Origin of the sequence: Endozoicomonas acroporae, assembly GCF_002864045.1 — a bacterium.
GTDB classification, from domain to species: Bacteria; Pseudomonadota; Gammaproteobacteria; order Pseudomonadales; family Endozoicomonadaceae; genus Endozoicomonas; species Endozoicomonas acroporae.
In genome coordinates this window covers 57,672-115,342 of the sequence record NZ_PJPV01000003.1, presented here as the reverse complement: position 1 = coordinate 115,342, position 57,671 = coordinate 57,672, and the positions used below count along the sequence as shown (strand labels likewise).

At 49.2% G+C, this 57,671-nt stretch carries 56 protein-coding genes, 4 tRNA genes and 1 pseudogene (2 of these 61 cut by a window edge); 30 read left to right on the top strand and 31 right to left on the bottom strand.

The window, feature by feature from the left end:
• The 3 genes from mglB to mglC form a co-directional block, all read left to right on the top strand.
• Positions 1-301, top strand: partial view of a galactose/glucose ABC transporter substrate-binding protein MglB gene (gene mglB / locus CX664_RS00750; protein WP_101744866.1) — the 3' portion only. 674 nt of this gene lie to the left of the window's left edge; the window shows 301 of its 975 coding nt (coding positions 675-975); the start codon falls outside the window, past its left edge; it ends in the stop codon at positions 299-301.
• A gap of 329 nt (positions 302-630) precedes the next feature.
• A complete protein-coding gene (mglA, locus tag CX664_RS00745) occupies positions 631-2,154 on the top strand; it encodes a galactose/methyl galactoside ABC transporter ATP-binding protein MglA (protein WP_101744878.1) in 1,524 nt (507 codons plus the stop codon).
• Positions 2,155-2,195: 41 nt separating this feature from the next.
• Positions 2,196-3,224 carry a galactose/methyl galactoside ABC transporter permease MglC gene (gene mglC / locus CX664_RS00740; protein WP_101744865.1) on the top strand — a complete coding sequence of 343 codons (1,029 nt, stop codon included), beginning with the start codon at positions 2,196-2,198 and terminating at the stop codon, positions 3,222-3,224.
• 195 nt (positions 3,225-3,419) lie between these two features.
• Here mglC and CX664_RS27715 read toward each other — a convergent pair.
• From CX664_RS27715 to CX664_RS00725, 3 genes and pseudogenes are all read right to left on the bottom strand, one after another.
• Positions 3,420-3,536: pseudogene (locus tag CX664_RS27715) on the bottom strand (sporulation protein); the annotation flags it as partial.
• A 30-nt stretch (positions 3,537-3,566) separates the two neighbouring features.
• A complete protein-coding gene (locus tag CX664_RS00730) occupies positions 3,567-3,962 on the bottom strand; it encodes a hypothetical protein (protein WP_180966337.1) in 396 nt (131 codons plus the stop codon).
• Between the two features lie 213 nt (positions 3,963-4,175).
• On the bottom strand, positions 4,176-4,565 hold the full coding sequence (locus CX664_RS00725; RefSeq protein WP_174783901.1) for a type I glutamate--ammonia ligase: 390 nt from the start codon (positions 4,563-4,565) through the stop codon (positions 4,176-4,178).
• A gap of 211 nt (positions 4,566-4,776) precedes the next feature.
• On the opposite strand from CX664_RS00725, the gene ald reads away from it, so the two are divergent.
• A complete protein-coding gene (gene ald, locus CX664_RS00720; protein ID WP_101744863.1) occupies positions 4,777-5,898 on the top strand; it encodes an alanine dehydrogenase in 1,122 nt (373 codons plus the stop codon).
• Between the two features lie 294 nt (positions 5,899-6,192).
• A complete protein-coding gene (locus CX664_RS00715) occupies positions 6,193-6,678 on the top strand; it encodes an OmpA family protein (RefSeq protein ID WP_101744862.1) in 486 nt (161 codons plus the stop codon).
• Positions 6,679-7,083: 405 nt separating this feature from the next.
• Here CX664_RS00715 and CX664_RS00710 read toward each other — a convergent pair whose 3' ends face one another.
• Positions 7,084-7,572, bottom strand: a complete 489-nt coding sequence (locus CX664_RS00710; protein WP_101744861.1) for a CBS domain-containing protein — start codon at positions 7,570-7,572, stop codon at positions 7,084-7,086.
• 102 nt (positions 7,573-7,674) lie between these two features.
• Positions 7,675-8,433 (bottom strand): class I SAM-dependent methyltransferase, encoded by a 759-nt coding sequence (locus CX664_RS00705; protein WP_163370583.1) that lies wholly within the window; start codon positions 8,431-8,433, stop codon positions 7,675-7,677.
• Between the two features lie 72 nt (positions 8,434-8,505).
• On the opposite strand from CX664_RS00705, the gene CX664_RS00700 reads away from it, so the two are divergent.
• Positions 8,506-9,081, top strand: coding sequence for an NAD(P)H-dependent oxidoreductase (locus tag CX664_RS00700; RefSeq protein WP_101744859.1), 576 nt, complete (start codon positions 8,506-8,508; stop codon positions 9,079-9,081).
• Here CX664_RS00700 and apbC read toward each other — a convergent pair.
• The 3 genes from apbC to CX664_RS00685 form a co-directional block, all read right to left on the bottom strand.
• Positions 9,078-10,169, bottom strand: coding sequence for an iron-sulfur cluster carrier protein ApbC (apbC, locus tag CX664_RS00695; protein WP_101744858.1), 1,092 nt, complete (start codon positions 10,167-10,169; stop codon positions 9,078-9,080). The genes CX664_RS00700 and apbC overlap by 4 nt on opposite strands.
• A 171-nt stretch (positions 10,170-10,340) precedes the next feature.
• Positions 10,341-11,141, bottom strand: a complete 801-nt coding sequence (locus CX664_RS00690; RefSeq protein WP_101744857.1) for a replication protein P — start codon at positions 11,139-11,141, stop codon at positions 10,341-10,343.
• Positions 11,050-11,478: a DnaT-like ssDNA-binding domain-containing protein gene (locus CX664_RS00685; RefSeq protein ID WP_101744856.1), complete on the bottom strand. Its 429-nt coding sequence runs from the start codon at positions 11,476-11,478 to the stop codon at positions 11,050-11,052. Before CX664_RS00685 ends, CX664_RS00690 begins: the two co-directional genes overlap by 92 nt.
• Positions 11,479-11,980: 502 nt before the next feature.
• Between CX664_RS00685 and CX664_RS00680 the strand changes: the two genes are divergently transcribed.
• From CX664_RS00680 to CX664_RS00660, 5 genes are all read left to right on the top strand, one after another.
• A complete protein-coding gene (locus CX664_RS00680) occupies positions 11,981-13,858 on the top strand; it encodes a hypothetical protein (protein WP_101744855.1) in 1,878 nt (625 codons plus the stop codon).
• A gap of 483 nt (positions 13,859-14,341) precedes the next feature.
• Entirely contained in the window at positions 14,342-15,040 is a 699-nt protein-coding gene (locus CX664_RS00675) for a hypothetical protein (protein WP_101744854.1), read from the top strand.
• 247 nt (positions 15,041-15,287) lie between these two features.
• A complete protein-coding gene (gene metG / locus CX664_RS00670) occupies positions 15,288-17,342 on the top strand; it encodes a methionine--tRNA ligase (protein WP_101744853.1) in 2,055 nt (684 codons plus the stop codon).
• A 400-nt stretch (positions 17,343-17,742) separates the two neighbouring features.
• On the top strand, positions 17,743-18,093 hold the full coding sequence (locus tag CX664_RS00665; protein ID WP_101744852.1) for a hypothetical protein: 351 nt from the start codon (positions 17,743-17,745) through the stop codon (positions 18,091-18,093).
• A gap of 2 nt (positions 18,094-18,095) precedes the next feature.
• On the top strand, positions 18,096-20,192 hold the full coding sequence (locus CX664_RS00660) for an F-box/WD repeat-containing protein (RefSeq protein ID WP_101744851.1): 2,097 nt from the start codon (positions 18,096-18,098) through the stop codon (positions 20,190-20,192).
• 78 nt (positions 20,193-20,270) lie between these two features.
• On the opposite strand, the gene rsuA is transcribed toward CX664_RS00660, so the two are convergent.
• Complete coding sequence (gene rsuA / locus CX664_RS00655; RefSeq protein WP_101744850.1) at positions 20,271-20,972, bottom strand: 16S rRNA pseudouridine(516) synthase RsuA; 702 nt, start codon at positions 20,970-20,972, stop codon at positions 20,271-20,273.
• A 252-nt stretch (positions 20,973-21,224) separates the two neighbouring features.
• Here rsuA and CX664_RS00650 point away from each other — a divergent pair, with 252 nt between their 5' ends.
• The 5 genes from CX664_RS00650 (at position 21,225) to CX664_RS00630 (ending at position 26,845) form a co-directional block, all read left to right on the top strand.
• Positions 21,225-22,625, top strand: coding sequence for a hypothetical protein (locus CX664_RS00650; RefSeq protein WP_101744849.1), 1,401 nt, complete (start codon positions 21,225-21,227; stop codon positions 22,623-22,625).
• A gap of 157 nt (positions 22,626-22,782) precedes the next feature.
• Positions 22,783-24,135 (top strand): DEAD/DEAH box helicase, encoded by a 1,353-nt coding sequence (locus tag CX664_RS00645; RefSeq protein ID WP_101744848.1) that lies wholly within the window; start codon positions 22,783-22,785, stop codon positions 24,133-24,135.
• A gap of 5 nt (positions 24,136-24,140) precedes the next feature.
• Positions 24,141-25,469, top strand: coding sequence for a DEAD/DEAH box helicase (locus CX664_RS00640; RefSeq protein ID WP_101744847.1), 1,329 nt, complete (start codon positions 24,141-24,143; stop codon positions 25,467-25,469).
• A gap of 267 nt (positions 25,470-25,736) precedes the next feature.
• Positions 25,737-26,138 (top strand): SMI1/KNR4 family protein, encoded by a 402-nt coding sequence (locus CX664_RS00635; protein WP_101744846.1) that lies wholly within the window; start codon positions 25,737-25,739, stop codon positions 26,136-26,138.
• On the top strand, positions 26,138-26,845 hold the full coding sequence (locus CX664_RS00630) for a phosphorylase family protein (RefSeq protein WP_180966336.1): 708 nt from the start codon (positions 26,138-26,140) through the stop codon (positions 26,843-26,845). The genes CX664_RS00635 and CX664_RS00630 overlap by 1 nt, the downstream gene beginning before the upstream one ends.
• A 91-nt stretch (positions 26,846-26,936) precedes the next feature.
• On the opposite strand, the gene nfsA is transcribed toward CX664_RS00630, so the two are convergent.
• Positions 26,937-27,674, bottom strand: coding sequence for an oxygen-insensitive NADPH nitroreductase (gene nfsA, locus CX664_RS00625; protein ID WP_101744877.1), 738 nt, complete (start codon positions 27,672-27,674; stop codon positions 26,937-26,939).
• A gap of 141 nt (positions 27,675-27,815) precedes the next feature.
• On the opposite strand from nfsA, the gene trhO reads away from it, so the two are divergent.
• Both trhO and CX664_RS00615 read left to right on the top strand, forming a co-directional pair.
• Positions 27,816-28,847 (top strand): oxygen-dependent tRNA uridine(34) hydroxylase TrhO, encoded by a 1,032-nt coding sequence (gene trhO / locus CX664_RS00620; RefSeq protein WP_101744844.1) that lies wholly within the window; start codon positions 27,816-27,818, stop codon positions 28,845-28,847.
• Between the two features lie 226 nt (positions 28,848-29,073).
• Entirely contained in the window at positions 29,074-29,268 is a 195-nt protein-coding gene (locus CX664_RS00615; RefSeq protein ID WP_101744843.1) for a DUF4250 domain-containing protein, read from the top strand.
• 46 nt (positions 29,269-29,314) lie between these two features.
• On the opposite strand, the gene CX664_RS00610 is transcribed toward CX664_RS00615, so the two are convergent.
• Complete coding sequence (locus tag CX664_RS00610) at positions 29,315-29,830, bottom strand: hypothetical protein (RefSeq protein ID WP_145999735.1); 516 nt, start codon at positions 29,828-29,830, stop codon at positions 29,315-29,317.
• Between CX664_RS00610 and CX664_RS00605 the strand changes: the two genes are divergently transcribed.
• Positions 29,829-30,158: a hypothetical protein gene (locus CX664_RS00605; protein ID WP_101744841.1), complete on the top strand. Its 330-nt coding sequence runs from the start codon at positions 29,829-29,831 to the stop codon at positions 30,156-30,158. The genes CX664_RS00610 and CX664_RS00605 overlap by 2 nt on opposite strands.
• 12 nt (positions 30,159-30,170) lie before the next feature.
• Entirely contained in the window at positions 30,171-30,563 is a 393-nt protein-coding gene (locus tag CX664_RS00600) for a DUF2750 domain-containing protein (RefSeq protein ID WP_101744840.1), read from the top strand.
• 98 nt (positions 30,564-30,661) lie between these two features.
• On the opposite strand, the gene CX664_RS00595 is transcribed toward CX664_RS00600, so the two are convergent.
• On the bottom strand, positions 30,662-31,201 hold the full coding sequence (locus tag CX664_RS00595) for a copper chaperone PCu(A)C (protein ID WP_101744839.1): 540 nt from the start codon (positions 31,199-31,201) through the stop codon (positions 30,662-30,664).
• A gap of 28 nt (positions 31,202-31,229) precedes the next feature.
• On the bottom strand, positions 31,230-31,757 hold the full coding sequence (locus CX664_RS25465; protein WP_145999734.1) for a hypothetical protein: 528 nt from the start codon (positions 31,755-31,757) through the stop codon (positions 31,230-31,232).
• A gap of 103 nt (positions 31,758-31,860) precedes the next feature.
• Between CX664_RS25465 and CX664_RS00585 the strand changes: the two genes are divergently transcribed.
• The gene (locus CX664_RS00585; RefSeq protein ID WP_180966335.1) at positions 31,861-32,673 is read left to right on the top strand and encodes a TatD family hydrolase; all 813 of its coding nucleotides are present in this window, start codon (positions 31,861-31,863) and stop codon (positions 32,671-32,673) included.
• 3 nt (positions 32,674-32,676) lie between these two features.
• On the opposite strand, the gene CX664_RS00580 is transcribed toward CX664_RS00585, so the two are convergent.
• Both CX664_RS00580 and CX664_RS00575 read right to left on the bottom strand, forming a co-directional pair.
• Positions 32,677-33,006, bottom strand: a complete 330-nt coding sequence (locus CX664_RS00580; RefSeq protein ID WP_420810339.1) for an Hsp20 family protein — start codon at positions 33,004-33,006, stop codon at positions 32,677-32,679.
• Positions 33,007-33,059: 53 nt separating this feature from the next.
• Positions 33,060-33,548 (bottom strand): 8-oxo-dGTP diphosphatase, encoded by a 489-nt coding sequence (locus tag CX664_RS00575; RefSeq protein ID WP_101744836.1) that lies wholly within the window; start codon positions 33,546-33,548, stop codon positions 33,060-33,062.
• Between the two features lie 231 nt (positions 33,549-33,779).
• Here CX664_RS00575 and CX664_RS00570 point away from each other — a divergent pair, with 231 nt between their 5' ends.
• Together CX664_RS00570 and CX664_RS00565 are read left to right on the top strand one after the other, a co-directional pair.
• Positions 33,780-35,456, top strand: coding sequence for an ankyrin repeat domain-containing protein (locus tag CX664_RS00570; RefSeq protein ID WP_101744835.1), 1,677 nt, complete (start codon positions 33,780-33,782; stop codon positions 35,454-35,456).
• 106 nt (positions 35,457-35,562) lie between these two features.
• Positions 35,563-36,231, top strand: coding sequence for an NAD(P)H-dependent oxidoreductase (locus tag CX664_RS00565; RefSeq protein WP_101744834.1), 669 nt, complete (start codon positions 35,563-35,565; stop codon positions 36,229-36,231).
• 7 nt (positions 36,232-36,238) lie between these two features.
• On the opposite strand, the gene CX664_RS00560 is transcribed toward CX664_RS00565, so the two are convergent.
• Positions 36,239-36,904 (bottom strand): metallophosphoesterase, encoded by a 666-nt coding sequence (locus tag CX664_RS00560; protein WP_101744833.1) that lies wholly within the window; start codon positions 36,902-36,904, stop codon positions 36,239-36,241.
• 48 nt (positions 36,905-36,952) lie between these two features.
• A complete protein-coding gene (locus CX664_RS00555) occupies positions 36,953-38,326 on the bottom strand; it encodes a hypothetical protein (protein WP_101744832.1) in 1,374 nt (457 codons plus the stop codon).
• A gap of 285 nt (positions 38,327-38,611) precedes the next feature.
• On the opposite strand from CX664_RS00555, the gene CX664_RS00550 reads away from it, so the two are divergent.
• The 4 genes from CX664_RS00550 (at position 38,612) to CX664_RS00535 (ending at position 41,410) form a co-directional block, all read left to right on the top strand.
• Positions 38,612-39,046: a YybH family protein gene (locus tag CX664_RS00550; RefSeq protein WP_101744831.1), complete on the top strand. Its 435-nt coding sequence runs from the start codon at positions 38,612-38,614 to the stop codon at positions 39,044-39,046.
• Positions 39,046-40,362, top strand: a complete 1,317-nt coding sequence (locus tag CX664_RS00545; RefSeq protein ID WP_163370604.1) for an MFS transporter — start codon at positions 39,046-39,048, stop codon at positions 40,360-40,362. Before CX664_RS00550 ends, CX664_RS00545 begins: the two co-directional genes overlap by 1 nt.
• Positions 40,363-40,710: 348 nt before the next feature.
• Positions 40,711-41,157: a phospholipase A gene (locus CX664_RS00540; protein WP_180966334.1), complete on the top strand. Its 447-nt coding sequence runs from the start codon at positions 40,711-40,713 to the stop codon at positions 41,155-41,157.
• Positions 41,138-41,410: a phospholipase A gene (locus tag CX664_RS00535; RefSeq protein ID WP_180966333.1), complete on the top strand. Its 273-nt coding sequence runs from the start codon at positions 41,138-41,140 to the stop codon at positions 41,408-41,410. The genes CX664_RS00540 and CX664_RS00535 overlap by 20 nt, the downstream gene beginning before the upstream one ends.
• A gap of 204 nt (positions 41,411-41,614) precedes the next feature.
• On the opposite strand, the gene nhaC is transcribed toward CX664_RS00535, so the two are convergent.
• Positions 41,615-43,042: a Na+/H+ antiporter NhaC gene (gene nhaC, locus CX664_RS00530; RefSeq protein ID WP_101744827.1), complete on the bottom strand. Its 1,428-nt coding sequence runs from the start codon at positions 43,040-43,042 to the stop codon at positions 41,615-41,617.
• Positions 43,043-43,558: 516 nt separating this feature from the next.
• Between nhaC and CX664_RS00520 the strand changes: the two genes are divergently transcribed.
• Positions 43,559-43,903 (top strand): STAS domain-containing protein, encoded by a 345-nt coding sequence (locus CX664_RS00520; RefSeq protein ID WP_101744825.1) that lies wholly within the window; start codon positions 43,559-43,561, stop codon positions 43,901-43,903.
• Positions 43,904-44,161: 258 nt separating this feature from the next.
• Here CX664_RS00520 and CX664_RS00515 read toward each other — a convergent pair whose 3' ends face one another.
• Both CX664_RS00515 and upp read right to left on the bottom strand, forming a co-directional pair.
• Positions 44,162-45,451, bottom strand: a complete 1,290-nt coding sequence (locus tag CX664_RS00515) for a uracil-xanthine permease family protein (protein WP_101744824.1) — start codon at positions 45,449-45,451, stop codon at positions 44,162-44,164.
• A 23-nt stretch (positions 45,452-45,474) separates the two neighbouring features.
• Positions 45,475-46,101, bottom strand: coding sequence for a uracil phosphoribosyltransferase (gene upp, locus CX664_RS00510; protein ID WP_101744823.1), 627 nt, complete (start codon positions 46,099-46,101; stop codon positions 45,475-45,477).
• Between the two features lie 399 nt (positions 46,102-46,500).
• Here upp and CX664_RS00500 point away from each other — a divergent pair, with 399 nt between their 5' ends.
• Positions 46,501-47,058: a hypoxanthine-guanine phosphoribosyltransferase gene (locus tag CX664_RS00500; RefSeq protein WP_101744821.1), complete on the top strand. Its 558-nt coding sequence runs from the start codon at positions 46,501-46,503 to the stop codon at positions 47,056-47,058.
• 74 nt (positions 47,059-47,132) lie between these two features.
• On the opposite strand, the gene CX664_RS00495 is transcribed toward CX664_RS00500, so the two are convergent.
• Positions 47,133-48,608, bottom strand: a complete 1,476-nt coding sequence (locus CX664_RS00495) for a coiled-coil domain-containing protein (RefSeq protein ID WP_101744820.1) — start codon at positions 48,606-48,608, stop codon at positions 47,133-47,135.
• 51 nt (positions 48,609-48,659) lie between these two features.
• Complete coding sequence (locus CX664_RS00490; protein WP_145999733.1) at positions 48,660-49,952, bottom strand: Smc domain-containing protein; 1,293 nt, start codon at positions 49,950-49,952, stop codon at positions 48,660-48,662.
• Positions 49,953-50,306: 354 nt separating this feature from the next.
• Here CX664_RS00490 and CX664_RS00480 point away from each other — a divergent pair, with 354 nt between their 5' ends.
• On the top strand, positions 50,307-50,597 hold the full coding sequence (locus CX664_RS00480; protein ID WP_101744817.1) for a PA4642 family protein: 291 nt from the start codon (positions 50,307-50,309) through the stop codon (positions 50,595-50,597).
• 41 nt (positions 50,598-50,638) lie between these two features.
• Here CX664_RS00480 and brnQ read toward each other — a convergent pair whose 3' ends face one another.
• The 9 genes from brnQ to CX664_RS00435 all read right to left on the bottom strand — a co-directional run.
• Positions 50,639-51,970, bottom strand: coding sequence for a branched-chain amino acid transport system II carrier protein (gene brnQ / locus CX664_RS00475; protein WP_101744876.1), 1,332 nt, complete (start codon positions 51,968-51,970; stop codon positions 50,639-50,641).
• A 282-nt stretch (positions 51,971-52,252) separates the two neighbouring features.
• A complete protein-coding gene (gene cls, locus CX664_RS00470) occupies positions 52,253-53,719 on the bottom strand; it encodes a cardiolipin synthase (RefSeq protein WP_101744816.1) in 1,467 nt (488 codons plus the stop codon).
• Positions 53,720-53,959: 240 nt separating this feature from the next.
• Positions 53,960-54,736, bottom strand: a complete 777-nt coding sequence (locus tag CX664_RS00465; protein ID WP_101744815.1) for a TSUP family transporter — start codon at positions 54,734-54,736, stop codon at positions 53,960-53,962.
• Between the two features lie 161 nt (positions 54,737-54,897).
• Positions 54,898-54,972: transfer RNA gene (locus tag CX664_RS00460), tRNA-Gln, on the bottom strand.
• 31 nt (positions 54,973-55,003) lie between these two features.
• Positions 55,004-55,080, bottom strand: a tRNA-Met gene (locus tag CX664_RS00455).
• A gap of 105 nt (positions 55,081-55,185) precedes the next feature.
• A tRNA-Gln gene (locus tag CX664_RS00450) sits at positions 55,186-55,260 on the bottom strand.
• A gap of 103 nt (positions 55,261-55,363) precedes the next feature.
• Positions 55,364-55,440 (bottom strand) — tRNA-Met (locus tag CX664_RS00445).
• A 168-nt stretch (positions 55,441-55,608) separates the two neighbouring features.
• Positions 55,609-56,700 (bottom strand): redox-regulated ATPase YchF, encoded by a 1,092-nt coding sequence (ychF, locus tag CX664_RS00440; RefSeq protein ID WP_101744814.1) that lies wholly within the window; start codon positions 56,698-56,700, stop codon positions 55,609-55,611.
• Between the two features lie 146 nt (positions 56,701-56,846).
• Positions 56,847-57,671: the 3' portion of an amino acid permease gene (locus CX664_RS00435; protein WP_101744813.1), read on the bottom strand. Its footprint extends 438 nt past the window's final position; only the last 825 of its 1,263 coding nucleotides appear in the window; its start codon lies off the right edge, out of view — the gene reads right to left on this strand; it ends in the stop codon at positions 56,847-56,849.

The following is a 57,671-nucleotide window of genomic DNA, read 5'->3' as shown; positions in this document are numbered from 1 at the left end:
TGAAGTGGTTATCGCCAACAATGATGCCATGGCCATGGGCGCTATCGAGTCCCTGAAAGCCGCAGGTAAATCCGCCATTCCCGTGTTTGGCGTTGATGCCCTGACAGAAGCACTGGCACTGATTAAGGGCGGGCAGATGCAGGGAACCGTACTGAACGACGCCAATAACCAGGCTAAAGCCGCTTTTCAGTTAGCCAATAACCTGGCCAATGGCAAAGCCGCAGGTGAAGGCACCAACTGGAATATCGAAAATAAAATCGTTCGCGTACCTTACGTGGGTGTCGATAAAGACGACTTGTGACAGGCAGGTTAAGGTCTGACTAACCCCTCGTTCCCACGCAGAAGAGGGTATTGCGGAAGGCCTAAAAAGAAGGGAACCACAAAGGCACAAAGACACAAAGTTTTATCTGGGCTTGCCGGAGCTACGCTCGGCAAACAAAAAGGCTTTCTTTGTGTCTTCGTGTCTCTGTGGTTCAAGGCTTTTATACTTTTTGCAACACCCTCAGAAGCATGGGAACGAGAGGAAACCAGGCCAAATTTTCAACTCCGTTTCTTATTCAAAAGAGCAGCCTCCCAGGCATTTCCGATGCCCTTTCCGGGTGCTCTTTATCTCTGAAAAGTCAGAATGCTATGGATACCAGCAACCATTTGATTAACGACAGTGAATGGCTTCTGGAAATGACCGACATCAGCAAATCATTTCCCGGAGTAAAAGCCCTGGACCGGGTTAATCTAAAAGTGCGTCCTCACTCCGTCCATGCCCTGATGGGGGAAAATGGTGCCGGCAAATCAACGCTCTTAAAATGTCTTTTCGGTATTTATGAAAAAGACGAAGGCAGTATTTATTTTCAAGGCAAGGCCACTGAATTTACCTCATCAAAGGAAGCACTCACTCACGGTGTTTCCATGGTGCATCAGGAGCTGAACCAGGTATTGCAATCCAGCGTGATGGACAATGTCTGGTTGGGTCGTTACCCAAAGAAACATGGTTTTATTGATCACAAAACCATGTACGACGAAACCAAAAAGATCTTTGACGAGCTGGATATTGATGTTGATCCAAAAGATAAGGTGGCGGATCTGTCTGTTTCCAAACGACAGATGGTGGAAATTGCCAAGGCATTTTCCTACAACGCCAAAATTGTCATTATGGATGAACCGACTTCGTCCCTTTCAGAAAAAGAAGTCCGCCACCTGTTTACCATCATTAATAAATTAAAAGAGCGTGGCTGCGGTATTGTCTACATCTCTCATAAGATGGAAGAAATTTTTTCTATCTGCGACGACATTACCATACTTCGGGATGGTCAATGGGTGACTACCCGGCCACTGGCAGGTCTGGATATGGACCAGATCATCAGCTTGATGGTGGGGCGGGAACTGACCCAGCGATTCCCTCAGCGGGATCACCAGCCGAAAGAAGTGATCCTTCAGGTTGAGCATTTGACCGCCAAAAACCAGCCCTCCATACAGGATGTCAGCTTTGAACTCCGTAAAGGGGAAATTCTGGGTATCGCCGGTCTGGTGGGTGCCCGTCGTACCGATGTCGTGGAAACCATTTTTGGTATTCGCGATAAAAGTGCGGGCGTCATCAAGCTGCATGGAAAGACACTGGACAATAAGGATGCATACCAGGCCATCCAGAATGGCTTCTCTCTGGTCACCGAAGAGCGACGTGCGACGGGTATCTACGCCACACTCGACATCACCTTTAACGCTCTGATTGCCAATATTGAAAAGTACAGACAACGTTTTGGCCTGTTAAGTAATCAGACCATGGGGGCGGATACCCAGTGGGTCATTGATGCCATGAAGGTAAAAACACCCGGTCATAAAACGCACATCGGATCACTCTCCGGCGGTAACCAACAGAAAGTGGTCATTGGCCGCTGGCTTCTGACCCAACCGGAAATCCTGATGCTGGATGAACCGACCCGGGGGATTGATGTGGGTGCCAAGTTTGAAATCTATCAGCTGATTCTGGATCTGGCGAAAAAGGATAAAGGCATCATTATGATTTCTTCAGAAATGCCTGAGTTGCTGGGTGTCACTGACCGCATCATGGTAATGAGTAATGGCCGGGTTGCCGGCATTGTCAATACCCGGGAAACCACGCAGCACGAAATTCTTGAACTGGCTGCACGCTATCTATAACGCATTTTTATTTACTGAAACGAACAGGGGGAGAGACTGCCATGAGTGTTGCCAGCAGTCTGACGGCGGGAAAACAACTGAGTGTTCTGCGCCTGGTAAAAGAAGGTGGTATCTATGCGGTGCTGCTGATTCTTCTGGCGGTGATCATTATACAGGAACCGTCGTTTGTAAGTTTAAGAAACCTCAGCAATATCCTGACCCAGTCGTCGGTCAGAATTATTATCGCCCTGGGGGTTGCCAGTCTGATCGTTACCCAGGGAACCGACCTTTCTGCCGGTCGTCAGGTTGGTCTGGCAGCGGTCATCTCGGCAACCCTGTTGCAAGCCCTGGAAAATGTCAACAAAGTCTTCCCGGAGCTGGGGCCACTGCCGATCCCTGCTGTTATCATGATTGTCTGTGCCATTGGTGCATTGATCGGTCTGGTGAACGGGCTGGTGGTCGCCTACCTGAAAGTGACGCCGTTCATCGCCACCATGGGTACGATGATTATCGTCTATGGCGTGAACTCCCTCTACTATGACTATGTGGGCGCTTCGCCAGTGGCCGGTTTTGCCACTCAGTTCTCCGAATTTACCCAGGGCTTTATCCGACTGGGTGACTTCCGGCTTTCCTACATCACCTTCTATGCGGTTATTGCCATTATTTTCAGCTGGGTACTGTGGAACAAAACCGTCTTTGGCAAAAACATCTTTGCCATCGGTGGTAACCCGGAGGCGGCCAAAGTATCTGGTGTCAACGTACCACTTACCCTGCTGAAGGTGTATGCGCTTTCCGGTGTGTTTTATGCCTTTGCCGGTCTTCTGGAAGCCGGGCGTATTGGTTCTGCCACCAATAACCTGGGTTTTTTGTATGAACTGGATGCCATTGCCGCCTGTGTGGTTGGCGGGGTGTCTTTTGCCGGTGGCGTCGGCAGTATCATGGGCGTGGTCACCGGCGTATTGATCTTTACCATCATTAACTACGGTATGACTTATATCGGCATCAACCCTTACTGGCAGTTTATTATCAAGGGGGGAATTATTATCTTTGCCGTAGCTCTGGATTCCATGAAATACGCCAATAAAAAATAGTCGATAAAACGACGATGTCGAAGCACTGGCTCAGCAGAAAATTGCCGATCACATGGTCTGATCAAGAAACGCAATCACCTGTTCAGCCAGTGCTTCCGGCATTGTCTCCACCGATATTTCCAGGTGTCGATGCAACTCACCTCTACCCAGCAGTCTGGATAACATACCCTGCAAACCCCGTTGCTGACGATCGACTTCAAACCAGAGTTTAAGCTGTTGCTCATCACGCCAGGCAACAATTTCCAGCTCCCGCCAGCGGCCAAGAAACTTCCCGGAGACCGGGATAAATTCAAACTCCTGAACAAACGGCAGCGCAAAGCCACTGGCGGCCAGTATCCCGGGTCATTCATTATTCTGACCAGGCTCCGGCAGGTTATGTGCAGCTATATGTGCGTCAGTTTCTGCATAGGAGAGTATTTCTCTACAGCCACTCAGCGGACAGTTCACAAACAACCTGCCAATCTCATCCATGCTGGAAATATCGTAGTTTTCCAGTTTCTTGTCATCGCCACACCGACGATTGGGACAGCGTTGTTCATTACTAAGCCAGCACTGGTTACAAACCCGATGGCCGCAAACCGTAACTTTGGTACCCTGCAAAAAATAAATATTACACCCTGAGCACGTCGCTCTGGATGACAGCATCTCCATAAGCTCTTTGTCATTAAGGCTCCTTTTGGCCATGGTCACCATATTACCTGCTGAAGTCACGACATAATCCAGTTTCATCCCGGGCATACAGCTCACTTATCAATACTGTGTGATCGCAAAAAACCGGTACCTTCAGTGCACAGCAAAAGTATGTATGCGACGATCTTTTCTTTTTAGTAGGCGGTAGTCTGGTATAGTTCTTTGTGATCACCAAGGAGGGTTGGTATTTCTCCATATACTGTACATCATGGGTCATTATCTGAAAGCCTCTTACACAGGCTTCGGTCAGTTCAGTCCTGGTCAAATCAATCGCTGAACAATATTGCTGAGGACATTCCTCGGTTCAAAGGCAAAACAACTGCCGTCGTCTTCCTCCATCGTTAAAAGAACCTGGGCAATTTTCTCCGGATCCGCAGCGGAGGGAACAAGCGTTCCGGGTAATGGGACACACAGGCGATCAGGCTCTCCGATGGTGATTCCCAGCCCGGCTTCTTCTATGGTGACGCCGGTAATGTCCAGGGAAAATATGGAACAAGGCAGGTAGCAACCTTTTTCCAGCTTTTTAAAGCCCGATGCAGGAATACGTTTCCCTCTGATAAAACTATTAATATCAGGTAATAAGGTATCGATGTAGGCAGTGTTCGGATAGCGCTCAAGATAGTCAGCGAGTTCTGTTTTGAAATCTGGCATTGATGGATCCCCTGGTTTTTTTAACACAAGCTAATTTACCGGCGGTTACAGGGCTTTATCTGTTATGTCTCCTGAACACAGAGCAAAAAATTCATTCAAAAATATTTTTTAGATGAAAAAACCAATAAAAAGTCATATTCAAGATAAAATCCTGTGAAAATTGATGTTAAATATTGTTATATCCCAATTTAATAGGATCATGGAGTTGAATATGCGGATAGGTATTCCCAAGGAAATCAAGAATCACGAGTACCGCGTAGGCCTGACCCCGGCTGTTGTTAAAGAGCTGGTTCACAACGGACACGAGGTGTTTGTTGAAGACCATGCCGGTAATGGCGTCGGTTTCTTCAATGAGGACTATCTGGCCTCAGGTGCCACCATCCTGGACACGGCGGAAGCGGTTTTTCAGGCAGCTGAGCTTATCGTGAAAGTAAAAGAGCCCCAGGCTGTTGAGCGCACCAGACTGAAACCCCACCACACACTGTTCACCTATCTGCACCTCGCACCAGATGTGCCACAGACCACAGACCTGATCAATTCCGGGGCAACCTGTATCGCTTACGAAACCGTAACCGATGCCCGGGGTCGTTTGCCACTGCTGGCCCCCATGTCTGAAGTGGCCGGGCGCATGTCTATCCAGGCCGGTGCACGATGTCTGGAAAAATCCATGGCCGGACGCGGCATGCTGCTTGGCGGGGTTCCCGGCGTTGAACCTGCCAAGGTGGTCATTATCGGTGCCGGGGTTGTTGGCCAGAATGCCACCGCGATGGCAGTCGGCATGGGTGCCGAGGTGGTGGTACTTGACCGTTCAGTGGATGCCCTGCGCTGGCTGGATGCCCAATATGGCAACCGTGTTCGTACCGTATACTCCACTTCCCAGTCTATTGAGCAGCATGTGCTATCCGCTGACCTGGTCATTGGCAGTGTTCTGCTGCCCGGAGCAGCAGCACCCAAGCTCATCACTCAGGAGCTGGTTAGCAGGATGAAATCAGGCTCTGTTATTGTCGATGTGGCCATTGATCAGGGTGGCTGTGCAGAAACTTCCGTGGCGACCACCCATGCCGAACCGACCTTTATCGTTGATGAAGTGGTGCATTACTGCGTCGCCAACATGCCCGGGGCGGTCGCCCGTACTTCTACCCTGGCCCTGAACAATGCAACACTGCCTTATGTTCTTCAGATTGCCAACCAAGGGACTCGCAAGGCCCTGGAAGATAATCCTCACCTGTTGGCAGGCCTGAATGTTTGCCGGGGTGTTGTTACCTGTGAAAGCGTTGCCCAGGCACAAAACCTGCCTTACAAACCAGCAGCTCTGGTGCTGACTGAGGTTTAACCGGCGCTGAAAATCCATGTCTGATGGGTGCTGACTCCGGGTTACATCTCCACATCTGTTGAATGATCAGGGGTGTGGAGGCGTGACCGGGAGACAGCACTTTTACAATTGGCTCCCTGCGTCCTGCCGCTCATCCCTGAAAGCCCGCACAGTCTGTCAAAAATCAGTCTTACTGACACCTGCCCAAAAGATTTCCCAACAGGCCCTGCAACGGGAAAGCACAGCACTATACTCAGTAGAAATTCCCATAAAAGGGAATCAAACATCACTAAACACCATGGATGGAGAATTACCATGATAAGGCAACTCAAAATAACCGCCCTTCTGACAGCAGCCCTTCTGACAACAGCCTGCGGCTTAAAGCAAACCAGCAGTGAAATGGCCGCCAGTGATTACCAATCAACCAATAGCATTTTCGACTGTGATTTTGGCCCCTTCTGTGCTTTTGCGGAAAAGCCGCCCAAGGCCATATATTTTGATTTTGGAACTTCGGTTCTTGATATGGAGGATCGTAAGTTACTGGATACCGTGGCAGAACACATGGGTGACTCCAGGCGTATCGAACTCACGGGCTATACCTGCAAAATTGGTTCAAGCCGGGCAAACCAGAATCTTTCTGAGAGTCGGGCCCTCGCGGTAAAAGCGTACCTGATGCATAAAGGTATCGAAGAAGAACGTATTACAACGTCGGGTAAAGGCAAACACAGCCCCGCTACCCTCAACAGCAAAGGAAACGACCGTTCGCAGAATCGTCGGGTTGAAATGAGGATCTTTCGTTAATCGTTTCTGATTTGATTGGACTACACGGTTAGCGATCTTCAAAAAGGTACCGGTCAACCGGTACCTTTTTTTATGTACAGTATCCTGGAAATGCAGGAGCAATACTCCGCAAACACCTAGTACATGGTTTCAATGCGTTTGACGGGTTGTCGTGCCTCCGCACTCCGTTCGTCCTGAGCCTGTCGAAGGGCGGAAACTCCGGACTCTGATAGATTGTGCCAAGCACCCTTCGACTCCGCTCAGGGTGAACGGAGATTGTACACGTCAAACTCATTGAAACCATGCACTAGTGCAGCAAAGCGTTAATACCCGTACACCCCGTTCATCCTGAGCTTGTCGAAGGATGGTGCCACCGTACTTCGACAAGCCTCAGCACGAACGGTATGGGTATCAACGCTTAATGCACTAAAGCGTCATCACCTTCAACAGATCCAGCGCACTGATCACCCCCTTCAGTGAGCGATCCCTGGTGACCATAACCCGGTGAATACGCCCTTTAACCATCGCTTCAGCGACGTGGATCAGCGGTGTATCCGGAGACACTTCAAACACCATCGGCGTCATAATATCATTGACCAGAACGGACTGATCCACCAGATCATGAAAAGAGCGCTGATCTTCCGGTGACAGTGAATCATCGATCATGGTGCTGTAAAAATCATCATCCCGCCTGGCCAGATCAACCAGACCACTGCCTGCCTGCCGAACAATATCGGAAAATGACACGACGCCAATCAACTGTCCGGCATTATTCACCACCGGCGCACCGGAAATGGCCTTATCCGTCAAAAAGCGCGCCAGCCGATCCACTGACCAGTCAGAGGGAACAGTCATCACCTTCTGACACATGATTTGTTCAGCCGTCATGCTAACTAAGGGGTTGTCATTATTCATATCCCTGGCTCCCGGAAGAAACACTGTCGGGATCAGTATGGCCTATTGCGGTAAACCACTATCTTGACCCAGATCAATATATAGGTTGACCCAGATCAATATTCAGGGTGAAGTAACCGCCACTGTGCCATCACCCCGTTTAAGCTGAAGCAGCTTATGGGAATGCCACTCCCCTTCCCACAGGTTGCTGACCTGTTTAAAACCGGCGTCTTCTGACCATTGCCGAAACGTCTGCACCTCTTCCGGAAAGTCACAGTCCGTAATATGAGCACTCAATGCCTCCAACTCGCGAACTGACATGGCTGTCCAGTTGGAATGCATATAAGCCAGATAATTTGCAAGGTATCTCTGCCTGGATTCGCCGGGCTGTAAAAATACATCGTAGATAAACATCACCCCATGCTCACGAAGACAGCGATAAGCCATCTCCAGGCACCGTTTTTTGTCATCAAACGACAGATGATGGATACAAAACCCGGCGAGAATAATGTCAAACTGACCATCACAGGACGATAAAAAATCCATCATATCCTGACAGTCAAGTTGAAACGCAACATCCCTGCCGTTAAAACGCCGGGTCAAAACCTCAAGAGCCGCAGCAGAACTATCAACGCCCCGATACACATTGACCGTCAGCTCCGGTAGCAGCTGGAAAAACACCTCGGCATCGCCACAGCCCAGATCAAGAATATCCAAACCTTGCGACAGCGGCTCTATCTGCCTGAGGATATTGTCAGCAATACTGTTGTGCCCCATGTAGCCCTGGTCAACAACGGTTCGATAGGTACGCCACTGCTGGAAGAAATTGTCCATCCTGTTAGTCTGTTCAGAGCGGGTAATCAACCAAGCATAGACGAACACACAGCAGTTACGCCCCATTCAATAAACGTTACAATCAGGCCAGACTAATAAAGGCATGGAGTGAATGCTTGCATGAAAACACTGGTTGTCTTTGCCCACCCGGTTCCTGAGAGTTACAACGCCAGCATCTTGCAGGTGGTGTCTGATGAGCTGCGGGCAAAATCATTTGAGGTACAAACGCTGGATCTCTATCAGGAAAATTTTGAGCCCAGAATGAGCACCGCCGAGCGAAGAACCTATAAGGACAGGGACAACACCGCTACCGTTGAGAACTATGTGCAACAACTGCAATGGGCTGAAGCCCTGATCATGATCTATCCCACCTGGTGGATGGGACCGCCGGCAATCCTGAAGGGCTGGCTGGATCGAGTCTGGCTTCCCTCGGTCGTGGCCGATTTTGGCCCGGATGGGGTAAAGCCAAAGCTAACCAACCTGAAGAAGATTCTGATCATTACCACCCAGGGCGCATCCCGCTGGCGGATGGCCCTGATCGGTAACCCACCCCGCAAAATGATGAAACTGAGCCTGAAGGCCGTCACCCAATGCAGGGATATTGACTGGCTGACCCTGTACCGCATGGATAAGATTGCCAAACCCCGGTTAAGCCAGTTTCTGGACAAAGTCCGCCAGAAAATTAAATATTTTTAGTCATCCACCACTGACAGGGATGGCACGGCCGGGGCCTGCTGATGGCGTAACCACAGTTTTGCCGTCATGTGCCTGGCCATATCCCGGTAGATCATGGCGATCTGTGATTCTGGTTCAGAAACAACCGTAGGCGCACCCTGGTCTGCCTGTTCACGAATCATCATGGAGAGGGGCAGGGAGCCCAAAAGGTCGATTGCAAACTGCTCAGCGATACGGCTTCCCCCACCTTCACCGAACAAATGCTCGGTATGGCCACAGTTTGAGCAGATATGAACCGCCATATTTTCCACCACGCCCAGAACAGGCACACCGACCTTGCGGAACATCTCCACACCTTTTCGGGCATCAATCAGCGCCAGATCCTGAGGTGTTGTCACCACCACACTGCCGGAAACCGGAATTTTCTGAGCCAGGGTTAATTGAATGTCACCGGTGCCCGGAGGCAGGTCAATCACCAGGTAATCCAGGTCATGCCACATCGTCTGAGTCAGTAACTGAATCAGGGCACCACTGACCATGGGGCCACGCCATACCACAGGGGTATCTTCGGTCACCAGAAACGCCATGGACATCACCTGGATACCATGGGCCTCAATGGGCACGAAAAATTTCTCATTCTTCACATCCGGCCGGGTGCCATCGGCAATACCAAACATCTGCCCCATACTCGGGCCATAGATATCGGCATCCAGAATACCCACTCGCGCACCTTCTGCCGCCAGTGCCAGTGCCAGATTTGCTGCGGTGGTGGATTTACCCACTCCACCTTTACCGGAAGCCACGGCAATGATGTTCTTCACACCGGCCATGGTTTCCAGCTCACCCTGAACCGGGGCCGGATCCACTTGCCAGTTGACCGAAACATCCACCGACGCAACACCATCAACATCTTCGATTTTACTGGCCAGCATCTGGGCCACACCATGACACAGGCCTTTGGCCGGGTAACCCAGCACCAGTGAAGCGCTGACGTTGCCATGGTCAATGTTCAGGGCTTCAAGACAGCCAGCATCCAGCAAATTGTTTTTCAGGTAAGGGTCCTGATAGCTGCGGATCGCCGCCTCAATATCGGCTCGGCTTGGATTCATGGCCACACTCCAGTCGGCGGGAAAATAATATTCGGTTTAATGAGGGTTTGAGGAGAGAAATTCAAGAGGCAAGCTTTGCGCGCACATCACCGCACAGGATTTACTGCCAATACTGTTCAGTGGATTCGTAAAGTTCAGGGCTCCCTGCATTGCATCAGGGATGATTCAGTATCAGCCCTGGTCAAACACTGTCCTTAACCGATCCCGGGCTGATGCCCCATTATCCGGATCAATACCCTGGGAAATCATCGTCTCCCGCTGATGCTGTTGCGCTGCCTCTTCTGCCAGACGAGTGACTTCTTTGCTGCGACTATCTTCAATCCCTTTCAGGATACTGGCCTCCAGATCTTCACCTTCCAGTACCCGGTTGCAGAGTATTTCATAGTTTCGCTCAAATACCGGAAAAGCGATCCGTTGTTCCTCACTGCGCAGCATCATCCAACCGGTTTCACGGGCGGCAAGATAGACCGCAATATGCGACCATGGATAGTCCCTGTGCTGCTGCGGGGCGTAACAGGCCTCATAATAAGCCTGCAAGGGCTCTTTTAACCCCACTTCATCGTATCGCAGCTTGCACAGCTCACGGATATCACTGAGATCGGGAAAAAATTTAGCGGTATCAAGCACCTTTTTTGCCGCCATCAAAATACGACGGGGGCTGAATTCCTGCAGAGAGTTTTTCCAGACCCGCTTGGCACGGATGATATCTTCATGGGTTTGGAAAGCCCGCTTGAACTTCAGGGGATAAGCATCTTCCAGTAGCGTGAAAACCGCATTAATGGCATCAACATGATCGGCCCCGGAACGGGCCTGTTGCGTACCAGGGCCAGACGCTGACGGATCACAGGCCGCAGGCGCTTGTTGAGCGATGGAGCGCTGATCACTCGCCGTCTTCGAACTGGAAGCCGTCGTCCCAGCTCCGGTCTGTAAGCTTTTCAGCTGTTGATCGATGAGATCTTTGCCCTGTTTCACTTTGATTCCGCTTCCACTGGTAAATGACGTGGGATTTGAACTTGTTCTGCCAGGCTTTTCGCGCCTCACCCGTTTCATGCCAGTACAACTTGAAATCAACCAGCTGGGTAGCAATAAATTCCAGAGGTATGCCCTGATGGGCCTGGAGAAACTCCAGAATTTCCTGGGATGGAGCAAAATCTTCCGGCAAAGGCTGAACCCGGGCACCCTCCCGGATGACAGGCTGAGCCTGACCAAACACAGGATGCTCTTCCTGCTTGCGGGTATCCGGCTCAATTTCCCAGGGTAATGCGCCCGCATTGCGCCGGCGAATATAATGTTTGTTCTCGTCAGTCATGTAATCAACAATACCTGCCTTCCCGTTTCTGGTCTAGCTTGATCAATGATATCACCCTGTTTGCCATACGGTTTCGTCAACGCAGAAAAAGCGACACAGGAATAACCATCGTCAGCCCGGACAGGGAAGTTTGCTGCTGAAGCCATGACATGGCAATGAGTAAAGGACACAAAAACCATCAGCACTGGCTCATGACCAATTAGCGCACTCGAACCAGAGTGCTTGTGAGGCCCAAGGGTCTCCTGATGAATGTAAGCCCATGTCTTGCTGACATTATTTTATCAACGATTGCCTCGAAAAATAATTAAAAAATTCATGATACAAAACCATATTTGTACGGCCGTAGATCACTAATATAATTATCAGTTGCAAAAATTAGCGCCCTGATTTCAAAAGAATTAAAAAATACGAACATTCACTTAGCGATAAAATAGTCAACCCAGGAAACTTTCAAACGGTCTCAATGATCTGAAGAGGAGGTTTTTTAATCAGGAGAGTGAGAATGGACCTACAATACCCAGGTTCAGGTTACGATCATACAATCCACAGTCCCCGTGAGCAGAACCTCCCCCATTCGGCCACTGCGTCGTCCCGGGAAGAAGCAAAAACGCTTTACCACGGCATGAAGACTGATAAATTCTCGCCTGATTCTGATACTCTGCAACTCTCTTCTCACCTGCATCCCTCAGCAGAGGAACATGCCAAACAGCTTCCGACCAGAAAGCGAAAAATCCCGGATCAACACTATCAGTCAGCTTTCACCCTGAACACCAATAAGGAGAGCACCAGCCAGTCGTTTTCTGCCCTTATCGCCAGGGCAGACGAACAGGCTGAACGTTTAAGGATTTTATTAGAAGGACACACAGCGTCGCTGCCACGTTTAACCTCCACTAAACGGGAGCATCGTACTGATCAGCCTCAATTCCCCCTCAGCAGCCACCCGCCCCAACAGGCCAGGGCAACTGAAATTAAACCGATACTCCAACAGAGCCTCGAAACACAAATCACTGAACCGCACATCACTGGGCCGACATCATCAGAAACACGGGCGGGACTGACCGTTCTGGATGATCCAGCTGCTGCCTTACCATTTCAACAGCCTGATGCCGACACTGCGGAAGCACTATCAGGCTCAACGGGCAGCGCTTTACAAAACCAGCTCTCACAGGACGGCCAACTTAGTACTTCCTCTTCCGCATCTTCTATAGAAGGTGTTTATGAAATTCAGGAATATCCAGTTGATGTAGAGACAGACCAGAGATCACCAGGAAGTGCCGTGGAGCAGTTTGTAACCACTCATGAGTTTTTCAATCAAGAACAGTATCAATCAGGGCCTGAAACCAGCGGCAGTGACGATAGTGGTCATCTCGAAGATGAAATCATAACCAGAGATTCTGCGAGTTATCTGTCGCTTATGGATATCACAACCGGACCACCAGCAACAGATCAGAATCCGATTACCCAAACCATAACGCACAGCCTTGAAAGTAAAGTGGTTGAGTTGGAAATCAGCGGGGCGGATAAAGAAGAGGACGATGCAACAGCAATCAATGACACACCTGAGAAAACGGGCACCCAACCGGATAAAGCCTCAGTGCTCCCATCGTTGAGTGATTCTGCCACAGAGACTGACAGTTTGGCTGAAGCCAAATTGAGCCCTAAAAATGAGGATGATATTCAGCTAACCTCTGAATCAATGCAAAAAGAAAAGCCTGCCTACAAGAAACTCACAATAAGTGTTGTATCTGTGGCCAACCCCCACCTTAAACCAGCAAAAAAAACACCTGAAAGACTGGACACCAATCAGGGCACCAGTGCTCAGGATACCGTAGTGCCAACAGCCAGAAAAAAGTCGGTTAGATGGGCCGCATCGGTGGAACAAAATCGCTCCTCCTCCGTTCAAACAGAAACACAAAAACCGCAGGCAGAACCATTGAGAAGCGGGTCGGCATCCATTTCCAGTCCGGCAAAGTCTGTTATTGGAGCAAAAAAAGCAGCAACCGTGGGTACGCCATCGGAATTATCTGACGGACCTCGCACTCGCAGTATTAAAATCACCTACGAGTACCAAAGGAGACATTACGAAGTTTACAAACAGACGTTTTCGCCAGACACAACCCTGGAGGTTATTCAACAGCGTATGAATGCTGAAATCAGCAAATTTAAAAGCTCGGGGTATAAAAGTCAGTACCCCATACGGGCCGAAATCAACTCTGTGATAGAAGATCTTCCTGATAGCAAAAGAACGATTTCAGTGGATGTGCCAGGGACCAGGAACGTGGAACGTCAAGATTCTGCTGCAACTTCAGCCTATGAGCAAAAAACAGCATCACTGCTTGATCAACTGAAAAACGCTGAAGCCGAGTCGGATTCCTACTAAACGTTGTTATTTTCCTGAAATCTGATGTCAAAGGACTGACCAGATATTCAGGAACACCAAAAAGTAGTTAACCAGCAGGGAGATAAATGATTATCGTCAACGATGGAACTTTCCACGAAGAGTGAACTCTAACTAAAGTAGTTCGCATTTCATAATATCTCCCCAGGAGGCTGTCCGAGATCAGTCTGCTCTACGCGGTAACTGCTCTTGCGCTGCTCTTGCTCCTGCATCCATGCAGTCGTGCGGCGACAGCAAATTGGTCTAAAAATCCGCTTGTGTTCGGCAAATAGCCCCGCTATTCACCTCACAAAACCGAGTTTTTATCCTCAATTTTTTGTCGTCCTCGCTACGGGGTCGCCTGGACGGGCGCTATTCTCGGACAGCCTCCTGGTGATTTATTTCATTGCGTTCCTTTGCGAAACGGCCACGTTAATCATTCTGTGCCGTTTCCTTTAATAACAATTATTGATTAAAGGAGTATTTATGTTTTCTTCTGGATTATCACTTTCGAATCCTTCCTCGCAGGTCCCAACATTGGACCCCTCAGAGGCATCAGGTAAAAGCGGTAGAGATGATGGCCCAGCTCAACCTGGTTCCTTTGCTGGACATAAGGTCTGTGTTGTAGGGATTGACAGGGCGATACTGCTTCAGTGCCTTTACGAATTTGCTACTGGTCGTAATAATTATTTCCCGGAAATAAAAGAACTTATGGATAAAAGCTCAACTTGGGTTTTGAGTGACCAGGAGGCTCAGAACCTGGCTTCTGATGAGCATCGACCCTCTTTTAGATATATCAAAGGAAGGCTTGTCGAGGTCTACATAAAGAATAACTATATCGACTTTCGCAGGTATAACGAACTCCATGGCGAGGGTCAATGTCAAGCCGCTGTTAAGGAGGCAATAAGTAGAGATTACGCCCTACAACACGGTCAAGAATGGCCGGAAAATTCTACAGACGATCCTTTACAAAACAGCAAAACTCCTAAAAAAATACCAGAATCTGAAGTTTTACCCGTCAAAAATGAGCAATTACGTCGTTTGCAGTCAACTGAGGGACCTGACTCTCCCGAGCCTCAGCCATCAGAAGGCCCTGAGGAAATGGACTATAAAAACCTGGCAAACGTGTTAAGGATGTTAGCTGTTTATGATGTCCAGCCTCGACAGCAGTTGAGTAAACCCTAATACCCATTCTGCAGTTAATTTACCCGAACCGATCTTGCCCCTGGACATGCCATTTTCAGGGGCAGGGGTTATGAACGAGGTCGAAAACGGTTCGGGGCCGGATAGAACGTCTTTGCCTCACTTCTTAGTGCCTCGCCTTCCAATTAATGCCAGGCTAACGCAGGACTGTTCCGAATAGGCTTTCCTATAGACAGTTTGTATAATGCCGCATTCCCGTTTTTTTATCCGACCATCAAGACAGAATCGCATGAGCCAACGCAAAATACTTGTCACCAGTGCCCTTCCCTATGCCAACGGCCCTTTGCATATGGGGCATCTGGTGGAATATATCCAGACTGATATCTGGGTTCGTTTCCAGAAACTGTCTGGCAACCAATGCACCTACGTTTGTGCTGATGACGCCCACGGCACTGCCATCAGCCTCCATGCGGAAAAACAGGGCATTTCACCGGAAGAGTCCGTAGCTCGCATTAACATCGAACGGATTCGCGATTTTGGCGAGTTCCATGTGGCGTTTGATAATTACCACTCCACCCACTCACAAGAAAACCGCAAGCTCTCAGAAGCGATTTACCTGGCTCTGAAGGAAAAGGGCCATATTGTCAGTCGCAATATCATTCAGGCTTATGATCCTGAGAAACAGATGTTTCTGGCCGACCGTTACATCAAGGGTGACTGCCCGAAATGTGGTGCCTCTGGTCAGTATGGCGACAACTGTGAAGCCTGTGGAGCGACCTACTCACCGGCGGAACTGAAAAACGCCCGGTCAGCCATTTCCGGTGCCGCCCCCGTTGACAAAGAGAGTGAGCATTTCTTCTTTAAACTCTCGGATTTTGCTGACTTCCTGAAGCAGTGGACCCGCTCTGGCACCATCTCCGAGGAAATTGCCAACAAACTGGCGGAGTGGCTGGATGCCGGCCTGCAGGACTGGGACATCTCCCGTGATGCGCCTTACTTCGGCTTTGAAATCCCCGGAGAAACCGGTAAATACTTCTATGTATGGCTGGATGCGCCCATTGGTTATATGGCGGCATTTGAAAACCTCTGCCAGCGCCGCGATGACCTGAACTTTGATGAATACTGGCAAAAAGACAGCCAGTGCGAGGTACACCACTTTATTGGCAAAGACATTGTCAACTTCCACTGCCTGTTCTGGCCAGCCATGCTCCATGGTACCAACTATCGCACCCCAACCCGTGTGAATGTGCATGGTTATCTGACCGTCAACGGGGAAAAGATGTCCAAGTCCCGTGGCACATTCATCACCGCCCGGACTTACCTGGAACACCTGGACCCTGAGTATCTGCGTTATTACTACGCCGCCAAACTCTCCAACCGTATTGACGACCTTGACCTGAATACCGATGACTTTATCCAACGGGTAAACTCGGATCTGGTGGGCAAAGTGGTCAATATTGCCAGCCGTAATGCCGGTTTTATCAATAAGCGTTTTGGCGGCAGGCTTTCTTCTGATAACAGTGCACCGGAACTCACTGCCGACTTCCAGGAAGCGGCACAGCGTATTGCCGGGCACTATGAAGGTCGCGAATTTGGCAAGGCGATGCGTGAGATCATGGCGCTGGCAGACAAAGCCAATGCCTGGATTGACGAAGTGAAGCCATGGGTGGTTGCCAAAGAACAGGGCAAGGATCAGATTCTGCATGACATCTGCAGCACCGGCATCAACCTGTTCCGACTGCTGATGATCTACCTCAAGCCGGTACTGCCAGCCATGACGGTGAAAGCGGAGGCCTTCCTCAATGTTGCCCCTCTCACCTGGCAGGACAGCCAGACGCTGCTTCTGGATCACAACGTCAATAAATTTGAACCATTGATGACCCGTGTCGAAGCCGATAAAGTAGCGTCCATGATCGAAGCCAGTAAGGAGGTCCTGGCCCAGATGGAATCATCCAATAAGCCAGCTGAAACGTCTGCTGTTTCTTCTGAATGGTTAGAGCAAGATCCTGTTGCTGACGAAATCACCTTTGATGACTTCGCCAGGGTCGATCTGCGTATCGCCAGAATTGTCAACGCTGAACTGGTGGAAGGGGCGGGCAAACTGCTGCGTCTGACCCTGGATATTGGCGAACCCGAACCTCGCAATGTCTTTGCCGGCATCAAGTCTGCCTATGCACCAGAAGCCCTGGTGGGCAAGCATACGGTTATGGTGGCCAATCTGGCGCCACGTAAAATGAAGTTTGGCGTGAGCGAAGGCATGGTCTTGGCCGCAGGCCCCGGCGGTAAGGATCTGTGGATTCTTGAGCCTCACGAAGGTGCCCAGCCTGGCATGCGTGTGATGTAATCGTCCTCAGCCATGGAATTAGAGCGTAGCCCGACAGCTGCGCTCTGACGTCCATATCACCGGGCTGATTACCTCCGCTGAATCTCCTTTTCTTATTCGCCTGGCGTCGATACCAAACCGCTGAGCCTGATCCCCGATAAATCGGTAAAACTCCAGTCTTTTTGTCCAGCCAGCACGCTGACCGAAACCAGATCAGTTGGTTCTCAAACATCAGCACATCGAAAGCCAGTCGTTTTCCCGGCTGCATCAGACAAGATGATCTCAGCAAATGAAACTGAACCCGATCCTACCAACACGGTCACACTGGTTCCCATGAACTTTTTCTTCAGAAACCTGTCTTAAAAAGGTGGCTGTTTGACACTCAACAACATACCAATCACAAGCTTAACGGAATAAGAGTATGCAGAGCCCTAAAATAACAGCGAACAATGTCGGTGCAGCTTTCGAATTGCAGACTTACGGTAGCAATTCCGGCAACACTTACCTCCTGTTACATGTCTTCCAGGTCCAGGAAGACCGTTACCGATTTTTTGCTGGCAAGTCAATCAACGATAAACTCCACAAAGTTCCGGTAACCTTTTCCAGGGCTGACACCTGTCATATTCCTTTACAAAACACCCTCACCCAGTTCCATGTGCGTCCGATCGAAGATATTAAATCTCTGTTCCCTCAGGAAGACTCAAAGCCACCGCACGAGTTAAATCACGCCATTAACCAGGATCACCCATACGCCATACCCTGGAAGTTTTAAAGATGAATACCAATAATAAAGTTGGCCTGCCTAATGGCTATAACGCTTTAGCTTTTGAGACCGTAACGCCTCAAAAAAGACAGGCAAATTCTACATGCGATCATCGACAGCCCAGTAAAATCGCTAAAATGGCAACAGAAACTGAGGTTGTACCCGTCAAAAATGAGCCGTTACCTGAGACCAATGATCCGACAGAAAATGGCACCAGCCACGATGTCACCATTGTTCCTGGCCAGGACTGCTTTCCATTACTGGCCATGCCAAGTGAACCTTTATTACGGATTTTGGGTTATTTATCACACAGAGATATTGTGGCGATAGAAAAAACCTGTCTGGATTTAAGGAATTTAGCCGCCCGGCTTCTGACCGTCAGGAGCCAGGCATGGTACGCACAGTTCGAGACATCACAACAGCAGCAATTCACCCGGATCGCGAAAAACATCAGTCAACATAAACTGAAAGCCTGGCTTATGCAGTTTACCCGGGATGAAGTGCTGGTCAGCCGTCTTTGCAGCCAGCAGGCCGGGGAGGCGACAGACGACCTTGAGGCCTGCAACCCGGAAAAGATAGCATCGTTCCCTCAACGCCTGTTTTACCGGGTGGCTAAACTCATGTTTGACTTTCCAGTCTTTAACCCGGCTTTAGTATCAGACATTCAGTGCAAGTCCTTTAAATCCAACCTGTGCCTTCTCACTCCCAGTGATGTCAGCTACCTGGTAACCAACTGTGACAGTGCCGATTGCTGTGCAAAAATTCATGTCCTGTCAGCGAAGAACCTTGACCACAGGGAGATCTCCATTCAACGCTGGGGTTGCGTCAGGGCGGTCTCCCTCAGCGCTGATAAACGCCATATGATGAGCAGCTGTGGCTACCGGGCGGTAAAAATCTCCAGCCGTACTGCCACTGACTGCTGGGCAGGGCAACTCTTCGTTGCCCATGAAAAGGAGATCGTATCGGCTGCCTTCAGCCCCGATAGTCGCCATGCAGTGACGGCCAGCGAAGATATGAGTGCATACATCTGCTCAGTGGATCAAACTGGCTGCTGGGCATTAACAGCGAGAATTACCCATGAGGGGGTAGTTAATTTAGCTGAATTCAGCCCTGATAGCCGCCTGCTAGTGACTGCCAGCGATGATCACACCGTAAAAATCCATGAGTTTGCCAACGGCACATGGCTGACAAGAACCACCCTGAACCATAATGGCAGGGTGTTCTCAGCCAGGTTCAGCCCGGATGGCAACCATATCATCACCGTCAGCCATCATCAGAATGGCGGCCAGACAGCAACGATTTACAGCGTTAATGCCGATGGCCGTTGGACAAAAAAAGCCGACATCACCCACTCAAAACGGATTTGGACAGCTTTCTTCAGCCCTGACAGCAAACATGTCGTGACGGCCAGTAGCGATCATACCTGCAAAATCTTCAGTTGTGACACCGGCAACAATTGGCAGTTTAAAGCGGTTATTCACCATACCGGGCGGGTTAGATCTGCCCGCTTTAGTCCCAATAGTCTCCTGATAATAACAGCCAGTGATGATTGCTCGGCGAAAATCTACGCGTTTGATGTAGACCACAGGAGCTGGTCAGAGCAACGTTCCATTACCCATGAACGTCCAATCACTTCCACCCAATTCAGCGCTGATAGCTGCCGAATTTTGACCCTGTCCGGAAACAACTCACTAAAACACTGCATCAATCACCAAGCCAGAATCCACTCTCGTAATGCCAGTGGCCAGTGGTTGCAAATCGGCAGTATTGTGACAATAAGCGGGGTTCATTCAGGCCAGTTTAACCACGATGGCTCCCATGTTGCCATCTGTGACTGTAGCGGCAAAGCTCTGATCATTGGCATTGAGGCTGATCGCAAAGAGTTACAGGTAAAAGCCTCCCTGCACCACCCATACCGGCTCGGCCTGGCAGAATTCAATGCCAACAGCAGCCATATCGTCACCATAAGCCTTGATGCCACGCAATTTAAAGTCTGGTGCCTGTATGGGAAGGATTTAGCGCCACCGTCGCCCTCAAAACTTACCTGTTTGCCGTTGCCGCCTCCATGCAAAAAAAGTCCGCAAGCTGCACCACAGTTAAATGATTAGAGACTGTCTGAGCATAGCGCCCGTGGCGAGGTGGCATTCATTAGCAGGGCTTATTTGCTATTCTTCCGGGCCAGTCGATCACACTGAGACGATTTCATCCTGAGTCAGATAGCGCCACTCCCCGGGCCTCAGGGATACATCAAGGGCAATATCCCCAACCTGTTCGCGATGCAGACTCATCACTTTATTGCCAATGGCCGCAAACATACGCTTAACCTGATGATATTTACCCTCAGTAATGGTCAACAACACCTCTGAGGGTGTCAGAACTTCCAGTAAGGCAGGCTTGGTCGGTGCTTTCTCACCTTTCAATTCAATACCGCTGGCAAACCGCTCAATCAGTTCTGCGGTCTTATCTTCTGGCAGCGGGTCGGCTAATTGCACGCGATAGCACTTGCCACACACTTTTACGGGCGAGGTCAATCGATGGGACCATTGCCCATCATCGGTAATCAGTACCAGCCCTGTCGTATCTGCATCCAGGCGGCCAGCGATATGGAGTGAATAAGCCTTGGGAATATCCAGCAACGAGAGAACCGATGGATAGACCTCATCCACATTGGAACAGAGCGTATCTTCGGGTTTGTTGAGCATGATATAGCGCAGCCCGCGAGCTTTGACCAGCTCACCCAGCAAACGGACTTCACAGGTATCCGGCACCTTGAAGGCACTGTTTTTCACCACAATGCCATCGCAGGTTACTTCACCTCGGTGCAAACATTTTTTGGCATTGGCTCGTGAGAGTTCGGTACTTTCGCAGAGGTATTTATCTAAACGCATTCGGGGAAGACTATGCCTGAAAAGTGGGATGTTAATATCAAAGGAGCGTTATAGCCAGTAACAATGCAAGGAGCTGGGGAACATTCGCGCCTATCAATAAGCCCGACAGGCTCCTGGTAACCTGATCGCCATTTTTTTGCAAAAAAGTAGTTAATTGAGCTAATGGTCAAATACCCATCAGCAACTATCACCTTGTTAACTACCGTACTAAAGTTGTTATCATAACAATCATTCCAAAAATAGGGATATTTTATGGCTGTCATGGTAAAGGGAGATACTATTCAACTGACAGGTTATGACGCTTTTAAATATGAATATAAAGCTCATAAGGGAATCAAGGGGATAATCAAAGGAATCATTGGTTTTTTTCTCGGTCGAAAAGTCACCCTTGCAGAAGGACGATCACCGTTGAAGAGCCAGGCCCCTGAGGACCGCCTCTCGACTGTACTACCGGAGCGAAGTGTACAGGAATTAGCACCAGCAGATGAAACTCAATTGACAAAAGGGATCAATCCCAGGGACAGATCATCGTCTGTATCCACCTCCCAACCTGCTCAACTTAACGCTGATAGCCTTTCCGGTAGTGGGTCAAATGTGTGGAAACGAAGCTTCAACCCCGCCCGCCCGGAGTTCCAAAATTCTGAAACACAGCCCCCCGTACGTGTGAACGACTACCTCTTTCCCGATGAGAGTCAAAATTCCCAGAGTGAGTTACCTGATGAGTTTGATCACATAGCTAAACGCTGTAAGAAACAAATACCTCTTCTGAGTGAAGGCTCAGATTTTCTTAGCATGCAGCCCGAGCCTATTGACCCGGCAATACTGGTTTCGTTGGGACTCAGTCTGGATTTCCCTGATCAGGAAGACAAGGTCATTATGGATTGGCTGGACAGTAGCGATTTTATGGATAAATCAGCCCGTCCAGAAACGGCTACCCTGGTCAAACACATCATTCACCGCTGTGTATACAAGCAAAATAAAGATTTATTTATGGATATTTGTGCATCTCTCGGCTCAAGAGCAGGCAGTAACTTTGGTATTCCCATCCGGCATGAGAATTTATACCTCGCTTTCGTTATCTTTCACAAACACCTATTGTCAAATGACGACCAGTTGTCAGGCAAAGCCTGTCGGGTCATAGGCATGTGGTTAATCAATGAACTGGATAGTTATCTTAAAGAAATTAAACCATCAGAGACTCAGGAGGAAACAGACTGGGATGACACGTATGAACGCTGGGTGGATAAGATATCCGAAACAGGCATGGTTTTGGACGAAAATCAGCTGATTGACATTTCGCATGGTGGAGGGCGGTATTACTTAAAAAAGTTTCTTAATGGACAAACCAGCGGATATTTTCATGGAAAATGCAGTCCTATCGGGATACAAGTACACCCGCACTATACCTTGTTTGATGGATTAAACAACGATAAGGACATTAAAAGACGCGAAATAGAAGTATATTCGCAAACATCGTTAAAATTCCTGGATTTACCTGCCCAGTTGACAGCCAAAATACCGGCAAAACACGTGATTACCGGTACATTTGGTTATGAAGGTATTATTAAAGCGAGCTCCGTCAGCGAACTTGTCGAGCCAGAAATAACCGTTCTTAATCGCTCCCTGCCTCCAGAGGCATCTGACCATCAGTAACCTGAACCCTGAACGTATCATGTTAAACGTTCCAAACCACTCACTATTTATGAATTTTCACATATTGGCTTTTCACGTCATCAGTCATAAAATACATCACCATTTATCCCCCTTCTAGTAGAAAACCGTATTTCCCCTATGGTCGAGGAACTCCCCATTGCTTTTTTCTGAGCTGGCTCTCCATGAACGGGTGCAAAAAGCACTCACTGAACTCGGGTTTGAAAAGGCCACCCCGGTTCAGGAACAAACCCTGCCCCTGGCTATGACCGGCAAGGATCTGATGGTCAGCGCAGAAACCGGCAGTGGTAAGACCGCAGCGTTTCTGCTGCCCATGCTCAACCAGATGCACACCACCCCTTCACCGAAAACCAGCACCCGGGCACTGTTGCTCGTGCCTACCCGTGAATTGGGCCTGCAGGTGTTAAAAGAGTGTGAAGCCCTGGCACGCTACACCTACATCAAGGCAGGGCTGATCGTTGGTGGTGAGGACTATCGCCACCAGGTGAACACTCTGCGCAAAAACCCGGAAATCCTTATTGCCACCCCCGGCCGCCTGATTGAGCATATAAAAAACGGCAACCACGATTTCAGTGACCTGGAATACCTGGTACTGGATGAAGCGGACCGCATGCTGGATATGGGCTTTGGTCCCGATGTTTTGAGCATCGTGGAAGAGTGCCATGGCGAACGCCAGACGTTCCTGTTCTCAGCAACCCTGGAAGCCCGGGGTCTGGGTGCAATGGCCTACCAGGTATTGAACGATCCTACCCGTCTGAAGCTGAATTCTGTCCGGGAAAAGCACGCCAATATCCACCAGCAAATTATTCTCTCGGACGATACCGCCCATAAAGAAAAACAGCTGATCTGGCTGCTTCGGAATGAAACCTATGACAAAGCCCTGGTGTTCACCAATACCAAAGCCCGGGCTGAGGAGTTTGTGGGCAAAATCCGGGTTAAAGGCCTGAAGGTCGGCGTACTCCACGGGGATATGGACCAGCGGGAGCGCAAGCACGTTATGCGCCTGCTGCTGGATGGCAAGATCAACATTCTGATTGCCACCGATGTCGCAGCCCGTGGCCTGGATATCAAGGGTGTGGAACTGGTTATCAACCTGGAAATGGCCCGTAACGGTGATGACTATGTCCACCGGATTGGCCGCACCGGACGTGCCAGAGAACAGGGGCTGGCCATCTCCCTGATTGGGCCGGACGAATGGAACCGGATGTCGGGTATTGAACGCTACCTCCGGCTGCGGTTTGAGAAACGCACCATCAAAGAACTGCCGGGTAGCTATAAAGGCCCCAAAAAGCTGAAAAGCTCCGGCAAAGCCGCCGGCAAGAAAAAACCGGCCGGTAAAAAAGGCGCTGGTAAAAAACAACCGGCGGATAAACAACGTCACCGGGAGCAGAAGAACGTGGGCAAACGTCGTACACCAGCGGCCGAAGCCAAACCCACCACTGCAACCACCTCAACCGATTCCGGTTTTGAACCACCCAGGCGCAGGAAATAATACACATGAGCAATAACCTACCTTTTTCCGCTCTTGGGCTGGATGAGTTGCTGATTCAGGCAGTCAACGAAGCGGGCTACCAGAATCCCACCCCAGTTCAGGCCAAAGCGATTCCCATGGCTTTAACTGGCCGTGACCTGATGGCATCTGCCCAGACCGGCACCGGTAAAACCGCCAGTTTCACCTTGCCAATCCTGCACCGCCTGGCGCAGATGAGAGCCAGCAAAGCCATCCGCGCCCTGGTACTGATCCCTACCCGGGAACTGGCCATTCAGGTTGAGAATAGTTTCCAGACCTATGGCAAGCACACGGCTATCAAGACAGCTGCCGTCTATGGTGGCGTAGATATTGACGATCAGTTGCAGGTTCTGAAAGAAGGCACTGATGTCCTGGTGGCGACGCCGGGTCGCCTCGTGGACATGATCAACCGGCAGCATATCCAGCTGGACAGCTTGAGAATACTGGTGCTGGATGAAGCCGACCGGATGCTGGACCTGGGCTTCCGTGACGATATTCAACGCATTGTGCAAAACGCGCCGACAAAACGTCAGAACCTGTTGTTCTCCGCCACCTTTTCCAAAGACATTAAACAGCTGGCTTATGAATTCATGCGCCATCCGGTCAAGATTGAACTGGAAAACCCCAACTCTGCCGCTAACACCGTGTCCCAGTCTTTCTACCCGGTGGACCAGCAGGACAAACCGGAGATTCTCAGTTATCTCATCCATGGTGGTCGCTGGCAGAAAGTGCTGGTGTTTGTCCGCACCAAAAAAGCCGCCAACAAGGTTGCCGAGTTGCTGGCAGAAGACGGCATCAATGCCCAGCCCATTCACAGCGATAAAAGTCAGTACCTGCGTATTCGCACACTGGAAGATTTTAAAGATAACTATTTTGATGTTCTGGTAGCGACGGATGTGGCCGCCAGAGGCCTGGATATCGAACAGCTGCCGCTGGTCATCAATTATGACCTGCCCAAAGTTCCCCAGGACTACGTGCACCGCATTGGCCGCACCGGCCGCGCCGGACAAAAAGGCAGGGCTATCTCCCTGGTTAACCCGGAAGAGAAAAAGTTATTGGCCGGTATCCAGCAGCTGATCAAAAAACCGCTGGAAATAGAACCGCTGCCCTACTTTGAAGATGGCGAGGTGCGTCCTGCTGAGATTGATGAGCCCGCCAGTAAAACCCGCAACAAGCGAAGCAAACCTGACGCCCGAAAGCCTGCGATAAAACAGCGTTCGGGTAATAAATCACGCAATGGCAGCACCAGAAAACCTTCAGGTACTGCGCCAAAGAAAAGGCCTGCTGTTTTCTCCGGGAAAAAACGGAAGTCCTGATCTGGCTGATTCATTTCAGCCGGATGAAAAGTAATAAACCGGGAATACCCTGCCTCTGTCGGGTATTCCCACCGTAGAAAGCGGGTGTTGCGCAAGCCCTTAAAAAGAAGGGAACCACAAAGACACGAAGACACAAAGGAAGCCTTTTTTTTGCCGAGCGTAGCTCAGGAAAGTCCAGAAAAACTTTGTGTCTTTGTGCCTTTGTGGTTCAAAGCTTTTATAACTTTTGCAACACCCTCAGAAAGCGGGTGAAAAAGGTCGCATACAATGGAAGATATTATTGAAGAACTGCGGGAACGGGCTCTGGATGTGTCAGTCCCACTGGAACTCCCGGATGAAGACCAGCTGGTGGAAGTGGAAGAACAGATTCTGATTCCCCTTCCCTACGAACTCCGGGAGTTTCTATTGCACGTCAGTGATGTTATTTATGGCTCCATTGAACCGGTGACGGTCACTGATCCCCAATCCCATACTTATCTGCCGGAAGTTGCGGCCAATGCCTGGGCTGAAGGTCTGCCGAGAGAGCTGATCCCCATTTGCGAATGCAATGGGGAATACTATGGTATTTCCGAAGAAGGAGAAGTGGTTCACTGGGCTGACGGTGAAGTGACTGACGACAGCTGGCCATCCATCTGGTTATGGGCCAGGGATATCTGGCTGGAGAGCTAATGTCGAAACGAATTCTGATCATTATGGCCATGGCAGCGGAAGCCCGGCCAATCATTGATCAACTCGGACTGCACGAACTGCCCGCCAATCCGCGGTTGACAAGTCACTTCCCCCGCTTTCAGGGTGAGTTTGCCGGTAAGGAGATCGTTATCTCTCTGAATGGCAAATCCACTGAGTACGGTGTCGACAGGATAGGCACCGAGTTTGCCGCGCTGAATACCCAGTCCGCCATTATTGAGTTTGCTCCGGAACTGATCATTAACGCAGGAACCTGCGGTGCTTTTTCAGCCGATGCTGATATTGCAGATATCATCACTTCCGACCAGCCGGTGGTTTATCATGACCACCGGGTTCCCCTGGAGGGCTTTGACTGTTTTGCCATGGGCGCTTATCCAACCGCCTACTGCCCCGAATACTTTCAGGGTATTGAGCATAAGCTGGGAGTGGTCACCACAGGCAACTCCCTCGATATGCCGGATATCGACAGGCAGTGGATCAGGCAAAACCAGGGAATGGCCAAAGAGATGGAGTGTGCCGCCGTTGCTGCCACCGCTCATCTTTACGGCATCGACTTTCTGCCCATCAAATCCGTGACCGATCATATCGATATCGAACTGGATAATGTTGAGCAGTTTCTGAACAACCTGGGCAAGGCCAGCCAAAAGCTGAGCGAAACCTTGATCAGGGTATTAACCAATATCAAGTAAAACCGGGCTGCCGACGGCAGCCCTTTTCAATAACGCCGTTGCGGATTGATCCACAAGCCTGTTGGCTGTTGATTCAGTGCAGTCAAAAAGGTCAGCGCATCCTGAACCCTTTTTTCTCCAGAAACGCTTTCATATGAGGGCGGGATTCTTTACCCAGCAGGGCCGACATTTCCTGAGACCAGACCCGATCCAGCTTGCCTCCGGTCCGTCGCTGGTAATAGGTTCTCATAGTTTCATCATATTCAGCCACCAGCGCCTTATTCACTGACTGGTAATGCTCCTCCATCAGCACAGCTTCCAGCGGCAGTCTGGGTTTACACTCCGGATCCTGATCCGGGTACCCAAGGCAGAGGCCAAAAACGGGGTAGACATGTTCCGGCAACGCCAGCAAATCACTGACCTGTTGCGGGTCATTGCGCAGGCCTCCGATATAGCAGATACCCAGCCCTTCTGACTCAGCAGCGACCACCACGTTCTGGGCAAACAGGGCAACATCAACCGTGGCAATAATGAAATGCTCGGTCATTCCGTCTGCCATGGTGTTGCCCGACTGTTCACAGCACCAGCCTGAGCGATGCAGGTCAGCACAGAACACCAGAAACTCAGCCGCCTGCTGCACATAGGTCTGCCCACCCGCCAGCTCTGCCATGGCTTTGCGGGTTTCAGGGTTTCTGACCCGAATAACACTGACACCCTGCAAATTGCTGGATGTGGCGGCACTTTGGCCCGCACTGATCAAGTCTCTCAACAAGGACTCTTCAATCGGCTGTTCCGTGAATTTGCGAATAGAGCGGTGTGCTTGCAGCAGTTCAATTACAGTTTGGGTCATGATGTTATTCTTAATCTGGTCATTATTATTCTGCACTATTGTAGCCTTGGCTGGATTTTTCAAGGCTGCCTGCCTCTGCTAGAATTCCTTTCCTGGCTCCGGATTTACGCTCCGGACCGCTGAGCAAGGACAATAAAGACAATGACACTCTCTCCTCCAGAAAACACTCAAACAGACGCTCATATCGTGGTCTGTGCCCTGTATAAATTCGTTACCCTGAAGAACTTCACCAGCCTGCGGGAACCCCTGCTCAGAACCATGGAAGCAAACCATATCAGAGGGACGCTGCTGCTTGCCCGGGAAGGCATTAACGGCACCGTGGCCAGCACCCGGGAAGGCATCAATGCGCTGCTGGCCTGGCTTAACCGGGATACCCGTCTGAACCCCATTGAATACAAAGAGTCCCTCAGTGAATCCATGCCGTTCAAAAGAACCAGGGTCAAACTCAAAAAAGAGATTGTCACCATGGGAGTGGAAGACATTGACCCACAAAAGGCCGTCGGGACCTATGTGGAACCGGCAGACTGGAATAGCCTGATCAGTGATCCAGAAGTCCTTGTGGTGGATACCCGTAACGATTACGAAATTCAGGTGGGCACCTTCAAGCACGCCATCAATCCAAAGACAGATTCCTTCCGGCAGTTTCCGCAATACGTCGATGCCAACCTGAATCCTGAGACTCATAAAAAGGTGGCCATGTTCTGCACTGGCGGCATACGCTGCGAGAAGTCCACAGCCCTGCTCAAGGAAAAAGGCTTTGACGAGGTTTACCATCTGAAAGGCGGCATCCTGAAATATCTGGAAGAAGTACCGAAAGCGCAGTCACTGTGGGAAGGTGAATGCTTTGTCTTTGATGAACGGGTAACGGTGAATCATGACCTTGAGCCGGGCTCCTACGACCAGTGCAACGCCTGTCGTTTACCCATTACGGAAGCCGATAAGCAAAGTGATATGTACCAGCAGGGTGTCAGCTGCCCGCACTGTTTTGACCTGCTGACTGAACAGCAAAAAGCACGGTTTTCCGAGCGTGAAAAACAGATGCAGCTGGCCAGGGCACGAGGTGAAGCACATATGGGCGCAGAAGTTGCCAAGACCGTTGTCCATCGTCGGCAATTAAAGAAAGACGAACGCAGGCAACAGCAACTGAGAACCCGGGCAGGCAAAGTTAAATAGCTGAGCTATGTTTAATACCAATTCCACCTTCTAAATATGAACTGCGCAGCCATTTTGAACAGCTGGATCTTCGTTGGAATTCCTCGCAATAGCCCTGCTATTACTCGTCATTCCGCCTTGCCCAGCTGTCCAAAATGACTTGCTCGATCTCATATTTAGAAGGCGGAATTGGTATAAGTACAGCCAAGTGGTGTTTTTCATCAGCTGACTTGAACGGAGTGTCGCCATGGAACTCGAAAACCCCGAGAACCTCAACCCTTTTATCCTTCTGGGCATTGTCAACGAAAAGCTGAGGCTTACCTGCAACTCACTGGATCAGCTGGCCGATGAGATGGACATGAGCAAACAGGAGATCGAAAACCAGCTTCATAAAATCCGTTTTCATTATCAGTCGATCAATAATCAGTTCGTTCATGATTGACCGGTAATCGAGGGTCTGAACTTGTATCAAAATACATCAACAGACCCTAAACAAAATATTGCCACACCTGCTTTACCGATAAAGCCCCTCCCCGTACCGCATGAACCAGCAAAATGGCAAACCCCAGGGTCATCAACGGTAACAGTGGGCGCTTTTCCTCCTGGAAAAAATACCAGCCAGCCCCCATTAAACAGAGTGCCATTATCATCAGCCGGGCATCCACAGGTTCACCGGAAACCACTTCCATAAAAATCGCCAGACAACCAATCACATTGGCAATTAACCAGATGGGCGACAGCATCCCGATACTGCCTAATAACGGAAACTTGATCAGTGCGCCACCGGTCCAGGCTTTGGGTTGCAGATCCGACGACAGGTGAAAGGCAATTCCCAGGGCCAGACCTGCGGCAATGGCTGAAAAACCGCAAGCCCAAACCACCAGCGCAGGAATACAGGAGTGTGTGATTGCTGAACGGTGGGACAGCCCCGGAATTGTTAAATCCAGATCCGGCAATCGAATGCCGGCAATCAGACCGGCCAGGAAAAACAGAACATCTTCCATGAAAGCCATAGTGGGCCAAAATTGGCAAAGCTCGCTGGCTGCCAGAACCAAACCCGCCAACAGACAAGCCTTCAGCGGTGTACTATACAACTTCATAGATCACAAAACAGACTATAAAACAGGGGGCGGACTATACCGTTTTAGTAGTAAGCCCAGAGCCAACGCCTTATTGACTATTTATAGTTGGCAAACCCATCGCCAAACAGAGCTTCCGGTGCTTTTTCTTCCGTTATTATTTTTTATCCGTAATTCTGAACACCATTCTACCGCACCATTTGCTTTCAATCCTGCGCAGGTAATACACTTCCCCCACTATTTTATGCATTAGCGTTGATGACTGATGACTTACAAACTCAACGACAAACAGTTCGAATCTATTCAGAAGCTGGCTGACCATGAGCGTTATGATTACTTTCTGAAAAAGGTGGCGGACTGGGAAGAGATCTGGAGCCTGCACAGCCCCGATGGTTGGGTAGAGCTGTCATCCAGTGATGGTGAAGAGTGTCTGCCCATCTGGCCACACCCTGATTTCGCCAAAGCCTGGGCAGTGGATGACTGGTCAGACTGCCAGCCAAAAGCCATCAATCTGGAAGTGTGGCTGGAGCGCTGGACGCCCGGTCTGGAGCGGGATAACACCATGCTGGCCATATTCCCGGTTAATGAAGAAGAAGGGCTTGTTGTGACACCTTCTGAACTGCAGGAAGCCATTCTTGGCGAGTTGGAGCAGGGATAAGACTACCCTCTTTTAACCACAGAGGCACAGAGACACCAAGGGTTAAAGCCTTTGATCTGTGCCGCTGCTGTGTATGACCAGGCAATAGTTCCGCTTACTCAATGCGCCATATGCTGGCCTTTGATCTCATCCGTGGCATGAGCAATCACTGTCTTCTGATCACCATTACTGAAAGTGATCGTCACCGGCACTTCACTGTTTTTGGCTATATGTTTGTTAAGGCCCATCAACATAACATGATAGCCACCGGGCTTTAGCTCCAACCTGTCACCCGGGTTAATGGTAAGGTTATCCACGCGGCGCATTTTCATCATGCCATTGTTCATTTCTGTGGTATGAAGCTCTGTTTTCCCGGCAACAGGGCTGCTCAATGAGCGAATCTGTACGGCCTGATGAGTACCATTGTAGATGGTCATATAAGCAGCTGATGAGGACATCCCCGGCTTGGTAGCGCGGGCACTGGCATTCAGTAACTGCAACGCTGGTTCAGAGTGCTCTTTTGAGTGAGCATGACTGTGCCCGCCCTGTGCAGCCATTGCAGTGTGCACAGTCAATAGCATCATCAGAGCTATCGTACCATGTACGATTGTTACCATAACCCTGACTGCCCTGGTATACAAAATCGTTCCGCTTTTCATTAATCAACTCCACTATTCATTAGAAGTATTATGGGAGGATAGCAATCTGCTGTGAGTTTGCTTCTAAAGGGTCCAGTTCAAAAAGAACATTATATACCGCTTCTCTGGTTTCCATTTTCAGCCTGGCGATCCAGACCATGTTGCGGTCAGTGGTACAAAAAGTGATATTGCCGGTACCAGTATACAGGTCAGTGTCTGCAAAATGTCCAGATTGTTTCTGTAAATTGAATGGCATCAACCCCATGGGCATATCACGCCCGACAAACTCCATGCTGACCTTTTCAGCAGCAAGCCCTGAAACTTCTGCCCTGATAGCCAGTGGCTGCCCCGTCGGCATGGACGCCGGCAAAATATTAAGCATGATCGAACCATTCCCTACCCTGCTCTGACACCCTTTGTACGTGTTGCAATAAGCAACCGTTTGAAACCTCTGTTTATCGACGGAATTTTCACTCTTGTTCAACAAGCGGGATCCGTAAAATACCAGCAGTAAGCCAAGTAATAATGCTATCGGAAGGAGAAGCCGGGATAAGTGCCTTAACAGGTTTTTCATCATTATTTGAATCAAAATTGACTTGCAGGTGGGCATTATAGGCTTTTTACTAACGGAAAACAGAAGAACATTCTCCTGAAATCCATTTTTAGAGGAAATATCAGCTGTGACAAAAGGGAACGATCCGCTGTCTCTGTTCGACAGCCATTGCCATCTTAATTTTTCAGTCTTTGATAAGGACCGTTTACAGGTGTTGAGTCAGGCAGAAAAGGCAGCCGTCAGTCACATCTGCATCCCCGCCACTCAACAGGTGGAATGGCCTTCCCTGATTGAGTCAGAATTACTGTCGCAGGTGAGTCCCGTAAGTATTGTAACGGCCCTTGGTCTGCATCCCTGGTTTATTTCTGAACATCATCCCGAACATCTGAATGTATTGGATAAGCTATTACAGCAACGTCCCGCCGGGGTCGTTGCCATAGGGGAAACCGGGCTGGATTTTTTTGACCGAAACATGACTCCCCAGACAAAGGCCAAACAACTCGAGCTGTTCACTGGCCAGGTTGAACTGGCCTGTCTGCACCAGATGCCACTGATTATTCATGGCCGGAAAAGTCATGATGATATTTTAAAAGTACTGCGACGATGCAAACCGGAGCGGGCCGGGATTATTCACGGATTTTCCGGTAGTGAACAACAGGCCGGAGAATATCTGAAGTTAGGCTTTAAGCTGGGGTTTGGTGGTGGCATCACCTACCCGAGAGCCCGTAAAACACGACACTTGGCAGCCACTCTGCCAATCGACAGCATTGTGCTTGAGACAGACGCTCCGGATATGCCATTGAATGGCTATCAGGGACAAAGAAATGAGCCGGGAAGAGTGAAACTGGTGGCTGAGTGCCTGGCCAAGCTGAGAGGAATCTCTTTGCCGGAGGTGGCAGAAGCCACCTCTCATAACTGTCGTACGCTATTCAGAATATGACGGTTAAGCACCGTCGGCGGCTTCAGCCTCCAGCAGCTTGTTCTTGCCGATATTGATTTTTCTTGGCTTCATCGCCTCTGGAATTTCACGTTCCAGATCAATATGCAGAAGACCATTATCCATGGTCGCACCGGTGACACGGACGTAATCGGCCAGCTGGAAACGGCGCTCAAAGTTACGCTCGGCAATGCCCTGGTAGAGGTATTTGCGCTCTGTATCGTCTGGCGTTTTCTTGCCCTGGACAATCAGTACACCCTCACGGCTTTCTATTTCCAGTTCATCTTCGGCAAAGCCGGCAACCGCCATGGTGATACGGTATTCGTTCTCATCCAGCAGTTCGATATATGTACGCTTAATTCGATTCCAACCCCTGCGTGTTATTTTTTTTAAAAAATGTCCAGGTGGTAATCCAGCATCCGGTCACCATCGAACAGATAGCGTCCTTTGAACCTGTTCCCCTTCAGCATTTCAGGTAACCAGATAATGTCGTCTGCCCACATTTCTTCATAGGGGATCTGATCAAGGGAGAACCACCGCGGTATGGCCTCATCCGTCTCTGTCGGCGAGCCGGTAAAATCCCTTGCCACATAGGTATGCACATGAATAGAGTAGCCATCGGTAAACTGGAAACAGCTCTCTCCACAGAACTCAGGATTCACCGGGGTGATGCACAGTTCCTCCTGCACTTCGCGGATCGCGCACTCCAGCAGGGATTCACCGGGCTCAAGTCGTCCTCCCGGCCCATTGATTTTTCCGGCCCCCAGGCCACGCTTTTTACGAATCAGCAGAATTTGCCCATCCTTGATAACAAATGTCAGCGTAGCGGGGTCTCTGGCCTGCCAGGAGCTCCAGTCAATATCCTGCAATGATTGCATCAATCAATTCCTGCTTAAAGATAATTAACATACCTCAGCTTCGCGTTGGGAGGCAGCATTATTGATAATGTTTTTGTGAATGGGGATTAACGCTTTTCTGCGCTAGTCTTGCATTGGTAAAGGAGCCAAAAGGTCATACAACAATGGCTATAACGCGGTGCCTGACAGCTTGAGTTCTTTCCCCGGCTCATGAGGCACTTAATTGTCTTCGTCTAATCCAGGAGTTTAACAATGAATCCAATTCATTCAGAGTTGTTGCCCGGTTCTTTGGCGGGCCCTCCAGCAGAGAGTGCTCTGCCCGAGTCAGCTCCTGAAGAATGCATTGTATGCAGGGACCCATTGTTCAATGGACGGTCTGTTGTGATATTGCCATGTCAGCACAGATTCCATAACGCCTGCAATGATGCCTGGATTGATAATCGCCAGCTGGGTGACTGGACTTGCATCCTTTGCAATACAACGCCCAAAACTCTTGATATTGTTGCTTTGAATGATGATCGATACTCATCTCTGGCAAGCAGTTCTGAAAGCCTGAAACTGCAGCTGTTCAAAGCTTGCCAGGACGGAAGTGTCGCTACAGTGATCGGCGCGGTGGAGAAAGACCCATCGCTGATTTCCGGAAAAATTAAGCTTGAGGACCGCTCGGGACACTATAGGCCCATTCATGTTGCCTCCCTCTATGGGCATGTACCGATTGTCAAGTTTCTACTTGACCAGGGGGTAGATATTAATTTACCAGAGGAGGTCGATAAACTTTCTCCCATTGAACAGGCCGCCACCGAAGGCTTCGTGGAGTTGGTCAGCTGTTTGATTGAGCGCGGTGCCAAAGATTTAAATTCAGCACTCTTGTTCGCCACTCGTCATGGCCACGTCAATGTGGTTCGGAAATTGATCGATAACGGAGCTGACATTAACCATACGCTAGAGATCATTTTGCGCAACAGGTTAATCCGGTTTACCCCTCTTGTCAGTTCTGTTACTTCGGAGTCTGCTGCACAGCTGGTTAAGTTGTTAATATCGCAAGGTGCCAAAGTCACTGGTGAGGCACTGTGGGTTGCTATTGGATTTGGCAAGCTGGATATCGTTAAACTCTTGATCACCCATAAAGTCGATGTCAACGCCATGGATGGGTGGATAATCTGCGGTGCAGCCAGATTTAATCGACTGGAGATCGTCAAGTTGTTACTTGCCAACGGTGCCGAGGTTGATAAGCCTTACGATGTTCAGACTGCTCTTGGGTACGCAGCTGAATACGGCTGTGTTGAAATGATTCATTTACTGGCAGATGCTGGTGCCAGTCTGGAATCCACGGTATTGTCCAATGGCAAAAGAAGCCTCAGTCCTCTGTGCATTGCTACTTTTGCCTGGCAGCAGGACTGCATCAAGGCACTTATCGAGCTGGGCTCCGGGATTGATAACGCCGATTTTCGAGGTCTTACACCGCTGACCCAGGCCATTCTCGCCAATAATATCGACCAGGTCAGAGAGCTGGTTGAGCATTTCCACGCGTCGGTGAATTGTTCTCCAAATTATTCTATACCCCGGGCAAATGTAATACCCCATGAGTACTTCAGGTGCAGGGAGCAGTTTGTTATCTCTCCGCTGGCATTTGCCGTGCTTTTGGGTAGGAGTCCAATCACTCAGTTTCTGATTGATTCCGGCGCAGAGATAAATGCCCTTCACGGGTTGGCACTGCGACTGGCAATTTTACGTGACAATGCCGGGATTTTATTGAAGCTGATTCATGGCGGTGCTGACCTTTGTGGTGTTTTTGATAACGGAGAGACGCCTCTGGCATTAGCAAATCGTCTGAAACGTTCGACTTTGGTTATGGAACTCTTGAGTCATGGGGCACCGGCTTCTGAAATCAGTCTGGCAGCAGATTTTCGAGATTTGAGCATTGTTTAAGTGCTGAAATTTGCAAGTCAGGCCTGTCATTTCTGTGATTTCTTCCTATTTTTATCTGATGCCAATAGAATGCAGCTCTCGACCACTGTTGTATAGGGTCTGAACAATGAACACTGACCTGCGTAAACAAATTCTGGATGCCTTCAATTTCCGTCACGCCTGCAAAAGCTTTGATGTCAGCCGGAAAATACCCGATGAGGATTTTAATTTCATTCTGGATGCCGGGCGCCTTTCTCCCAGCTCATTTGGTTTTGAACCCTGGAAGTTTCTGGTCATCCAGAATCCGGAGTTAAGGGAAAAGATCAAAACCGTCAGCTGGGGAGCCCAGGGACAGTTACCCACCGCCAGTCACTTTGTCATCATTCTGGCCCGCAAAGAAAATAGCATGCATTATGAGTCTGAATATATCCTCGACCATATGCGCACTGTTAAACAGCTGCCTGAAGATGTCGTGGATATGATCAGCGAGTTCTACCGCGACTTTCAAAACAGTGACTTCCGGCTGACCGAGTCACCCAGGGCCATGTTTGACTGGGCCTGTAAACAGACCTATATCGCCCTTGGTAATATGATGAGCGTAGCCGCCCAGATTGGCATTGACTCCTGCCCGATTGAAGGTTTCAACCGTGACAGGCTGGAGCCACTGATGGCACAGGAGGGTCTGCTGGATAGCGGGGAGTTTGGCGTCAGTGTGATGGTCGCCTTTGGTTACCGGGAAAACGAGCCTTACCCAAAAACCCGCCACCGGCAGGCGGCAGTTGTCGAGTGGCATTAATCCCCGGTCACTCAGCAAGCTCACTGAGGCATAATAGCGTCAGGCAGTTGCTCTCAAAGCCACCGGTATCAATAAAGTGGGTATTTCCCAGGGTAACCGGTTGATCAACAATGGTATGACCACAGAAGATGTGGTCAATACCGGCAACCACAGAATCATCCCCACTTTGAATCCGGGTCCTGGACCATTGCATCGCCCGGACCAGGTCCGGATCAGATGCTATTTTCTCCGGATTCCAGACCGGCAACGGGTACTCTGCATGACAAATGGCCACCTGCCTGTCGCCAGGAAGATCAACCGAGATCAGAACCGGCTGTTCAGAAGCCATGTCCGCATACCTGTTCATTCTTTCTGATGAGACTTGCAGATGCCAGTCACCGCCGCAAAGCACCCATTGGGCAGTCTCATGGGCAGATGGGTGTCTTACCGTATCAATCATGCACTGCTCATGATTGCCACGAACACAGTGGAACCATGGCTCCTCCATCAGAGAGAGGCACTTCTCGGAAGCGGGCCCCCGGTCGATCAGGTCACCACAGCTGAAACAACGATCTTTTTCCCGGTCAAAGCCGACGTTGGCCAGTGAGGACATCAGGAGATCGTACATGCCATGCAAATCACCAATAACAAAATCACGACCAACGACATTCTGACGAAAATGCTGGTAAAACATAAATCCTCCCTGGATTTCTGATTAGCGTTCAGGTGGGTACATCCACGTTTACGGTTTATCCTTCATTATCAGTTTAGCCACGCCATCATCGGGATTGATCACGGTGGTAAATTGCCGGTGACTGGTCAGAATGTTGTTAAGCATCGGCTCCCGGGCCAGCTCTCTGAACGACAAGGGCATATCAGCAGCTAACTGGCCTTCAGCCCTCATCTGTTCCGCCTGTTGATAAAACCTGAGCATCACTGGCAGTACTTTACGAACGGTTTCCGGTAACCCGGCCACAGCAATGGCATTGGCATAAACGGCAGGCCCATAGGTTGCGGGTGGTGTAGCCAAAGCCGTTAATTGCCGTCTGCTGTGCTGAATCCACTGTTTCTGCTGATCCTCTGGCAGACTTTTAAAGCTGCCGTATAACGCACTGCCTTCGGCCGGTGTAAACAACCTTGCAGTGGCCCCCAGGGAGGCAAGGGCAAGAAACTCATTGGGATTTCTGGTCAACGTATTCAGTTGCAACCATTGCCCCCGCTTTTGCAGGTAGACCTGCATGGGGTTCAGCTTCGGCTCCCTGGACAGCCTGTCCAGCAGTAACTTCAGTTGATTCATGGACCGCCAGGTATTCTGGGTGAGATAAACGGAGCCTTTTGCCTCCAAATGGCCACGGAATCCGGCAATATTCACCACCCAATGGTCGTACCATAGATTCATATCATCGTGACTGATGCTCTTGTTCTGTATCCCGGTGTTAAGCACGGTATACATGGACAAAGAGCCCTCGTTATACATCATATGGCGAAGGTGGCTATGAGGCAGATAGACAATTTCAAACAACCGGGCAGCTGAAGGGTGTTTGGTAATAATCGAGCGAGCCAGCGGGTAGATCTTCTCAGCATAGGGTGCTGTAACCGATAGGAAATCCACCGAATTTTCAGGAACCGGCTTAGCCAGAGCTTTAGCAGCGCGCTTACGTGCCTCCGGCGATAAAGTGACTGCATCCAGAATGGCTGTCGCCCGGAGAACTTCATAAGAAACAGCGTCCAGCCCCGCAATCTCCCTGGAAAGCTGCTGGAACGATGGCTCTGACAACCTGGGAGTATCAGGGTCAGTCTGAGGTGCCACAAATGCCTTATAGGCCTCGTGTGAGCCGTTTCTTAACAGCTGCAGGCAATATAAACGGGATAGTGCTCTTGACACTTCCCGATGGATTGCTGCTGATGACCACTGTGTAGATAACTCCGGTGTAACCACTGGATTAGCCAGCACCCATGAGAGTTGCTCTATTTGCTCCCGGGTAATCTCCAGCTGATCGGCAAAATGCTTGTGGATATACTTCTTTATAGGATCCAGCCGGTTTTCAGCCACAATCGACGGGCTAACTAACAGCAGAAGCACCAGCGAAACCCAGGACAAGGTCATTGTTTTCATAATAAGCTTTCTTTTCTGGAATTGTTGCCATGACTGGAAACCGTTGTGAGTCCGACAGGCTCCTAGAAAGATAGATGCTGATGGTTTAGTCAGCCACATGAAAGGAGCATTATTTCTTAACGGTATATAAGACCTCTCCAAAGCCTGGACTGTAACTCCAACACAACCACTGATTTTTCATTATCAGTCATATTGTTTTATTCGGCTGTCAAAACCGGGGCTATTCTTAATCAATGTTCCAAACCCGATTGGCATTGAACTCCATTGACAGGGGAGAAAACAGCCATGGCTGACCTCGACCTGGCAACCAGACTGGTAGACCAGTTTTTCTCAGAGATCGCCGACAGCTATTGCCGTAAGGATCTCAACGCAATCATCGGTCACTACCAACCCGATCCCGGTCTGCTTTTCTGGAACGCTGAGGGTGACACCATTACCTCTGTTGACCAGTTAACCCTCTGGTATGAAGAACTGTTCCGGCGATTTGATATCAAATCGGTCAATTTCCGGCTTGAAGAGATTTATGCGGATGAAAGCACCATTGTTTCCGGCAGCCTGTGGGTACTTTCCACACTGCGAAAACCTGGAGAAGAAAAACCCGGGGAAGAAAAGCTTGAAGAAGAGCAGTCCCTGAGAGCCACTCACCTGCTTAAAAAACACGATGGCAGATGGCTTATCCATCACCTGCATGTTTCACCAACCCACTTTCTACCGGATTAATGCCTCAAACAACGCCCAAACGGTGCATTACCGCATCTTCCAGTCAATACAAGCTGGCATCTTCCGTATCACTGGGAGGCATGCTGGAGATTTACGATTTCCTGATATATGGCTTGATGGCCAGCTATATTGCCGAGAACTTTTTTCCTGCTGAAGACCATATCACCTCATTAATCAACACATTTGCTACCTTTGCTATTGGTTACCTGACCCGCCCCCTGGGTGGTGTTGTCTTTGGTCACTTCGGGGACCGCTATGGGCGCAAAAAGACCTTTACCTTTTCCATCTTTCTGATGGCGGTAACCACTGCATTGATGGGCTGCCTGCCCGGATGGAACAGTATAGGTGCAGCAGCCCCCATCACGCTGACCCTGTTACGACTACTGCAGGGGTTCTCTCTGGGAGGAGAAATTCCGGGAGCCATCACCTATCTCAGTGAGACGACACCTGAAAGACGCGGATTGGTGATCGGCATTCTGTTTCTGGCCATTATGATTGGTGTATCATTCGGGACATTCGTACACGGCATGCTTGAAATTTACCTTCCGGCAGATGATATGAAGGAGTGGGGCTGGCGTGTCCCTTTCTGGATCGGTGGATCCCTGGGAATCATCAGCTACCACATTCGCAAACACTTCTCCGAATCCGGATTTTTCGAAGCACTGGACCAGACCAAAGCACAGGCTTCCATACCGATTGTTCTCCTTTTCACACAACATACCCGGGGGGTTATCTGCGGGTTCATGACCATTGGCCTGTGTGGAGCAACCGTGACTATCTACAGCATTTACATGCCGGGCTTCCTCTCGTCGCTACTGGGTTTTCCCAGGGAAGCCGTTGCCTGGCACACCACCCTGGCGTTTTTGATGCTATCGCCACTCTGTCTGATATTCGGGCTGTTGTCCGACCTGATGAATCACAAACTGATTCTGGGCATTATGGCCATTGTTGTCGCCACCACTTGCTGGCCAGCGTTTCAGTACTTCTCTTCTCCAGACGCCGAACTGAATAAGATCCTGTTGATCTGTGGCCTGCTGGCAGCAACTGCATCGGGTGCACTGCCGCCACTGTTGATCAGTTTTTTTCCAACGGAGATTCGCTATACCGGCATTGCCACCTGCTACAATATCGGGTTTGCAATTTTTGGCGGCATCGCCCCTGTTACCTCAACATTACTGGCTAAATACTCCAGTAATACCACGGGGCCGGCTATCTACCTTTCTCTTGTTGCGGTGATCAGCCTGATCGCCCTGCTTATTCCCTGGCCAAACGTTCAACTGACAACAGAACAGTTCGATGAGGAAAGAAACCTTTAAGCCTGCCAGTCAAAATACATTACCCTGAAACAGGAAATTGAGCGTCGAAACACTGTCCGGCCTGAAATGCAAAGCGGGTTTCAGGCTATCCAATGATTTATGGTAATCATCAATAGCCAACCGGATAATTTCCTGTATAAATCAGGGCCTGTTGACATGTACAATCTCCGTTCACCCTGAGCGGAGTCGAAGGGTGCTTGGCACGATCTATCAGAGTCCGGAGTTTCCGCCCTTAGGCCCTATGGGTCCTTCGACAGGCTCAGGACGAACGAAGTGCGGAGGCACGACAACCCTTCAAACTCATTGAAACCATGTACTAGCTTCAGATAACAAATGCAAGGCTTAATAATGAATGCATTGACTTGGTATAAAAATACGTTTTTTCCAGCGCTAACCCTATGTCTTTTGCCAATAGCGGCCTATTCTGATGCTTATGACAACTGTTTATACAAACAACTCAAAGAAGGTGATGATTCACTGACACTGGCTGAAATCCGCCAGCAATGCCAGACAGTTGTCGCTGAAAGTACGGAAGACGTTGATAACATCGTTGAACAGCGGTTACAGGAAGAAGAAGAAACTCTGGACAACCGGTTTGCCATCACACCTCACCGCCCCAACTACCTGCTGCCCATTTCCTACAATAAAAGCCCGAACGCAAGCCCCTTTGAAATCCGGAATATTGATGATTTCTCCAGCACCGAGATCAAGTTTCAACTGAGTATGAAAGCTCCCCTTGCCCAGGGAGTATTCAATGGTTACGGGGATATCTTCGTTGCCTACACCAACACCTGATATTGAAAAGTATATGGGCCATGGTGAGTTGCATCTGGGTTACCAGGTCCGGGAACACAATCTTGGCATGACGCTAAGAAATAATTTGCGAAGTGATAACAAAGGTGCCGTTCAACTGGACTGGTCATTTCCAATTAACAAAAGATTCCGGGGTTATATTCAATACTTCAATGGCTACGGTGAAAGCCTGATTGATTACAACGATAGCGCTAATCGACTGAGCGTTGGCGTTATGTTGACCGACTGGTTATAAGTAGTTAACCAAATGAAATCATATATTTCTGACTAAGTTGTCAGTCACTCTGCGGCGTTGCAACTCCGGTCACATAGCTACGGCTATGCTCCCTGCGTTGCGCCTTGCATAGCAACTGCCCACTTAGCCAGAAATATACGATTCCATTTGGCCAACTACTTAGCCCGGAAACAAGGGAAACCATGAACGCTTCCCGTTAAATGTTTAAACTGCCGGACTGGTTTGTTGAAGATCCTGGCCTTTGCGGAACAGGCCAAAACCCACCATGGCAAGTACCACAGCAAGAACCGGACTGAGCCAGTTTAAAAGAGCCCAGGGCGCATACTCAATCACGGCAACACCCAGGGTCGAGGCAAAAAACGCACCTCCGGTAGTCCAGGGTATAAGCGCTGTGGTGAGTGTCGCCCCTTCTTCCAGAGAGCGTGAAAGCACACGGCGATCTACGCCCTTTTGATCATAGGCTTCACTGAACAGCTGACCACCCAATATGATCGATATGTAAGCTTCCCCCATGGTCAGATTGCCCGTGAAGCAGGCAATAACAGTGGTCGCAACCAGAGTGGATGCCCTGGTTATTTTTATCACGATCGTTTTGATAAGCACCCGCAAAAAACGGCAACGCTCCAGAATACCACCCAGTGCCAGGGCCATAAGAGATAATGACAGTGTCCACATCATCGAGGTGATCCCCCCTCGTCCAAGCAATGCATCCAGGCTCTCCAGGCCTGTCGCAACTGTGCCGCCGCCATAGAGGCTGTTAAGCACCGTGGGCAGACTCTGATCCTGCAGGACGATAGCCAGCACCACCGCAACAGAGGATGCCACCATCATGCTGGGTTCGGCGGCAACACGGGCCATACTGAGCAGCAACATAACGATCAGCGGTAATAAAGTCAGGGCATTGATCGTGAAGGTATCCTTTAAAGCCACCTGCATGGCGGACAACTGTTCAGCGGGTAACGGGTTCTCAGCGTAACCGAGCCCCATCAGCGAGAATATCACCAGGGCCAGCAAATAGGCCGGTCCTGTAGTAAACAGCATGCTCTGAATATGGGAGTAGAGATCAACCCTTGAGGTCATGGCAGCCAGGTTAGTGGTATCGGAAACCGGTGACATCTTGTCACCAAAGCAGGCACCGGAGATAACCATTCCGGCAACCAGGGGAGCGGGTATCCCCATGGTGGTCCCGATCCCCATCAGGACAACCCCTATAGTGCCAACCGTTCCCCAGCTGGTACCGGTAGCCAGGGACATCAGGCTACAGAGAAGCAACCCGGCAGGCAGGAAAAGCGACGGACTGACAAATTCAATACCGTAGTAAATCAATGTGGCCAGCGTACCACTTTGAATAAACGCGGCAATCAGTACCCCGATCAGAATAAAAATATAAATCGCCGTCAGCGCTCCGCTAATCCCGGCATTCATGGCACCCCGAATGGCACGAAAATCATAGCCCAGGGCAAAGGCACTGATGGAAGCGATCATCAGGGACAACAGAATCAAGCTGTGCAGGCTGGTTTCCAGAACAAAAAGCCCGACACTGATGACGCCAATGATTGCAGCAAGGGTGATAAAAGCATGGAGAAAACCGGGCTCTTTCCATGACGTTTCTGCCGAAGTCGATACAGCCAAACCAGAACTCCTTTGGATACTGGGCAAATAGCCAGATATAAATATCTATTTCCCAGTATGAAATACGTTATTTTTGAGAATTTGACCGATTTATATCCCAATCAATTTATTTAGCAAGTGTAATGACAAAAATATTACTCTGCTTATGCACATGTGACCTGATGATCTCAGCTGAAGAAATACCAGCAAAGTATTTTTTGACCATTTACCGGGGGATAAAAAAGGCTGGACTGCCGACTTTGTGAAAATGCATTTCAGTAATGCTCCCTTTACCGATTTGACCTTCATGTTATTGGAACTTACTTTTAAAAAAACAATAACAATACCGTCAGCAGCGGTAACAAAAAATAATTTACATTTCAACCAATTACCGCAAAACATTCCTCACAAAAAAACCTCCCGAAATGAACTATGGCCTGGCAATATTGTCAGACCCTGTAACCAGAGTGTTATGCAAAAACAAAGCCCCAGCCCTTACTATTTCGATCATTAAGGGATCACACCGGGAGAAGGAGTATGGAATTAACCATTAATCTCGAAAGCTATCAAAATTACACATTGATTATTCTGGATGGCGATCTTAATGCCAGTAACATCCACATTCTGGAGAATGCTGTAGAGAATGCGACCAGAATAGACACCAGCCATATTGTGCTGGATTGCACCCTGCTCAAAAGCATCAGTAGCGATGGGTTGCAATTACTCCTTCATTGCCAGGTACAACTGGCAGGACATTTCTATCTCTCGCTATATAACGTACCCAACAATGTTGCCTCACTGATGGAGTTATGCGGCATTACGTATTTTATCCAGATGAACACGCAGGAGCAGAATCAAAAAAAACAATCGGCATCAGCCTGATCCATAATAACGGCGGCACTTAAGTAGTTGGCCAAATGGAATCGTATATTTCTGGCTAAGTGGGCAGTTGCTATGCAAGGCGCAACGTAGGGAGCATAGCCGTAGCTATGTGACCGGAGTTGCAACGCCGCACGACTGCATGGATGCAGGAGATAGAGCAACGCAGGAGCAGTTGCCGGGAGTGACTGACAACTTAGTCAGAAATATATGATTTCATTTGGTTAACTACTTAACAACAGTACCGCCTGTTTCCGCTTCTCAGGCAACGTCTTCTTTGCCAATTTCAGCAGACTGGTATCGATCTTCCCCGGCACGATGGGGTAGCAGCAAATTCAGAATGACTGCAGTCAGTGCACAAAGACTGACGCCCTTCAGTGAAAATTCACCCAGTGAAATACCCATATTACCGATACCAAATACCAGCACGATAGAGACAATCACCAGGTTGCGGGGCTGCCCCAGGTCAACCCTTGCCTTAATCAGCGTGTTAAGGCCAACAACGGCAATGGAGCCAAATAGCAGCATCATAATACCGCCCATTACCGGCACCGGAATGGTTGACAGGAATCCACCAATTTTACCGATAAACGCCACACCAATGGCAATGACTGCGGCCCAGGTCATAATAGCGGGGTTGTAGGCTTTGGTGAGCATCACCGCACCCGTGACTTCGGAATAGGTGGTATTGGGCGGCCCACCCAACATACCCGCAGCCGTGGTCGCCAGGCCATCACCGAGCAGTGTATTTTTCAGCCCCGGTTTTTCCAGATACTTTTTCCCGGTCACTGAACTGATCGCCAACATATCACCAATGTGCTCAATGGCGGGGGCAATGGCCACCGGAATCATATAAAGCACCGCATTCCAATTAAGTTCCGGGGTGGTGAAATTCGGAATAGCAAACCAGGGGCGGTCAAACAAAGGTTGAAAGTCCACAACACCCATGATCACCGCAGCAATATAGCCTGCACCAATACCACAGATGATGGGAATCAGTCGCAGAATCCCACCAGCCATGGTCGCCACCAGCAGGGTCGCCAGCAGTGAGATCGCGGCCAGGAACAGAGCCTGATCAGCAGAGATTAACCCTTCAACAGGGGATGTTGCCATCCCAACGGCAACCGGTGCCAGGCCAAGGCCGATCACCATAATCACCGGCCCGACCACCACGGGTGGAAACAACCGGTACAGTATGCCGGATCCACGCAACCTGACCAGCACACTCAAGGCGGCATACAGCACACCGGCGGCCATAATGCCACCCATGGTGGCCGCCAGGCCCCAGGATTGAATACTGAATGTCATCGGCGCAATAAAGGCAAAAGAAGATGCCAGGAAGACAGGCACCTGCCGACGGGTGATCAGCTGGAAAATCAGGGTACCGATACCTGCGGTAAAGAACGCTACATTGGCGTCCAACCCGGTCAGCAACGGCACCAGAACCAGGGCACCAAAGGCAACAAACAGCATCTGCCCCCCCAGCAGCGCCTGTCGCCAGAGCGACATCTTTGAGTGCAAGCTGTCCCCCGACTGTGCTGAATGATTCATTGTTGGATATCCTTATTCGTTACTTATCGTGTACCAAAAATCTTGTCACCGGCATCACCCAGGCCCGGAATAATATAACCGTTGTCATTAAGCCCCTGATCAACAGATGCGGTAAAAATCTTCACGTCAGGATGCGCTGAGCAAATCTTTTCAATACCTTCCGGCGCAGCCACCAGCACCAGGCAGCGGATCTCTTTGCAACCTGCCTTCTTCAGCATATCTATAGTCGCCAGCATGGAACCACCGGTAGCCAGCATTGGATCCAGGATCAGGGCAATACGCTCATCGATATTACTGACCAGTTTTTCAAAGTAAGGCACCGGTTCCAGGGTTTCTTCGTCGCGGTACAGGCCTACCACACTGACCTTGGCATTGGGGATCATATCCAGAACGCCATCCATCATACCAATGCCGGCACGCAGGATCGGCACAATGGTGATTTTCTTGCCCTTGATTTGCTGAACGGTCACCGGACCATTCCAGCCTTCAATCACCGTATCTTCCAGCTCGAGGTCTTTGGTTGCTTCGTAGGTCAGCAGACTGCCAACCTCACTGGCCAGGGTACGGAAGCCCTTGGTACTGATATCGTGGGATCGCATCAGTCCCAGCTTGTGTTGTACCAGCGGATGCCTGATTTCCTGTACGCTCATGCATGACCTCAACTGTCTGATTGGAGGTGGATGGGTAATGACGTAAAAAATGAATGGCTGAGATAGAAAACGTTTCTGAGTAAGCACTCATTGAGAGAATGATCGTGCAACAGCTTTCAACGCCTAAACCTTCTTATTCTCCCACAGGATGTCCGCACTGCCCATAGGTTTTTACAACCGCAACAATCATGTAGTTTTCTCTTGCCCATTGACGACAACAACGGTATTTTTTCCTGCTTTGCTTTTCGTGAAAACTGTTTCCAGCTCTCCACAGGAGAGTAAAAATGGTTTTTTAATCAACAATGGACTGCCGCTCGCCAGGGTGTCCGACACCTGTACTGCATGAGTTGACTCACTGGCGTGACCGGCCGCCAATCAAACGATCAGGGTTTGCACAACATGTCTGTTGATCTCGACCATATCCGGCAAGTGATGGATGAAGCCGACTGTCTCTATAACGAGCAGCAGATTGAAGATGCCATCGCCACCATGGGACGCAACATTACCCACCAGCTGGCGGATAGCAACCCGCTGGTATTCTGCGTAATGAATGGAGGCCTGGTGATTACCGGCAAACTGCTGACTCATATGCAGTTCCCCCTGGAAGCCTCCTACGTTCATGCAACCCGTTACCGGGACCAGTTGACCGGTGGCGGCCTGGAGTGGAAAGTTCGCCCAACCCAGACCATCAAAAATCGTACCGTCCTGATCATCGACGATATTCTGGATGAAGGGCATACTCTCGACGCAATTATCGATTTTTGTAAGGAAGAAGGTGCTGCCAGCGTTCTGACTGCCGTTCTGGTGGATAAAAAGCATGACCGTAAAGCCCGCCCCGGCCTGAAGGCTGACTTTACCGGCCTGGAAATCGAAGATCGCTATATTTTTGGCTACGGTCTGGACTATCAGGGTTACTGGCGTAATGCCAATGGCATTTATGCCCTGAAAGGTCACTGAAACCCTGCGATTTCTTAAGAAAAAAGCCTCCGGTCCGGAGGCTTTTTGATTTGGGTTAATCCATTTCGCCAGTGTTATGCTTCAGGATTATTTTCCTGGTCATTTTGTGGTTGGACAGTTTGTGGTTGGGCAGTGTCTTTCTTTTTAAATCCAGAGCCACTGAGCATTTTGGCTACCGCTTTTTGTTCAGTATTGACATCTAGGTCAAATTGTTTGCTTATCTTCAAAGCGACGGTATTAAAATCCTTTTCGATTTTCTTACGATGGTTATCTAATGCTTTCAGCTCTTTATTTTTATCAGCATTCAGTTTTTGTAAATCTTCCATAGCCAGCATGTAATTGGCTTCAACTTCTTTCAGTTTTCCTTCTGCCTCTTCAATTTCAATCCGCTTAGCGTCAATTTCCTTAAGAAGACTATGTCTTTCTTCATTGAATGCTTTAAGTTGCTTTTCATCTACGTTTATAATTTTGACTGCATCCCCAGTCAGATTAGCTTCAGTATTGCTAGCGGACACCAACGCATCTTCGACAATTTTTAACCTGGCCTCTATTTCGGGAATCACACCGTGGGTTTCACCAATGACTTGTTGATATTTTTTTATTTCTTCATCCAGTTCATCAACCTCAGTGATTTTAGCTTCAATTTGGGGATCTATTTTTTCAAGATATTCAGTTTCAATTTGGTCCACTAATGTGTAAATTGCTTGAGCTTGCTCCTTCTTTTGCTCAGCGGCCATCATTGCTTTGGATTCCTCAGCTCTCTCACTAATAAGATTCGTATGTTCATTTTTTAATTTTTTTGCTTGCTCAGCCAAAAGTGACTTTAATTCATTACGCTCTTCTTCAATATCGTAAACTCTATTTACATTCTTGGCAAAGTCCGTATAAGCTTTACTATTCATGAAAATTTCCGCAAGTTTTTTCACATCACTTTTACGTACTCTCTCTGATTTACTATTCAAGACCACCAACTGAGGGTCCCCGCCCTCAGTGACCGGCGGTAAAACAATCACTGATCCTTTACGTAAGGAGGTCAAATCCCCATCAACAATAGCCAATATAGTTTTGTACTTTTCTCTGAATTCATCATTGTGCCTTTTAAACGTTTTAACATCCTGTTTCTTCTGACTAAGCTGCTCCAAACCTGTATTAAATTTCTTAATTTCTTTTGCCAGTATTTGCTTTTTGTCATTACTGACAGTAGCTTTTAAAGCCTTTTCAGCCTGAGGTTCAGAAATTTTTCCCCAGTTCTGTTTTTTCACCATTCTCTTGCCTTTGCCCGCCAAATGCTTTATTCCTTTTACAGGGCGGCATTTACTGAGCCACTTACGTAAATCTTTAAAGGCAATCTTTACAGGCCTGATGCTTTTAGGAAGTGTTTCAAACTTGTCCGCAGAAATCTGGATACCGATAAAATCCTTTGGATCAATTTCCTGAATAGTGACCTCTTTTCCATTCAAAAATCCTATTTCTGGTTTATGCATTTCTGCTTCTATAGCAAAAGGCAGTTTTTGAATTTGATCAATTGGGGTGTTACTTATAGCGGTCATTTTTATGACTCCTTCCTTTCCATGGTTTAAGAATATTTTTTTGATAAAAGATTATTTTTTCCGAAGATTTTTACCTAATTGCTGTTTAAGCTTATTCTGTTCGGCCTCAATTTCTCTTTTGTCAGCTTTCTCCTGCTGTTTCAATTCTTTCCCTTTTTGCAAGCTTTCCACTTCTTTCATCTTAGTATCAAGCTCTGCTTTTTTCTCCTTCATCTCACCGGGTATTGCTTCCAACCTGGCACTACCAATTTCAATAATCTCTTGCGCGTCCTGAATACGATTCACCGTAGCACTGTATGCTTCCGGTATTCCCTCACGCTCTTTTGGGATCTTACTGAGCAGACTCAGTTCTTTTTTCAAGTCTGACAGAAGCTTCTTTTGCTCAGCAACGGATTCCTGTGCTTGTTGTTTCTCTGTTTTCAGTGCTCTGATTTCAGCCTGCAACTGGTCAACCTTATCATCCAGCTTGATACGCTGCTCAGTCAACGTATCCTGTAATTCAGATAGCCTGGTATTTCTACCCTTGCCCTGTTCCAGGGTATGCTGTTGCTCCTTAAAATGTTTGAGAATTTCGTTACCACTTTCTTTTATTGAAGCTTTCAACTCCTTCTGCTCAGATCTCAGCTGTTTTATTTCTGAATCAAGCTGTTCCATTCGATCAGACAATCCTGATTTTTTAACCTGCTTAATAACCATATCTACCAGATCTTTACGAGTATCAGGATCCGTTGATGCAATTATCACAGGATCAGCATCTTCAATAGGAATTGGGAGAATTATTCTCTTTTTGCTATGGATTGCGCCTTTAGGATTTTCACAAACCTTAATGGTATCTTCGTAGACCTCCTTGAGCCTATCCAGTTCGGTTTGCTTATCAATCTCCTGTTTCTCAGCACTCTCAAGTTGATCAATTCTGTCATTGTGCACTTGAGCCTCATGCTTCAACTGCTCAGAGCCACCCATCATTGATTCTTCTGGAATTTTTTCCCAGTTTTCATGCTTGATGGCTTTTTTGATACCATTGAATGAACTTTTTAATTTTTCACTAACGCTTGTATTGAACTGCTTCAGTTTCTTAAATACTTTTTCCCGAACGGATACCGTATCTTTTTCAGCGGCTCTCTCAACTTTTCTCTGTTCAAGGGGTATCTTTTTGGGCACGGATACACCTGGTTCCTGGTCTGATAACTTAAGACCCGGTGTTGATAAAACCTTTACTGCCGTAATGGTAACCGTACCCTTAGGACCAAATGTAATGGTAACTTTATTCCCTTCTTGAAGAAGAGTTTTGATCGTGTCCAGTTGTTGTAAACTAAGCGAACCTGTATTAGATGCCCTTTCCATAATGGCCCTCAAACATTCCTTTGATCACTCAACCAATTGTAGCCGTGCAAGAAAACTTGAATAACAAAGCCAATAATGATTTCAGAAAACAGACAACCGGACAGTGATTCCCGGTAAAATAAACTCTTTGTCAAAATCATGTCACCTGACAGACCGTTTTTCCGGCAATGGATTATCTGAGCCTGTCTAAATCCCACTGCAAACATTTACTTTTATTCTTTTTATGCTTAACGTAATCTCAAAATATCCTATTCAGGTTATATATCTTTGTTGTCGACTTAGTAAAATATCCATCTACTTATAGATTTAGCCCAGACAAACCCTACCCATAAAACACTGGACAGTGAGTCAGCCATGAAGAAAGACAAACAGAAAGTCATTGGAGAGGAATTAAGTGATGAGCGCCTGAAAGCGCTACTGACACTGGAGCCAGCCGTTGGCAGCAGTCGAGACTATCACATTCTGTTAAGAGCCTACCGCTACCTTCGTGCAGATGATTTTGCCCGTTTTATCCCATTTTATCTGGCAGCCGGCCTGAATCTGGATGCCCGGGACAGCGCAGGGAAAACTCTGGCTGAAACCATCACACAACATCACCACGGTCAACCGTATCTCAAAGCTCTTACTGACCCGGTCAGGCATTAAACATCAGAGGCTGCCCGATACAACGGGCAGCCTGATACCTGTTACCCCTGAACAGGCCTGGCGTCCTGCGAGGAACGAACTGACGTGATCATCGCAAAAATACCGCCCAGAATACCTGGGAACAGCCAGACCAGGCCCTCTGTCTGCAGAGGCAAATACGCAAGCACTGCGTAAGCTGGCTCAATGAAAGCCAGGCCAGCGGCGTGCAGACCTTCTACCAGACTGATCAGACCCACTGGAATTAGTACAAACGCCATTACCCGCTCAGGTTTCGCCAACCACGATTGCAACAGTGTCACCACAATCAAAGCAATCGCTACAGGATAGATAATCAGTAACGCTGGAATGGTAACCTGCAATAGTGTATTCAATCCAACATTGGCAATCAGTGCGCTGGCCAGGGCGCAGAGAATCACCCAGGTGCGATAATTAAATGCCGAAAATACCCGGGAAAAATATTCACCACAGGCACTGAGCAAACCAATCGCAGTGGTCAAACAGGCCAGAATAACTGTGATAGCCAGCACCACCTTCCCCCAGGCCCCAAACACCGCGTCGACGAACAGGCTGATAATCTCTGCACCATTTTGCACAGGACCCACCAGCTGATGACTGGTAGCACCAATGTAACCCAATACCAGATACACCAGTGACAGACCGACAGAAGCGATCAAGCCTGCAATAAAGGTATAGCGCGCAACCTGCCGTGTATCCGTAACCCCTTTATTTTGAATGGCATTGATGATGACCACGCCAAATACCAGCGCCCCGAGGGTATCCATGGTCTGGTAACCCTCGCGGAAACCATTAAAGAAGCCCTGACTGATCATGGACTCGGTGGCAGCACCAGCGTCTCCCTGGGGAAAAAGCAAAGCACCAACGGCAATAATCACCAGAACACCCATCAGTAGCGGAGTGATCACTTTACCCACCGTCTCAACCAACCTGCCCGGAAACAGTGCCAGATACAGCGCAACAGCAAAAAACGTTATGGAAAACAGCGCCAGCGAAACCGCACCGGACTCACCAATAAACGGCAGAAGACCCAGCTCATAAGAAACAACGGCGGTCCTGGGCGCGGCAAACAAAGGACCGATAGCCAGAAACAGAACAACAGCAAAAGTTAAGGCGATTTTTGCCGGGAAAATGGTAGTCAGCTTTTCCAGACCACCGCCGACACGAGCACAGGCAAGCACACCCAGCAGCGGCAGGCCTACTCCAGTAAGCAGAAATCCCAGCATCGCAATCATCAGCTCAGTGCCCGCCATATGACCCAGAAATGGAGGAAAGATAATATTTCCTGCGCCCAGAAAGAGCGCAAAGGTCATCAGGCCCGTGGCCAAAATATCTGTGGCTTTTAACGTCTGCGACAAAACCTGTCCCCTGTACCCATTCTTCCCGGCAAACGGCCGGTCAGCCATACCAGAACGGCAAAACCTGTGACCAGAAAAAATAGTGTTAAAAGTGAGCATGGAGAGGCGAAATAAAGAGGCCTCTTTATTGCACACATCAGGCTTTAGCTATATCAGTGTTTTCACCTAAAAATAACAAAAAAGCAGGATTTATTGTGATTTAATTGATAATCAAGGAGTATTCTCTCAAAAAAGCACTAAACGTAATTAGTAAACACTATTAATGCCATGCGCAGTATCCAATCACAGCAGCGGGCTTAATAGCTGCAGAGTATTTTCCAGAAGTTTTCGTCGAAAGGGTCTGTTGGACCAGCGGTTGATATCCACCTCACCCGCCTGATTCATATACGACTGGAGCACATGAAATATCTGCTGACCAAAGCCATCATCATAGACAATCAACGTCACTTCATAATTCAGCCAGACACTGCGCATATCCAGGTTTACGGTACCAAACAGCGCTGTTTCACGGTCCACCAGAACACACTTGGTGTGCAGCAACCCCCCTCTGAACTGCTGAATAGTCACGCCAGCCTGCAGCAACTCCTGATAATAGGAGCGACTGGCATGATGAACCATTCTCGAGTCATTTTTCTCTGGCACCAGCAACTGGACATCAACACCACGCATTGCTGCTGACTTCAAGGCCGTCAGCAAAGACTCATCGGGCACAAAATACGGTGTACTGATCAGGAGTTCCTGACGACTTTCATAAATAGCCGTCAGCAGAACCTGCTGCAGCATTTCCCGGTCCACATCAGGTCCGGATGGCAGAACGTGTACAAATGCACCGTCCCGGCCACGATGCTCAGCCGAAGGGTATTCATACTGCCGGTTGAACGAGGGGTGCCCCTGCCCGGTTTCCAGTGCCTTATCCCACTGCACGATGGCTCCGAGCACATGGGCAGCAACACCATCAATCCTGACCATGGCATCCACCCACTGTCCGACCTGAGCATCCTGCTTAAACAGGGATGGATCTACCAGGTTAAAACTGCCGGTCCAGGCCACCTGATCATCAACCACCAGAATCTTCCGATGGTTACGAATATCCATACGCTCCACCAGCATGCGCAGAGGGCCGGCTGACATGGATGCGGTAACACTGATCCCTTCAAGGCGAAAACGACGCGCCCATACTCCATTCAAAAAACCCCGACTGCCGACATTATCCAGCACAACCAGACAATCAACCCCTCGCCTGGAAGCGCGGATAACCGCTTCCGCCACCTCTTCAGCCCGACCGACCGGCTCCCATATATAGAACTCAATCAAGAGACTTTGCCGGGCATTTTCTATATCACGCAGCAGGTGTTCGATAATGTTTTCAAAATCTGAAAAGAGCTGCAGATGGTTACCCGGCAGCAAAGGAATACTCATGCTTCTTTCTGCCAATGAGAAAATGCCATGATGACTGGTCACCGGGCAGCGGGATGGCTCACCACCTGAGATAATCCGGGCCAGGTGCTGATACCACTGGGCATAATCCGGATACAGTGTGCGCATGCGCTTTAACCGGCCAATGCCCAGGCGGGGAGAACCCAATAACAGATACAGCACAAACCCTGCCACCGGCAACGCGAACAGCAACACCAGCCAGGCCAGAGAAACCCCCACAGGCCTTCGGGTCATAATCACTACAACCGCAAAAGCAATAATGGCACTTAAATAGGCAGCACCAAACAGCCAGCTATACCAGGTTGTTTCCATGTACTAAAGTTCCGAAATTAAACCAGCTGAATTACCCAACTGTCCGGCTGATCTGGCTAGGAGGCTGTTGAGGTGTTGCCATTGCTCCGGCTATAAACCAGCCGCCAAGACTATTGTCTTTCTAACCAGTCACCGGGAATAACGGGGTTTGCAAACTCAGCTGGCATTACCCACAAAGCTGCCCGGTAGCGAGCAGCCTTGACAGATAAAAAGGGACAATGGTTTCAAACAAGATGCCTTTCACTGGAGCAAATGTCCATAATTACCCCAAAGAAGTTTGGCCGTCATAGCCAGAGACACGCAGACAATCATGGGACGGATCAATGCCTCGCCGCGACTAAGTACCACATATGAGCCAAGTCTGGCACCAATAACCTGACCCACTATCATCACCAGACCAACTGCCCAGACCGCATGCCCACCAATAATGAAAAACAGCAAAGAGGCCAGATTACTGGTGCAATTCAAAACTTTGGTATGAGCGGTGGCACTGGTGATGGAATACCCCAGCAAGCCTGCAAACGCCATGGTAAAAAACGAACCGGTACCCGGACCAAAGAAGCCATCATAAAAACCGATCAGCAACGCCACGGTAAACGCAAACACCGGCAGAGAGATCAACTGCCGTGACTGGTCACAGCTCAGTCGTGGAGAAAACAGAAAGTAAAGGACAATACCGATCAGCAGGAAGGGAATGGCCTGTTCCAGCACCCCGGCATCAATCCTCTGTACCAGCAGCGTCCCCATCATGCTACCAATAAAGGTCATCACTATTGGCAGACGTATCTCCCGCAGGTTAACCGCACCTTTGGAAATAAAGTAAACACTGGCGGACAGCGTACCAGCGGCCCCCTGAAGCTTATTGGTTGCCAGCGCCTGAACCGGTGAAAGCCCGGCAGCCAGAAGCGCGGGCATTGATATCAGCCCCCCACCACCCGCAATGGAATCAACAAATCCAGCCACCGAGGCAACAGCAAAAAGGAAAAGCACAAGATCCAGAGTAATGGTTGCGTCCAAGGTCAATCCTTACAGATAAAGGTTGATAATTTATGGAAGCGTAATAATAGAACGTCCAGCAAAAAATATTCAGATAAAGTTCACCCCGCAGCAAACGGAATCTACTTATTAAAAAACAGAGACACAAAAAAACCTTCCTGATTTCTCAGGAAGGTTCTGTATGGCTGGGGTGGAGGGATTCGAACCCCCGCATGTCAGGATCAAAACCTGATGCCTTACCGCTTGGCGACACCCCAACAGATTATGCAGGATGCATATCCGAATTAGTGGTAGCTAGGGGCAGATTCGAACTGCCGACCCCAGCATTATGAATGCTGTGCTCTAACCAACTGAGCTACCTAGCCACTGAATCGGGTCGCTATTGTCGTGCTTCAGAATGATCATGTCAAGAAACATGCCAGTCTTTATCTCTACAACTGTTACAACAACTATTACAACAACAGGATAAATGGCTGGGGTGGAGGGATTCGAACCCCCGCATGTCAGGATCAAAACCTGATGCCTTACCGCTTGGCGACACCCCAGCAAATAAGCGAATTGTTATCTCTTCGCTCACAAAGGCCTTCCGATGCTACTATACGAAAACTCGTTTTAGCAACCACCATAAATCTTGCAGAAAAGATTAGATGGTAGCTAGGGGCAGATTCGAACTGCCGACCCCAGCATTATGAGTGCTGTGCTCTAACCAACTGAGCTACCTAGCCGCCGAAAGATGGTGCGCACTTTAGTGATTTCACCTGAGCCTGTCAAGCAAAAAGCCTATAAGCAACGCAGATTCATAACACGACGACAGGCAAATACTCGATGCACTGGCACAACGAAAAAAGGCACGCTTTCGCGTGCCTTCTTCCGTCGTTTTTTTTCAGACAGGCTCAAACGTTAAACAGGAAGTGCATAACATCACCATCCTGAACAATATACGCTTTGCCTTCTACACGCAGACGGCCAGCTTCTTTGGCACCCTGCTCACCATTATATTTAATGAAATCATCATAGCCGGTGACTTCCGCACGAATAAAACCACGCTCAAAATCAGTATGAATAACACCGGCAGCCTGCGGCGCAGTGGCACCCACCTTCACCGTCCAGGCCCTGACCTCTTTCACCCCTGCGGTAAAGTAGGTTTGCAGACCAAGCAGTTCATAACCTGCGCGGATAACACGATCCAAGCCAGGCTCTTCCATGCCAAGATCCGCAAGAAACTCTGCTCGCTCGTCATCATCCAGTTCGGCAATTTCCGATTCCAGCTTGTTGCAGATTGGCACCACCACGGCCCCTTCCTGAGCAGCGATTTCCCGAACGGTGTCCAGGTATTCGTTATCCTCAAAACCATCCTCATCCACATTGGCAATATACATGGTGGGCTTGATGGTCAGCAGGTGAAATAAACGAACAAGCTTACGCTCATCATCACTCATATCCAGAGAGCGAACCGGATTACCAGCTTCCAGATGCGGAATGATTTTTTCCAGCAGCCCCTTCTGGACTACGGAATCCTTATCACCACCTTTGGCAGAACGGGCAACACGCTGCAGCTGTTTTTCGCAGCTTTCCAGATCCGCCAGCACCAGTTCCATATTGATGATTTCAATATCCGCACGGGGATCAATCTTGTTGGCCACATGAATAACATTGTCATTGGCAAAGCAACGAACCACATGGGCAATTGCATCCGTCTCACGGATATTCGCCAGAAACTTGTTACCCAGTCCTTCCCCTTTGGAAGCGCCTTCAACAAGACCCGCGATGTCCACAAACTCCATGGTGGTCGGCAACACTCGCTGAGGTTTAACGATTGCCGCCAGCTTATCCAGACGGGGGTCTGGCATGGCAACAACACCGGCATTGGGCTCAATGGTGCAGAACGGAAAGTTCTCTGCATCAATACCCGCCTTGGTTAAGGCATTAAATAGCGTTGATTTACCAACGTTTGGCAATCCAACGATGCCACATTTGAAACCCATAGCGCTTCTGCTCGCTCCTGAAGATAGTTAATGGGGGCGAATTATAAAGACTGGGGGAAAAAATTTCAGAAATTTTATATCGGCCGATAAAAAAACGCCCGGAGAGATACTCTCCGGGCGTTCAATCCAATCACATCAAACAGGCATCAGCCAAACTTCGGCAGAGCCCCCATCAAATCAAGCCCCGCCAGCACTATAGCCACAATGCCAAAGAGGAAGATCAGCGCCATTCTCACGGTCCCGCCCGGCACCTGATAGCCACCCTCACCCCGCTGACGGCCAACCCAGGCCATCACTACCGGAGAGAGAATACAGAAAACAACCAGCACCAGCCCGGCGAAGCCAATGGCAGTAATAAAACCATTAGGCAGGAATACACCCAATAGGGTTGGCGGAATAAACGTAATGGCGGCTGTTTTTAACCGGCCCACAAAGCTGCTGTCGAAACCGAACAAGTCTGCAATGTAATCAAACAGACACAGGGCAACACCCAGGAATGAGCTGGCCACTGCCATATTGGCAAACCACTGCAACACATTGGATACATTTACATTCAGCCCAGACTCGGAAAGTGCGCCCAACATATCCCCAATATTGCCTCCGGCAGCAATAATGGCCGGAAACGCCTCACGGGGCAGATTGCCAAAGAAACTGAACTGCCACAGGGCATAAAACGCCAGGGCCAGCAGCGAGCCAGTCAAAAGGGCAAACCTTACCTGTTTGCCATCCTTATTGAGGTAGCGGGTGATACTGGGCACAGCGGTCTGCATACCGAAACTGACGGTCAGAAAGCCCAACGCTCCGAAAGAGAATGGAGACACCTCGGCAAACGACAGGCCCGGCATCAGATTGTCAGAGGACGCATTGCCCAGTAAGCCACTGATACTCCACAGAAAGGTAATCACCATTCCACCAATCAGCACCGTACTGACCCGGTCAACGGCACGGGTTCCGGTCATTACGATAGCGGC

What these genes read in the sequence shown, in the direction of transcription:
- mglA (WP_101744878.1), top strand. Translation starts at nt 631, where the DNA reads ATGGATACCAGCAACCATTTGATTAACGACAGTGAATGGCTTCTGGAA.
- mglC (WP_101744865.1), top strand. Translation starts at nt 2,196, where the DNA reads ATGAGTGTTGCCAGCAGTCTGACGGCGGGAAAACAACTGAGTGTTCTG.
- CX664_RS00730 (WP_180966337.1), bottom strand. Translation starts at nt 3,962, where the DNA reads ATGCCCGGGATGAAACTGGATTATGTCGTGACTTCAGCAGGTAATATG.
- CX664_RS00725 (WP_174783901.1), bottom strand. Translation starts at nt 4,565, where the DNA reads ATGCCAGATTTCAAAACAGAACTCGCTGACTATCTTGAGCGCTATCCG.
- ald (WP_101744863.1), top strand. Translation starts at nt 4,777, where the DNA reads ATGCGGATAGGTATTCCCAAGGAAATCAAGAATCACGAGTACCGCGTA.
- CX664_RS00715 (WP_101744862.1), top strand. Translation starts at nt 6,193, where the DNA reads ATGATAAGGCAACTCAAAATAACCGCCCTTCTGACAGCAGCCCTTCTG.
- CX664_RS00710 (WP_101744861.1), bottom strand. Translation starts at nt 7,572, where the DNA reads ATGAATAATGACAACCCCTTAGTTAGCATGACGGCTGAACAAATCATG.
- CX664_RS00700 (WP_101744859.1), top strand. Translation starts at nt 8,506, where the DNA reads ATGAAAACACTGGTTGTCTTTGCCCACCCGGTTCCTGAGAGTTACAAC.
- apbC (WP_101744858.1), bottom strand. Translation starts at nt 10,169, where the DNA reads ATGAATCCAAGCCGAGCCGATATTGAGGCGGCGATCCGCAGCTATCAG.
- CX664_RS00685 (WP_101744856.1), bottom strand. Translation starts at nt 11,478, where the DNA reads ATGACTGACGAGAACAAACATTATATTCGCCGGCGCAATGCGGGCGCA.
- CX664_RS00680 (WP_101744855.1), top strand. Translation starts at nt 11,981, where the DNA reads ATGGACCTACAATACCCAGGTTCAGGTTACGATCATACAATCCACAGT.
- CX664_RS00675 (WP_101744854.1), top strand. Translation starts at nt 14,342, where the DNA reads ATGTTTTCTTCTGGATTATCACTTTCGAATCCTTCCTCGCAGGTCCCA.
- metG (WP_101744853.1), top strand. Translation starts at nt 15,288, where the DNA reads ATGAGCCAACGCAAAATACTTGTCACCAGTGCCCTTCCCTATGCCAAC.
- CX664_RS00665 (WP_101744852.1), top strand. Translation starts at nt 17,743, where the DNA reads ATGCAGAGCCCTAAAATAACAGCGAACAATGTCGGTGCAGCTTTCGAA.
- CX664_RS00660 (WP_101744851.1), top strand. Translation starts at nt 18,096, where the DNA reads ATGAATACCAATAATAAAGTTGGCCTGCCTAATGGCTATAACGCTTTA.
- rsuA (WP_101744850.1), bottom strand. Translation starts at nt 20,972, where the DNA reads ATGCGTTTAGATAAATACCTCTGCGAAAGTACCGAACTCTCACGAGCC.
- CX664_RS00650 (WP_101744849.1), top strand. Translation starts at nt 21,225, where the DNA reads ATGGCTGTCATGGTAAAGGGAGATACTATTCAACTGACAGGTTATGAC.
- CX664_RS00640 (WP_101744847.1), top strand. Translation starts at nt 24,141, where the DNA reads ATGAGCAATAACCTACCTTTTTCCGCTCTTGGGCTGGATGAGTTGCTG.
- CX664_RS00635 (WP_101744846.1), top strand. Translation starts at nt 25,737, where the DNA reads ATGGAAGATATTATTGAAGAACTGCGGGAACGGGCTCTGGATGTGTCA.
- CX664_RS00630 (WP_180966336.1), top strand. Translation starts at nt 26,138, where the DNA reads ATGTCGAAACGAATTCTGATCATTATGGCCATGGCAGCGGAAGCCCGG.
- nfsA (WP_101744877.1), bottom strand. Translation starts at nt 27,674, where the DNA reads ATGACCCAAACTGTAATTGAACTGCTGCAAGCACACCGCTCTATTCGC.
- trhO (WP_101744844.1), top strand. Translation starts at nt 27,816, where the DNA reads ATGACACTCTCTCCTCCAGAAAACACTCAAACAGACGCTCATATCGTG.
- CX664_RS00615 (WP_101744843.1), top strand. Translation starts at nt 29,074, where the DNA reads ATGGAACTCGAAAACCCCGAGAACCTCAACCCTTTTATCCTTCTGGGC.
- CX664_RS00605 (WP_101744841.1), top strand. Translation starts at nt 29,829, where the DNA reads ATGAAAGCCATAGTGGGCCAAAATTGGCAAAGCTCGCTGGCTGCCAGA.
- CX664_RS00610 (WP_145999735.1), bottom strand. Translation starts at nt 29,830, where the DNA reads ATGGAAGATGTTCTGTTTTTCCTGGCCGGTCTGATTGCCGGCATTCGA.
- CX664_RS00600 (WP_101744840.1), top strand. Translation starts at nt 30,171, where the DNA reads ATGACTTACAAACTCAACGACAAACAGTTCGAATCTATTCAGAAGCTG.
- CX664_RS00595 (WP_101744839.1), bottom strand. Translation starts at nt 31,201, where the DNA reads ATGAAAAGCGGAACGATTTTGTATACCAGGGCAGTCAGGGTTATGGTA.
- CX664_RS25465 (WP_145999734.1), bottom strand. Translation starts at nt 31,757, where the DNA reads ATGATGAAAAACCTGTTAAGGCACTTATCCCGGCTTCTCCTTCCGATA.
- CX664_RS00575 (WP_101744836.1), bottom strand. Translation starts at nt 33,548, where the DNA reads ATGCAATCATTGCAGGATATTGACTGGAGCTCCTGGCAGGCCAGAGAC.
- CX664_RS00570 (WP_101744835.1), top strand. Translation starts at nt 33,780, where the DNA reads ATGAATCCAATTCATTCAGAGTTGTTGCCCGGTTCTTTGGCGGGCCCT.
- CX664_RS00565 (WP_101744834.1), top strand. Translation starts at nt 35,563, where the DNA reads ATGAACACTGACCTGCGTAAACAAATTCTGGATGCCTTCAATTTCCGT.
- CX664_RS00560 (WP_101744833.1), bottom strand. Translation starts at nt 36,904, where the DNA reads ATGTTTTACCAGCATTTTCGTCAGAATGTCGTTGGTCGTGATTTTGTT.
- CX664_RS00555 (WP_101744832.1), bottom strand. Translation starts at nt 38,326, where the DNA reads ATGAAAACAATGACCTTGTCCTGGGTTTCGCTGGTGCTTCTGCTGTTA.
- CX664_RS00550 (WP_101744831.1), top strand. Translation starts at nt 38,612, where the DNA reads ATGGCTGACCTCGACCTGGCAACCAGACTGGTAGACCAGTTTTTCTCA.
- CX664_RS00545 (WP_163370604.1), top strand. Translation starts at nt 39,046, where the DNA reads ATGCCTCAAACAACGCCCAAACGGTGCATTACCGCATCTTCCAGTCAA.
- CX664_RS00540 (WP_180966334.1), top strand. Translation starts at nt 40,711, where the DNA reads ATGAATGCATTGACTTGGTATAAAAATACGTTTTTTCCAGCGCTAACC.
- CX664_RS00520 (WP_101744825.1), top strand. Translation starts at nt 43,559, where the DNA reads ATGGAATTAACCATTAATCTCGAAAGCTATCAAAATTACACATTGATT.
- CX664_RS00515 (WP_101744824.1), bottom strand. Translation starts at nt 45,451, where the DNA reads ATGAATCATTCAGCACAGTCGGGGGACAGCTTGCACTCAAAGATGTCG.
- upp (WP_101744823.1), bottom strand. Translation starts at nt 46,101, where the DNA reads ATGAGCGTACAGGAAATCAGGCATCCGCTGGTACAACACAAGCTGGGA.
- CX664_RS00500 (WP_101744821.1), top strand. Translation starts at nt 46,501, where the DNA reads ATGTCTGTTGATCTCGACCATATCCGGCAAGTGATGGATGAAGCCGAC.
- CX664_RS00495 (WP_101744820.1), bottom strand. Translation starts at nt 48,608, where the DNA reads ATGACCGCTATAAGTAACACCCCAATTGATCAAATTCAAAAACTGCCT.
- CX664_RS00490 (WP_145999733.1), bottom strand. Translation starts at nt 49,952, where the DNA reads ATGGAAAGGGCATCTAATACAGGTTCGCTTAGTTTACAACAACTGGAC.
- CX664_RS00480 (WP_101744817.1), top strand. Translation starts at nt 50,307, where the DNA reads ATGAAGAAAGACAAACAGAAAGTCATTGGAGAGGAATTAAGTGATGAG.
- cls (WP_101744816.1), bottom strand. Translation starts at nt 53,719, where the DNA reads ATGGAAACAACCTGGTATAGCTGGCTGTTTGGTGCTGCCTATTTAAGT.
- ychF (WP_101744814.1), bottom strand. Translation starts at nt 56,700, where the DNA reads ATGGGTTTCAAATGTGGCATCGTTGGATTGCCAAACGTTGGTAAATCA.